The organism is Mesorhizobium sp. M0522, from assembly GCF_040321085.1.
In the GTDB taxonomy this organism is placed as follows: domain Bacteria; phylum Pseudomonadota; class Alphaproteobacteria; order Rhizobiales; family Rhizobiaceae; genus Mesorhizobium.
The window spans coordinates 57,672-115,073 of record NZ_JAMYQW010000018.1; the positions used below are offsets into that span (position 1 = coordinate 57,672).

Sequence of the window (57,402 nt, forward strand, 5' to 3'; positions counted from 1 at the left end):
AGCGTCGTCCGCGCGGCACCGCCTGCAACAACGCAAGAATCATTCTTTCGGCGGCTCGGCGGGTACCGGTGCGCTGCCAAGCCCATTGAGGCTGCGTGCCCTGACGCGCGGCTTGAATGCGCGTCCTGGTTCCGGCATGCGCCGCAGCACGGGATGGACGACCGGCTCCTTCGCCTTGAAGGCATAGGCCTTGAGCAGCGCGAAATAGTTCGGATAGGCGTAGCCATTGTTCATCCGCAGCCATTCGTCACGGCGGTCGCGAAACACCTTCGGCAGCCTGTACCAGGCCACCGTCGGGCTCTTGTGATGGACGAAATGCAGATTGTTGTTGAGGAACAGGAAGGACAGCGGCGAGCGCTCGACGATGATCGTGCGGCCTTCCGGATGTTCAGACCATTGGTGCTCGGCGTAGGTGCGGATCGAAATCAGCGACTGCCCAAGCCACACCGGCACCAGAACGTAAAGCCACAACGGCATGCCGAAGCCGAACTGCACGACAGGCAGCACCACGACGAGGCCGATCGCATGCAGCAGCCATGCCTTGCGGATGGAATTGTCGCCCGCGGCAACCTGCCTGGCGTCGTCGATGAAAAAGCCGATGCAGGAAAGCCACGGGCCTAGCACCAAACGCCCGATCATCGTGTTGTTGACCTTCAGCAGGAATTTCATCGCCGACGGCAGCTCCTCGTGCTGCCAGAGCGCCTTGTAATAGCTTTCGGGATCGTCGAGCGGATCGGTCAGGCGCTCGTCCGCATGGTGGCGCAGGTGAATGGTCTTGAATCGGCGAAACGGCCAGACAAGGCCAATCGGCAGGAACACAAAGGCTTCGTTGAGCCGCGCATTCCGGGTTGGGTGGCCGTGCAGGACCTCGTGCATCAGCGAGGATTGCAGCGCCGCAATCAGGGTCAGAAAGGCGAGTGCCCGCAGCGGGTAGGATGGCCAGAGCAGAAAGCCGGCAGCGAGCCAGCCGCCGTAGCATAGAAGTGCGAGAAATACGGTCGGCCATTCGATGGTCGCTGCGCCGTGTCGCCTGTTGCCCATGCTCGTCATGCTATCGACCACTGCCTTCCAGTCGCCGGAACCCGTTTGATTCCTGACAACATTGTGTCAGGAGCGTTGCGTCGGCGCAACGCGATAAAGCGCACAAACTGTTGCGATTGCGCATTTTCAGCTGCATATGTTATGTATTGTAAACAAGCTCGTAGATTCATTTACGCTCGAAACGCCATGTAGACCGCTTCGGCGCAAAATTTTGCTCACGTCAGGGAGAGTAGGGATTTGGACAAGCGCGACCTGTCGACGATCTTTCGCGAGCGCCTGAAAATGCTCTTGACAAGGTCCGATTTGAACCAGTCGGCCTTCGCCGCCGCGGTTGGCATCGACCGTTCGGCACTGTCGCAGCTGCTCTCCGGCGCCTCGACCCGCCTTCCCCGTGCTGAAACGCTGCTCAACATCGCCGCCGAATTCAAAGTCTCGCTCGACTGGCTGCTCGGCCTCAGCCACGATGAGGGCGTCACCGGTGAAATCCGCGAGAGCCTTGAGATCGAGGAGGCGCCGGACGGCTTCGACCGCACGCTGCTGGCTCGCTGGCATGCCGAGGCGGCGGGAACGAAAATCCGCTACGTGCCGGCCGGCATTCCCGACCTTCTGCGCACCGAGGCGCTTGTCGACTACGAAGCCGTCATCGCCAACAAGAGCCGCGAGGCACAGGCCGGCGAAACGCAGTACCGCATCGACTATAACCGCCGGCCCGAAACCGACATGGAAGTCTGTATGCCGCGCCACACGCTGGAGATCTTCTCGCGTGGGCTGGGCGTGTGGGACCGCTTTCCGGAGGCCGACCGCCACCAGCAGCTCCTCCATATGGCGACGCTGCTCGACGACCTCTATCCCACCTTCCGCCTGTTTCTCTATGACGGGCGGATGCGCTATTCGATCCCATACACCATCTTTGGACCCTATCGCGCCGCCATTTACGTCGGCGACATGTATCTGGTGCTGAACGCCACGCAGCCGATCCGCATCCTGACCAGCCATTTCGACAATCTGATCCGTGCCGCGGACGTCAACGCGCATGAAGCGGCCAGCTTCACACGAAAGCTGGCGGAGATGCGATTTTGACCGGTTGCTCTACGCGCCGACATTGACGGCACATAAAGAATTCTTTATATCCTTATCTCAGTTATTCTTCCGCGAAGGCGTATTTCACATGACCAATCCGATCGACGCTCTGCTTGCCGAAAAGGGCGTCCTGCTCGCCGATGGCGCCACCGGCACCAATCTGTTCGCCATGGGCCTTGAGGCCGGAGAGGCTCCCGAGCTCTTGAACGAGACCGCGCCCGACACCATCACCAGCCTGCACCAGAACTTTGTCGATGCCGGCGCCGACATCATCCTGACCAACTCTTTTGGCGGCACCCGCCATCGGCTCAAGCTGCACCACGCGCAGGACCGCGTCTATGCGCTGAACAAGCGCGCGGCCGAGATCGCAAGCGCCGTCGCCGGCAACGCTGGCCGCAAGGTGATCGTGGCCGGCTCCGTCGGCCCGACCGGCGAGCTGCTGGTGCCGCTCGGCGCCATGACCTATGACGAGGCGGTCGAAGCCTTTGCCGAGCAGATTGAGGGGCTGAAGGCCGGCGGCGCCGAAGTCGCCTGGATCGAAACCATGTCGGCGCCTGACGAAATCCGCGCCGCCGCCGAAGCCGCCATCCGCGTCGGCCTGCCCTATACCTATACCGGCTCCTTCGACACCGCCGGCCGCACCATGATGGGACTGCTGCCGAAGGACATCCACGGCGTCGTCGATGGCCTGTCGCAGACACCGCTCGGTGTCGGCGCCAATTGCGGTGTCGGCGCCTCCGACATTCTCGCGTCGCTGCTCGACATGACCGAGGCGAAGCCGGAAGCAACGGTGATCGTCAAGGGCAATTGCGGCATTCCCGAATTTCGCGGTGCCGAGATCTACTATTCCGGCACACCCGAGCTGATGGCCGACTATGTGCGCCTCGCCGTCGATGCCGGCGCCAAAATCGTCGGCGGCTGCTGCGGCACCTCGTTCCAGCACCTCGCCGCCATGCGCAAGGCGCTCGATGCGCACACCAAGTCGGATCGCCCGACCGTCGAGCAGATCGTCGAACGCATCGGCCCGATGCGCAACAAGCAGGCTACGGTCAATGCCGCCGAGACCAGCGAAGCCCGCCGCGAGCGGCGCCGCGGACGCGCCTGACGCTTTCGTCTGCGACATAGTCCGCGCGAAGCAGTGCGGCCGCGAAAAAAGGCCGGCAAGGTTTCCCTCGCCGGCCTGCCTCACCCGCCCGTAGGCCGGCTCCCCCTATCAGAACGATCCCATCTGAAAGAAACCGGCCGTCATTGCCACTACCGGTTACCGCCGAGCGCCGAGGCAAGGCGCACAAGCGAGAGGAACTCGGACCGGTATCCAAACGGGTCGGCTCCTCTGGCGGCGGTGGCAATCTCCATGATCTTGTCGTAGCCGAACTTCGCGGTCGCATCCTCGTCGCGCAGCTTCTGGCCGAAAGCAGCAACGGCAACGGAGAAACGCTGGTCGGTGCTGGCCTGGTCGAACGACGCCACCTCGTTGGCTGACGTTACCGGCGTGGTGATCAGCTTCGAGGTGTCCTCGTTCGGCAGCTTGTAGCGGATCTTGACGAAAGCATATTCGTCGGCATTGGCGACACCGCCATTGTTCACCGAGGCCTGGCCGTAGCGCAGCTGGTCGATCTGTTCGCCGCCGCTGCCCTTAGGCGTGATCTCGTAGATCGCGGTGACTGAATGACCTGAGCCGATCTCGCCGGCATCGACCCGGTCATTGTTGAAATCCTCTCGGTTCAAGGCGCGGGTTTCGTAGCCAATCAGCCGGTACTCCGAGACCTTGTTCGGGTTGAACTCGACCTGGATCTTCACGTCCTTGGCGATGGTGAACAGTGTCGAGGAGGCATCCTCGACCAGCACCTTCTCGGCCTCCGCCAACGTATCGATGTAGGCAGCAGTGCCATTGCCGTTCTGGGCGATGGTCTGCATCATCTGGTCGTTCAGATTGTCGCGGCCGAAGCCGAACACCGACAGGAATACGCCTGTCTTGCGCTCCTTTTCGATCAGCCGCTTCAGGTCGTCGTCGTCGGTCTGGCCGACATTGAAGTCGCCATCGGTGGCGAGCATCACCCGATTGATGCCGTCCTTGACGAAGGATTTCTGCGCCAGCCTGTAGGCTTCCTTGATGCCGGCCTCGCCTGCCGTCGAGCCGCCGGATGTCAGATTGTCGATGGCAGCGAGGATCTTGTCCTTTTCCGAAGCCTTGGTGGGTTCCAGCACGGTACCGGCATCGCCCGCATAGGTGACGATCGAGACGGTGTCGTCAGGTCTCAGCTTGTTGACAAGCAGCCGGAAGGCCGACTGCAGGAGCGGCAGCTTGTCCTGCTCGTTCATCGAGCCCGACACATCGATCAGGAAGACCAGATTGGCCCTGGGCTGCTCGGCCGGCTTCACGTCGAAACCCTTGATTGCGACATGCATCAGCCTGGTGTGCTCGTTCCACGGCGTCGGCATGACGCTGACGGTCGAGTGGAACGGCGTCGAGGCGGAGTCCGGTCCCTTCCAGGCATAAGGGAAGTAGTTGATCATCTCCTCGACGCGAACCGTGTCGGCCTGCGGGATAAAGCCTTCCTTCAGCGAGCGCCGGACGAAGGAATAGGAAGCGGTGTCGACATCGATCGAGAAGGTCGAGACCGGGTCTTCAAGTGCGGCATGCACCGGGTTGGTCTTGAAATTCTCGACGCGGTCGCGGTTTTCCTCTTGCGGCAGCATCTGGTCGGCCGGCGCAGCGGCGGGCTGCTGTGCCATCAGCTTGGGCTCGGCAACCGTGCCAGGCACGCGTCCGACCCGCGCGCCGCCATCGACTGCCGGAGCCGCGGAGCTTGCACCCCCATCCAACGCGAACTCGCCGCTCTGCGCCGGTTCGGGTGCATTGCGGCTGAGCACATCCTGCTGCGTCAGCCCGCCGACCGCGGTCGATTCCGCCTTCGGCGGCGATGTCGGCGCCACAAGCGCCTCGCCGGTGTCGCGGCTTTCACTGTCGGCGTCCGCCTTCTTCTGCTTGTCCGCTTCGGCAACGACCGGCGGTTTGACGGTCGCCGGTTTGTCAGCCAGCGTTTCGGTGATCTTATCCCCGCCGAATTCGGGCCCGCCGAATTTGGATTCCCCCAGCATATAAATGGTAGCGTATCCGGCGATCGGCAGGGCAACGAGCCCGGCAATGGCCGGCGTGGCGAAGAGTTTCTTTTGCATGATTTCGCTCCAGAGCCTTTGTGCTCGCTCTGTGAGACGAAGCCCGCTCACCGATCCTTGGGCGCCCGGCAAAGTTTTTTCTTCCATGTCATAGGCGCGCAGCGCGGCCTGGAGGGCACGCGCCTTTGCGTCCGCGTCCGGCGCCGGTGCTGCGATGTCGCGCAGTCTGTTCAGTTCGTTGTCGTCGACCATGGTCACACTTCCCCGGCTGAACGCATCAGCGTCTTCAGCCGTTTCTTCGCTTCATGGATGTGCCAGGAAACCGTCGTCTCCGAGATCGCCATCGCCTCGGCGGCGGCGGCGTGGCTCAGCCCTTCGCCATAAACCAGCAGCACCGCATCGCGCTGCTTGTCCGGCAGCTTGCGCACCGCTGCCCAGAGCGTCTCGGCCGGGTCTTCCGGCTCAGCCGAGATTTCCCCCGAAATCAGCGCATAGGCGCCATAGGCCTCGGTCTTGACCGTCTCGCGGGCGGTCTTGCGCATCATGTCGCGCGCCGCATTCAGCGTCATGGTGTAGAGCCACGTCGTGAAGGCACCGCTGCCGTGATAGTCGCGGATCGCCCGCCCGAGCCGGACGCAGACTTCCTGGGCGATGTCCTCGGCGTCGGCCTTTTTCCCGCACCAACGATAGGCGGCGCGATAGACGAAACCATAGTGCCTTTCGAGCAACTTGCCGAAAGCACCCCGGTCTCCGCCCTTCGCCCGTCCGATCAGTTCGGCGTCGGAGGCTTCGCTTTCGTCCAGCATCATCGCCATCATTTGCCTGTTGGACGAAGGCTAATGGCGGTTCCTTGGGGCGATGGAAAGAATTTTTTGGCGGGCGGTCACGTCGTAATGGTTGGCGTGCCTTGGCCGAGCGTCTCCGCAAACAGCGTCGTCAGCCGCTTCCAGTGGCGTTCGGCGCCGGCTGCATCGAAGGCACTATGGTCCGGCATGCACCAGCCATGCGCCATGCCGGCATAGTTCTCTATGACATGATCGACCTCGGCGGCGCGCAGTGTTTCGGCCAGCCGCGCCGATTGCTCCGGCGGAAAGCTGCGGTCCACACCGGCAGTGCCGATATAGACCCTTGCCTTGACCGAGGCGGCCTTCCGATGCGGACTGTCGGCTGCGTCACCAGCCAGATTGCCGCCGTGAAAAGTGGCCGCGGCGGCGATGCGATCGGGATAGCTGGCCGCCGCGTTCAGCGCCCGCGCTCCGCCCATGCAATAGCCGACAATGCCGACCGGCCCGGTTAGGCCCTGGGCAGCGAGCACATCGAGGAAAGCGCCGCTGTCGCGGATCGTCATCTCCTGGGTCGTGCCGCCCAGGAGACCTGTGATGGCGGCCTTGCTCCTCTCGTCGCCGAACGCAGTCTTGGGATCGAACGGACCGTAGGGCGCATTGCGGTAAAAAAGGTCCGGCACAAGCACCGCATAGCCCTCGCCCGTAAGCCGCTCCGCCATCTGATCAAGCGCCGGTCGCGGACCGAAAACGTCCATGTAGAGGATGATCGCTGCCTTGGCTGGGGCCGCCGAACGGTACAGCCGGGCCTTGGCAATGCCGTCGCTTGTCTTGATCTGCATCGCTTGCGTGGCCATCATCCGCTCCGTTGATCTGACGTGCGATAGATACCCGCGGTGACCGTCGCGGCAAGCTGTAATGAGGCGATCTGCTTCAAGATTTCGTGCGGCATTCGGCGACGCTACAGACGCGCGAATGCTGCCATGTGAAAGGCCTGAACCTCGGCCGGATAGCGATAATCGGTAGCGTAAGGACAGGCGTTGCGTTCGAGGCAGCCGCCGGTCCGGCAGGGCGCGCCGTTTTGCCCGCGCACATGGGCCAGACAGGTTTCATGTGCAAAACCATTCGCAGAATAAGCCTCGACCGGACAGGATTTCAGGCAAGGTTTTTCCAAACATGTATCGCAAAGGTGAATCACGTCGTGGGGTTCTTGGAGCGCAATCTCATTTTCGAACAGCAGCGCGCCGCGATAGGCATGCCAGAGCCCGTATTTCGGATGCATGAGAATGCCGAGCGGCGACGGCTTCAGCCCCTCCGCACGCATCGCCCATTGCTGGAACGGCAGATAAGGCCTGTCGGACGGTGACACGGCGCGCGCCCCGAATTTTCCGGCCACCGCGCCGATCACTTCGCGCGACCATCTGTCGAGCGGATCGTCGATCGGCTGTGACTGTTTCTCCAACCAGCGCAGGAAGTGCGGCCAAGGTGCGGCACCCGCCTGCCCCACCAGCAGCACGGATTTGGCGGCGACGCCGGAGAGACCGGAGGGTGTTTCTTCACCACCTGCAAAATTGAAGCCGCCGCGAAGCATGAGGCCGGAGGCGGAAAGCGCTGCCGCGATGGTTTCAGTCATGCCGCGCTCGGGATCACCCCTTCTTGTCCGGGTCGGAGAAGGCACTCCGCCAGACTTCCTTGTGGATGATGTTGGCGACTTTAGCCCCGCCTGATTCGGGCTCCTTTCAGGTGAAGGCGTCGGCCATCGACGACTTCTTCCTGGCGATGAAGTCCTTCAGCCCATCGTCGATGCCCGGATCGAGATACGGCGCCTCGTAGCTTTCGAGCCAGCGGCGCGCGAGCTCGTTGGCGCGCTGCGGCGCGGTTTTTTCGCCTTCGGCCAGCCACTGCTCGTAGGAATTGTTATCGGCGATGTTGGAGCGGTAGAACGCGGTCTGGAAATTGGCCTGGGTGTGATCGCAGCCGAGATAGTGGCTGCCTGGGCCGACCTGGCGGATGGCATCCATCGCCTGGCCGTTTTCCGACAGGTCGACACCCTCGGAGAACTTCTGCGTCATGCCGAGCTGGTCGATGTCCATCATGAATTTTTCGTAGCAGGAGGCGAGACCGCCCTCGAGCCAGCCGGCCGAATGCAGCACGAAGTTGGTGCCGGCGAGGATCGTCGAGTTGAGCGTGTTGGCGCTCTCGTAGGCGGCCTGCGCATCGGGGATTTTTGAAGCACAGAGCGAACCGCCGGTGCGAAACGGCAGGCCGAGCCGACGGGCAAGCTGTGCGGCGCCATACGAGACAAGCGACGGCTCCGGCGTGCCGAAGGTCGGCGCGCCAGACTGCATTGAGATCGACGAGGCGAAGGTGCCGAACAGCACCGGCGCACCCGGCCGGATCAGCTGTGTGAACGACGCCCCGGCCAGAACCTCGGCCAAAACCTGGGTCAGCGTGCCGGCGACCGTCACCGGGCTCATCGCACCGGCAAGGATGAACGGCGTGACGATGCAGGCCTGATTGTGGCGCGAATAGACCTTCAGCGCTCCCAGCATGGTCTCGTCGAAGACCATCGGCGAGTTGGCATTGATCAGGCTGGTCAGCACCGTGTTGTTCTCGACGAAATCGTCACCAAACACGATCTTGGCCATCGCCACCGTATCTTCAGCGCGCTCGGGCGCGGTCACCGAGCCCATGAACGGCTTGTCCGAATATTTGATATGGCTGTAGACCATGTCGAGATGCCGTTTGTTGACCGGCACGTCGACCGGCTCGCAAACCGTGCCGCCCGAATGATGGATCGACGGCGCCATATAGGCGAGTTTCACGAAATTCCGGAAATCCTCGATCGTCGCATAGCGCCTGACGCCGTCGAGATCGCGCACGAAGGGCGGTCCATAGACCGGCGCGAACACTGTCGCGTTGCCGCCGATCTGCACCGAGCGCTCGCCGTTGCGGGCGTGCTGGGTATAGACGGACGGAGCGGTCTTCAACAGCGAGCGGCAGAGGCCCTTGGGGAAATGCACCCGCTCGCCCTTGACGTCGGCGCCCGCCTCTTTCCAAAGCTGCAGCGCCTCGGCGTCGTCGCGGAAGATGATGCCGATCTCCTCCAGCACCGTGTCGGTGTTCTTTTCGATCAGCGCCAGCCCTTCCTCGTCCAGCACTTCATAGACGTTGATCTTGCGCTTGATATAGGTGAGCTGTGTGCCGGGGCCGCCGCCCGAACGTGCAGCCCGTCGGGCTGCGGCGCCACCGCTGGCAGCGCGCCCGCGCCGTGCGTTTGACGCTTCCTGATCGACCGGCGCGTTCTCACTCATAATCGTTCTTCCCTGGCTTTCGTTCTGGCCTGATTTACTCCGGCCGGGCTCTTGCACCGGCCTGAAATCCGTTTGCGGCCGCATATTGCGGTCTCTGGCCGGATCGTAGCCATGCACCCTATTCGAAACGGCCCGCCAGCGCCAACGCCTGTCGCAAAATCGACAAGAATTCCAAGAGATTTACGGTCGCTTTCGTTTTGCGGGAAGTCGCAAATCAGCTATGGACAACCGGCCCGTGCGGGTTAGGTATTGACGCGATATTTTTAAGCTGCCGCAACAGTTGTAGCCGGCAAGGAGCCTGAGAAAAAATGGCCGACGACGAGATCATCCTTTCGGAACTCTCCGACGACGAGTTGGTGCAGCAGATGCACGACGATCTTTATGACGGGTTGAAGGAAGAAATCGAGGAAGGCACCAATATCCTTCTCGAGCGCGGCTGGGCGCCTTACAAGGTGTTAACCGAGGCTCTGGTCGAGGGCATGCGCATCGTCGGCGAGGACTTCCGCGACGGCATCCTGTTCGTTCCCGAAGTGCTGCTGTCGGCCAACGCGATGAAGGCCGGCATGTTCATCCTGCGTCCGCTGCTTGTCGCCACCGGCGCGCCGAAGCAGGGTAAGATGGTGATCGGCACCGTCAAGGGCGACATCCATGACATCGGCAAGAATCTGGTCGGCATGATGATGGAAGGCGCCGGCTTCGATGTCATTGACCTCGGCATCAACAATGCGGTCGAAAAATATCTCGATGCCATCGAAAAGCACCAGCCCGACATCATCGGCATGTCGGCGCTGCTGACGACGACCATGCCTTACATGAAAGTCGTCATCGATACGATGAAGGAAAAGGGCATTCGCGATGACTATGTCGTGCTGGTCGGCGGCGCACCGCTCAACGAGGAATTCGGCAAAGCCGTCGGCGCCGACGCCTATTGCCGCGACGCCGCGGTGGCGGTCGAGACCGCCAAGGACTTCATGAAGCGCAAGCACAACGTCCGCGCTTCGGCCTGAGCCAATAAGTCCGGCACCGACGAGAAAAGCCGCGCCTTGCAGTGCGACTTTTTTATTCCCAAATATTTAGAGCCGTGCGGATCAGGGTTTCTTGACGGTATCGTCAACAGCCTTCGCAGTGGATTTGATATCCTTCCGACGCCGCGCACCGTGTTGGCGCAGGCCGAAACAGCCAAGGCGCAGGCGAGAATAGCGATTGGCGCGACGCGGAACAATTTCATGAATGGTGTCTCCCTCAGGATATAAATTCGCTGGACAGCAACGAAGATGGATTAGACTGGTTCCATGACTACCGCGCGAAAACAACAATCCGATCAAGGCGACAGGCTGCTCGTCATCGCCTGCGGGATGATTGCGCGCGAAGTTTTGGCGGTCAAGGAGCAGCTCGGGCTCGACCATCTCGACCTGACCTGCTTGCCGGCGGAGTTCCATTTCTATCCGGACCGCATCGCGCCGGCCATGGACAAGGCTATCGAGAAGGCCAAGACCGACGGCTACAGACACATATTCGTCGGCTATGCCGATTGCGGCACGGGTGGCCTGCTCGACCGGATCTGCGAGAAGCACGGCGTCGAGCGTATGGCCGGGCCGCATTGCTTTGCCTTCTACCAGGGCATGGATGCCTATGCGAAGGTCGCCGATGACGACATGATGTCGTTCTACATGACCGATTTCCTCTGCCGGCAATTCGATGCCTTCTTCATGAAGCCGCTCGGTCTGGACAAGCACCCGGAGCTGATCAAGGACTATTTCGGCAATTACGAGAAGCTGATCTATATCGCCCAGACCGACGACCCGGAACTCGACAAGGTCGCCGAAAAGGCGGCGAAAATGCTCGGCCTCGCTTATGAGCGGCGCTCGACCGGCTATGGTGACCTGACGGGCGAACTTAAGCGGGTGGCCTCACATCCGGAGGACGTCCGTTAGACGCCCCGCTTCGGATTATTTGCTCGCCGGTTGCGGATCCGACACGAAATCGACAACGCGGCCGTTTTCTAACCGGATCGGTCCCCTTGCAGTTGGATCCTTGCGCAACGCCTCTGCAATCAGGGCTTCGACGGTGTCGAGGTTGACTTGCAGAATTGAGGAGTCGCCCAGTTCCCAGTACTCGCCTTCATCAAAGACATCGAGCTTGTCGAAAAGAGGAGCAACTTTGCGGAGCAGCTCGATGATTTCGATATGCGCGTCCGACCCGGCAAACTGGGTCTTACAAAATTGCTGCATGAAGAGGTGCCTGTCGAACTCGAACCGAAGGGGCTCCGACTTGGGATGCGGCAGAAGCTCTATTCCTATAACCGGGCCGAGATAGTCCACGCTGCGTTCATCAACGACCCGATGGAGAACCATTTCGGCTTCGTCTATTTTCCGAAACGGCCAGCCTCGAGTGACAGCAAACGCCTCCACTTCCCGCAATAGCACAGCGTAGTGCTCGTCTTCGCGCAGCTGTCCCTCAAAATGGATCGTCACCCCCAACATGCACCTCCCCGCGCAAACGTTTTGCGATGATAGCCGCGCTTCTATTCGATCGCCAGGGCGGCAAGCACATCGGCAAAGCTCGTCTTGCAGACGAAACCCAGCCGCTTCCTCGCCCGCGACGCATCGTAGACCCGGTCGATCGACGAAAACATCGTCCAGCCTTTCTTCGTGTAGAGTGCCGGATAATCCGGAAAATAGCGCGCGACGACCGACGGCGCGTCGGCGATCAAGGCCGCGCAATCTTCGGGCTGGAAAGGCGTCGGTGCCGAGATGATGAAAGTGTCGAAGCCCAATTGCGGCGCTTTCTCCAGGGCAGCGATGTGGGCGTCGGCTGCGTCCTCCACCGTCAGCCGGCGGAACAACAGCTCATTGGCCTTGGTGTTGGCATCCGACTGTTCGATCACGTGCGCCATGTCGTCCGCCTCGGGAAAAAACCGGGCGGTGCGCAACACGATCACCGGCAGGCCGAACTGCAAATGATAGAGCCGGCAGAGCTGTTCGGCTGAAAGCTTGGTGACGCCATAGATGTTGCGCGGTTCAGGCGACATGTCTTCCGTCAGCCATGCCGCCTTGCGCGCCCCGCCGGTGAAGCCGGTGCGTATGGACTCGGAAATCATCAGCGATGTCGTCGACGTAAACACGAAGCGCTGAACGCCAAAAGCTGCTGCCGCATCGAGCAGGTTGAGCGTGCCGCGCACATTCGTCTCGACGAAATCCTCGTTGCGATGACGTTCGATGTCAGGCTTGTGCAGCGCGCCGCTATGGATGATGGCCTCGATGCGGTTCTCCTCGACCGCCCTCATGACCAGGTCGCGATCGGCGACTGAGCCGACGATTCGCGTTTCCGAGGATGGGACGGGATCGAGGCCGGTGACGTCATGACCAAGAGCCCGCAGGCGCGGCGCCAAGGCGCTGCCCAGCCAACCGGACGATCCCGTCAGCAAGATCCGCATTCTTTTGCACCTCGTTTCTGCTGTCGATGCTCAGGCACGGATGACAGAACGCGGCGAAACATTAAGGTATGCGCCAGACAAGAAAACAGCCTGCTCCAGCCAACAAAAGGGAAACGCCACCGATGATCGCTCGCCTCATGTTTGCCGCAGCAACTGTCCTCTGCTTGACCATGCCCGCGTTGGCCGATGGCGAGGTGCAGAAGCTGATAACGGCTGCCGACAAGGCGCGGCTCAACAAATATGGCGAGACGCGCAAGGCAGCGCTTGACGAGGCGAAGGCCGGCGATCCCGCCGAGGTCAAGCAGCTCGACGCTTTGCTGGCAAAGCCGCTGGTTCCCTTCTCTGACAGGGACCTGACCGGCAAATGGCAATGCCGCACCATCAAGGCCGGCGGATTGAGCCCGCTCGTCATCTATGGCTGGTTCAAATGCAAGGTGAGTGACGACGGCTCCGGCTGGAGACTGGAAAAGATCACCGGCTCGCAGCGCACCAAGGGCCGCTTCTTCGACGATGGCGAGAAACGCGCGATCTATCTCGGTTCCTTCCACGTCAACGACGATCCGGCAAAGCCCTACGGCAGCGGCCCGGAAAGCGATCAGGTCGGCTATGCCTTCCGCAACAGCGCCAGTGAATGGCGCATCGAGTTCCCGGCGCCCTATTACGAATCGAAGCTCGATATCCTCGAATTCAAGCGCTGAGCCCCGATCACCAGGGGTTAACCCGGTCAGCCTAGCATTCGCGCGCAAAGAACAGGTTCTTTGCGGGGGGGGTCGCAGAGCATGGCACTGTCGAAAACAAACCAACGGCCGATCGTCGTCGTCACCGAAGGCGGCCCGCATATCTGGGCGATCGTCAACGCCGTCGCCGATCAACTCGGCCCGGTCAGCGTCATCCTCGAAGCTCCTGAATCCAAAAAGCAATTGCTTCTCGCGCGGGCGCGGCGGCAAGGCTGGACCTCGGCCATCGGTCAACTCGGCACGATGGTGCTGACGCGCCTCGGCAAGCGCTTCTTCGCCGGCCACGCAGCACGGCTTGCCGCCGGGCAGAAGCTGCAAACCGAACCGAAGCCTGGGCAAAAGATCATTTATGTCTCGTCGGCCAACGCGCCGGAGTGCCTGCAGGCGATCGCGGAAATCCAGCCGGGTGTGGTGCTGCTCGCCGGCTGCCGCTTGCTGTCGCGGCAGACGCTGGCGAAAATCCCTTGCCCGGTCCTCAACTACCACGCCGGCATCGCCCCGAAATATCGCGGCATGAACGGCGGCTACTGGGCGCTGGCTTCAGGCGATGCGGAGAACTTCGGCACCACCGTACATCTGGTCGACGCCGGCGTCGACACTGGCGGCGTGCTGCGGCAGACGCGTGGCAAACCGCAGCCGGGCGACACAATTTCAAGCTACGCGTTGCGGCAGGCGGCCTTCTCGCGCGACATCTGCGTCGAAGCGGTCAGGGATGCGCTGGCCGGCAAGGTCGGCACGGTGGATCCCGGCCTGCCTTCGAAACAATGGTATCATCCGACGGTATGGTTTTATCTCTGGACGGGGATAAGGAACGGCGTCTGGTGACGCGCCGATTTACCGGACAGCCACCCGCCACTAACATTGCATCATGAGCGACATCGACCACCGCACCATCATTGCCGGCCTTTCGGTCGAGGACCGTCGCGACCTCACCGCCAGGGTTGACCGGCCAGGCATTGTCCGGCTGGCGGTCCATGCCGGGCTGGTTATCCTGCTAGGCGCGCTGATCGCCGCCCGCATCCCGTTCTGGCCGCTGCTCGTCTTGCCGCAGGGAATCCTGATCGTCTTCTTCTTCACGCTGTTGCACGAGACCATCCATGAAACGGCGTTCAGGACGGCGTGGCTCAATCGCGCTGTTGCCGCCGTGGCCGGCTTCCTGATCCTGCTGCCGCCGGAATGGTTCCGCTATTTCCATTTCGCCCATCACCGCCATACGCACGACCCGGACAACGACCCCGAACTGATGGCCCCGAAGCCGGAGACCATCAGCCAATATCTGCGCTATCTGTCAGGCGGCCCCTATTGGATCGCCATGGGCCGTGTGATCGCAACCAATGCGGCGGGCCGCAACCGCGACGGCTTTGTGCCGGAAAAGGGCCGCGGCAAGGTGGTTGCCGAAGCACGGCTGTTCCTGATCGGCCATGCGGCATTGCTGGCCGCATCGCTCGCCGCGCAGTCGGCGCTGCTGTTGTGGGTCTGGATCTTGCCGGTGCTGGTCGGACAGCCGTTTTTGCGTGCCTACCTGCTGGCCGAGCACGCGTTGTGCCCGCATGTCGCCAACATGCTCGAGAACACCCGCACCACCTTCACCACAAGGCTGGTGCGCTTCGTGGCTTGGAACATGCCGTACCATTCCGAGCACCATTCCTATCCGGCCGTTCCCTTCCACCGCCTGCCGCGCTTCCATGACATCGTCGCGGAGCATTTACGCACGACCGAACGAGGTTACGTGCGCTTCCACAGGAAGCTGGTCGGCAGCTACGATGGCCGCGCCGGCTGACCAGTGCTGGAAGAAACTCCGCTTTCAACCGCGGCCGTCGATTGCGTCGCTTTTGAAGGCCCCCGCGTCGTCCCATAACAAGCAGCCCAACAGCGCTTCCGGCAATGCTCGAAACCACTGCATTGGCCAAAAGATCGGAATCGATCTTCGGAGAGCACGATGCAGCGGAGTTAAATGGTAGAGCATCGTTTGTGCGTCCGATTGGACGCACGGCGCTCTGCAGGAGCAGGAAATTATGGCCGATCTGATCGTCGTCTACTGGCGCGACATCCCCGCCCAGGTCATCGTCAAGAAGGGCCGGCAGAACGCCAAGCGCGAACTGCCGCTGCGCTTCACCGAGGCGATCGACATGTGCGCCATGCGCACCGGCGCTGGCGGCACCGACGACTATCTTGCCGAATGGCGCAAGGCAGAACCCCTCCCGGTCAGTGACGATCTTGAAGCCGAGGCCGAGAAGGCTCTTCAGGAACTTGATGCGAAATACGACCGTGAGCGGCTGGTCGCTCTGGTCAAGGCGGGGGGCAAAGAAAATGTCTGATCCCCAATCAATGCCGGCGACGACGGCTCAAGCCGGCGTGACCCAGGCGACCATCGTCAAGAAGGCGGCGCCGAAATCCGACTACAAGCCGGCCGACGTGTCGCCACAGCGGCGTGTGCAGCGCTCTTTCGCGGTGCGCCTTTGGTCTGTGCGGCATTCGCGGCTGCTCGAATGGTTCTATGGCAAATTCGCCGACATGTTCCTGCTCCTCCATCCGCTGTGGAAGGGCATCGGCTACAGCCGTGTCGAAGGGCCTGTGAAATTCGTCGAAAAGCGCGTCAAGGGTTTCATGTTCGACTGCCGCATGTGCGGCCAGTGCATCCTTTCCTCGACCGGCATGTCGTGCCCAATGAACTGCCCCAAGCAATTGCGCAACGGCCCTTGCGGCGGTGTCCGCGCCAACGGCAATTGCGAGGTCGAGCCTGACATGCCTTGCGTCTGGGTCAAAGCCTGGGAAGGTTCGCGGAACATGGTGCATGGCGACAAGATTTTGGAAGTGCAGAAGCCGGTGGATCAGTCCTTGCGCGAAACCTCCGCGTGGCTGCGGGTCACCGCGCAGGCCGCGGCCGCCCGCAATGCGGCCCGGAATACTACGAAGACCGGAGCGTCGGCATGATCGGCCGTCAGCCAGACGAGAATCCGGCCGGCATCCATTTGCCGCTCGATCCCCTGCCCGGCCACACCTCGCGTGGCCGGCTGGAACGCGTCCTCAGGCGCGGCGAGTTCGCAGTGACGACCGAGCTCAATCCGCCTGACAGCGCCGATCCGGAAGACGTCTACAACCGCGCCAGGATTTTCGACGGTTGGGTCGACGCCATCAATGCCGTCGACGCTTCCGGCGCCAACTGCCACATGTCGTCGGTCGGCATCTGCGCGCTGCTGACCCGCATGGGCTATGCCCCGATCATGCAGATCGCCTGCCGCGACCGGAACCGCATCGCCATCCAGGGCGACGTGCTTGGGGGTGCTGCGATGGGCGTCGCCAACATGCTGTGCCTGACCGGCGACGGCGTGCAGGCCGGCGACCAGCCCGGCGCCAAGCCGGTGTTCGATCTCGACTGCATGTCGCTGCTCGAAACCTGCCGCGTTATGCGCGATAACGGCAAATTCCTGTCCGGCCGAAAACTCACGACGCCGCCGCAGCTTTTCCTTGGCGCGGCCATCAACCCGTTCGCGCCGCCGATCGATTTCCGGCCCTATCGGCTGGGCAAGAAGATCGCCGCCGGGGCACAGTTCGTGCAGAGCCAGTACTGCTTCGACGTACCGATGTTCCGCACCTACATGCAGAAGGTCCGCGATCTCGGCTATACCGAGAAATGTTTCATCCTGTGCGGCGTCGGGCCGCTGGCCTCGGCCAAGACGGCCAAATGGATCCGCTCCAACGTACCGGGCATTCACATTCCCGATCAGATCGTCAAGCGCCTGGAAGGCGCCCAGGATCAGAAGAAGGAAGGCAAGCAGCTCTGCATCGACATCATCAATGAGGTGAAGGAAATTCCCGGTGTATCCGGCGTCCATGTGATGGCCTACCGCCAGGAAGAATACGTCGCCGAGATCGTCGACGAATCCGGCGTGCTGAAGGGTCGCCGGCCGTGGAAACGCGAAATCCGCCGCGACGACCAGCTCGTTGCCGACCGGCTCGACCACATACTGCATGACGACCTCACTGAAACCCAGGTCGACATGGTCAAGACCGCGCATTGACAGCGCGAATCGTCAGCATTCGCTTGATCAGAAACAGATAACGATATAAAGAACTCTTTATATCACGATGGAGAGATTTCATGACCCGGACCATCGTCGCCTCGGCGACACGAGAAATCATCATCGGCTTCGATCAGCCCTTCTGCGTGATCGGCGAGCGCATCAACCCGACCGGCCGTAAGAAACTGGCCGCCGAAATGATCGCCGGCAATTTTGAGACCGTCATCAAGGATGCGCTGGAGCAGGCCGCCTGTGGGGCGACCATGCTCGACGTCAATGCCGGCGTCACTGCAGTCGATCCCAACGCCACCGAGCCGGCGCTGCTGGTGCAGACGCTGGAGATCGTGCAAGGCCTGGTCGACCTGCCGTTGTCGATCGACTCCTCCGTGACTGCGGCAATCGAAGCGGCGCTGAAGGTCGCCAAGGGCCGGCCGCTGGTCAATTCCGTCACCGGCGAGGAGGAAAAGCTCGAAGCCATCCTGCCGTTGATCAAGAAATACAACGTTCCCGTCGTCGCCATTTCCAACGACGAGACCGGTATTTCGATGGACCCCGATGTGCGCTTCGCCGTCGCCAAGAAGATCGTTCAGCGCTGTGCCGACTTCGGCATTCCGGCGCATGATGTGGTCGTCGACCCGCTGGTCATGCCGATCGGCGCGCTGGGCGATGCCGGCCGCCAGGTATTTGCCCTGCTACGCCGGCTGCGCGAGGAGCTCAAGGTCAACACCACCTGCGGCCTCTCCAACATCTCGTTCGGCCTGCCGCACCGTCATGGCATCAACGCCGCCTTCATCCCGATGGTGATCGGCGCCGGCATGACCTCGGCGATCATGAACCCGGTGCGGCCGCAGGAAATGGAAGCGGTGCGCGGCGCCAACGTGCTGAACGGCACCGACGAGAACTGCACCAACTGGATCAGGACCTACAAGGACTACAAGCCTGCTGAAGGCGGCCAGGCCGTTGCCGCCCGGACGCAGGTCAACGCGCCGGGCGATGGCAATGGCAATGGCGGACGCAGGCGCGGCGGCCGCGAAGCGCGTATGGCGCGGGGTTGAGCCAGGTCTTGGCCGACACGATATGGGGCCTAGGACTGGGGAGGAACCGAGACACAGCGGCATCGCTGCCGTGGCCAAGACCCGAGCTGCGTAGAAAGTAAAGTCTGGAACGTATGAACTCTCCCGTCAACATCACCGATCCGCTCGTGCTGTTCATGCCGTCGGGCAAGCGCGGGCGGTTTCCGGTCGGCACGCCGGTTCTGGATGCCGCGCGCCAGCTCGGTGTCTATGTCGAGAGCGTGTGCGGCGGGCGTGCCACTTGCGGGCGTTGCCAGATCGAGGTGCAGGAAGGCAATTTCGCCAAGCACAAGATCGTTTCCTCCAACGATCACCTCTCGCCCAAGGGCGCCAAGGAAGAGCGCTACGAGCGCGTACGCGGCCTGCCCGAGCGCCGCCGGCTGTCCTGCTCGGCGCAGATTCTCGGCGATCTCGTCGTCGACGTGCCGCAGGACACCGTCATCAACGCGCAGACCATCCGCAAGGACGCCGACACCAGGGTCATCGCCCGCGATGCGGCAATCCGCATGTGCTATGTCGAGATCGAAGAACCCGACATGCACAAGCCGCTCGGCGACCTCGACCGTCTGAAGATCGCGCTGATGAAGGACTGGGGCCTCAAGAGCCTCGATTTCGACTTCCATCTGTTGCCGCAGGTGCAAGGTATTTTGCGCAAAGGCAACTGGACCGCGACCGCCGCCATCCACAAGGACACCGACAGCGAGACCGCACGGGTCATCGCTTTGTGGCCCGGCCTCAAGAACGAGGCGTACGGACTTGCCTGCGATATCGGCTCGACCACGATCGCCATGCATCTGGTGTCGTTGCTGTCGGGCCGCGTCGCCGCCTCGTCGGGCACATCCAATCCGCAGATCCGCTTCGGCGAGGATCTGATGAGCCGTGTCTCGTACGTGATGATGAACCCGGACGGCCGTGAAGGTATGACGGTCGCCGTGCGCGAGGCCATTTCGGGGCTTGTGGACAAAGTCTGCACCGAAGGCAACGTCCAACGCAACGACATCCTGGATTCCGTGTTCGTCGGCAATCCGATCATGCACCATCTGTTCCTCGGCATCGATCCGACCGAGCTCGGCGGCGCCCCCTTCGCGCTAGCCGTCTCCGGCGCCGTGCACATCAAGGCATCGGATATCGGTTTGAAGCTCAACCAGGGCGCCAGGCTCTATATGCTTCCTTGCATTGCCGGCCATGTCGGCGCGGACGCTGCCGCAGTGACGCTGTCGGAAGGGCCGCACCGCCAGGACGAGATGATGCTGATCGTCGATGTCGGCACCAATGCCGAGATCGTGCTCGGCAATCGCCACCGGGTCGTGGCGGCCTCATCGCCAACTGGCCCGGCCTTCGAAGGTGCGGAAATCTCCGGTGGCCAGCGCGCCGCACCGGGTGCCATCGAGCGCGTCCGCATCGATCCTGAAACGCTGGAACCGAAATACCGCGTCATCGGCTCGGAACTCTGGTCCGACGAGCCGGGCTTCCTCGACAGCGTGCAGGCGACCGGCGTCACCGGTATTTGCGGCTCCGGCATCATCGAGGTGGTCGCCGAGATGTATCTCGCCGGCATCATCTCCGAGGACGGCGTCGTCGATGGATCGCTGAGCGGCCACTCGCCTCGCGTCGTCGCCAATGGCCGCACCTTCTCGTATGTGCTGAAGGAAGGCGAGCCCAAGATCACCATCACCCAGACTGATGTGCGCGCTATCCAGCTTGCCAAGGCCGCCCTTTATGCCGGCACCAAGCTTTTGATGGAAAAGCAGCACACCGATCATGTCGACCGCATCCACTTCGCCGGCGCATTCGGCTCGTTCATCGACCCGAAATACGCAATGGTGCTGGGCCTGATTCCGGATTGCGACCTCGACAAGGTCTCAGCCGTTGGCAATGCGGCCGGCGCCGGCGCCCGCATGGCGCTGTTGAACCGTGGCTATCGCCGCGAGATCGAGGAAACCGTCAGCAAGATCGAGAAGATCGAGACGGCGCTGGAGCCGAAATTCCAGGAGCACTTCGTCTATGCCATGGCGCTGCCGAATAAGATCGACCCGTTCCCCAAGCTCTCGGCGGCGGTGAAACTGCCGCCGCGCAAGACGGTGAGCGAAGACGGCATTGCCGGCGACGCCGCTCCGCGGCGGCGTTCGCGCGAAGGCCACGCCGCGCGGCGCGGGCGGGGATGACTCGCCTCCGATAGGCCGTCAGACCTTCCATTTTTCATTTGTATGCAAATGTTTCCAGATCGCGCCGATCTGGAAACGAAATCGCGTTTTCGTGAAATCCGCCAGATACATAGGCGGAGCATTTAACCGGCATCGAACGGCAGGCGGAAACAGTTTTCGGCCACCGCAACGCTCCAAGGAGATCAAGATGTCGATGTTCGAAAGCTTCGGCCGCTATGGTGCGGCCTTCAAGAAAACACGCGAAGCGCGCAAGTCGCTGCGCATCCTCAACAGCTTGCCGCCTGAGATCCAAAAGGACATTGGCTGGCCGGTGTCGCCGCGTTCGAGCGAAAGGCAGCTTTCGGTCGGATGGGGCATGCAGCGCGGATGAAATTCATCGACAATGAAAGCTGCTCGGTATTCGCCGGAGCCGCAATGCGGCTCCGGCTGCACCCAGCAATTGGCTGCGCGCCGCGTTGCTGCCGCGGCGTTGAGCTGCGCCGGTAGGCCAGAGACTTCATGGCCGGACGCTTTGTCGACAGCTGGGATCAAACGACCGTGTTGAGATTGCATCAATCTTGACTTTTTTGGTGGCGACACAATCTTCGAAATAGTCGGGGGGTTCTCTTAGTCGGCTCAGCCGAAGTCCGTGTATCTGCATGCCCAGTCTCAAAAGCCATGTCGTGTCGTTCGTCCTCAGGTACAGCCGCAAGAAGGCGTTTTCCAGCCCCGAGAACCTGCAGCGCTGGATCGCCTATGCGCGCAAGACGGAAAACCATCAGCCGCCTGCGTCGCTGCGGTCACGCCTGGAGATCACAACCCGCACGATCAACGGCTTTCCCGTCTACGAGATCGCGCCCAAGGCTGGCGAGCGGAAGCGGATTCTCTACCTGCACGGCGGCGCTTACGTCTTCGAAATCACCCCCTATCATTGGCGGCTGATCGCCGACATGGCCGACCGTCTCGGGTTCGGTATCACTGTGCCGATCTATCCCATTGCTCCCGAACACGATTTCCACGCCATGTTTGGTATGGTCGGCGCTGTCTACCGCCTGATGTTCGGCGAAACCAGCGCGAATGACATCATCTTCATGGGCGATTCCGCCGGCGGAAACATGGCCGTCGTGCTGACGATGATGGCTGCGCAAAATGGCCTGCCCTTGCCATCACGCCACGTGCTGATTTCGCCCGGTCTCGACGTGTCGCTCGCCAACCCAGAAATGTATGAGGCCGAACGCAACGATCCGTGGCTGGGCATTGCCGGCGGCCGCGAGGCGATCCGACTTTACAGCGCCGGCATAGATCCCACCGACTGGCGGATCAGCCCGGTTTACGGCGACCTGTCGGTGCTGCCCAAAACGCTGCTGCTGACCGGTTCACGCGATCTGCTCACCCCCGACAATCTGATCTTCGCGGAAAAGGCGCGCGCGGCCGGCGTCGAAATTGAGATCGTCCACGAGCAAGGCATGTTCCATGTCTGGCCGTTGATCGACATGCCGGAGGCGCGACGCGCGCGGGACAGTATAGTGGCCTTCTTGACCAACGAAACTGACAGTTACCATGCCAAGGCAGGAGAGTTGTCGCTGCAGAGGACAGGCCGCGACGGAACCCCTCGCGATCTGGTTGCGCCGCTCAGGTCGTAGTTTGGGTAAGAACTTCCCAGTTTCCCTGAACATCTCAAACGTCGCGCGGATATGGTCGGCGACTGCCTTCACCGGCGCGCTGGCGTCCGGCGTCACCACCATGGCGAGGTTGTAGGTGCCGATGTCAGGCATGCCGTCCTTCGGGCACAGCTCGACCATGTCGCTGCCGAGGAAGGATTTCGGCAGCGGCGCCACCGCAAGATCCGCCATGATCGCGGCGCGCTGGCCGGCCGTGTGCGCGCTCATATAGGCGATACGGTAATTGCGGCCCTCGCGGCCAAGCGCCTCCAATGCCCCTGCCCGCCAGGCACAGCCCTCTTCCCACAATGAGACCGGCAGCGGCTCGCGCAGATGCGCGCAACCGCCCTTGGCACCGGCCCAGACGATCGGCTCTGTGAGCAGCACTTCGGCGCCGATCGCGCTGGTCTTGTAGGAGTTGGTGAGCAGCGTGATGTCGAGCGCCCGGTCGTCCATGCGCCGGCGCAGATTGACGCTCTGGTCGATGGTGACGTCGACCGCGATCGATGGATGCGACTGTGCGAACCGCTTCAGCACATGCGGCAGCACACGTTCGCCGTAATCGTCCGGCGAGCCGAGCCGCACCACCCCGACAATGTCTGGAATGATGAACTTCGACACCACCTCGCGATTGATCGACAGCAGCCGGCGCGCATAGCCGAGCAGCATCTCGCCATCGGTGGTCAGCGTCACCGAACGGGCGTCGCGCGCGAACACCGAGCGGCCGAGAATGTCCTCCAGCTTCTTGATCTGCATGGAGACGGCCGACGGCGTGCGGAAGACCGCATTGGCCGCAGTGGTGAAGCTGCCGGTCTCGGCGATCGCGACGAAAGTGCGCAGAACATCCAGATCGAGCAGCGGCAGCGGATGATTGAGTGGGGCGTTCATGGCAAGCGACCTTCAATTTTTCTGATGCAAACCATCATTCCATTTCGTTTGATTGAACATCAGTTTGGGAGGATAGTCAACTCCATCGAAGGCAGGACGCATCGAAGTGGTCCCGAAACAACCATGACACGGACCTGCAATCGACACGAAATGAAGCTGAAACAAACCCGGTGTACCGCCTGACGCTGCAAGCGCCGGGACAACCCGGCCCAACGCGAAGGAGAATGAGATGTCTATCCTGTTATCCATCGGTCGGATCGCGACCGAGTTCAGCGAGGCCCGTGCCCGCTACCAGACGGAACGCGCCATCCGCGCGCTGCCGATTGAACTGCAGAAGGATATCGGCTGGCCTGAAGCTGCCGATGCCAAGGCCGGCACTCGCCATGGTGTGGGATCCTGGGCTGGAGCAAAGTAAACCGTGTGTATCAACAGCTGAAGGCCTGCCGCGCAGATCAGCCCGGCAGGCCTTTTTGTTTGTACTCCAATGATTTTCCCGAGCCATGTCGCCGTCGCATGCCGCATATGAGCAAGTCGCATAGCAGCCCGCACTGGCAATCAACACATTGTAAATAATCGAAAATCCGGGGCAGAATGCCCAAATTTGTCGCATTCCGTGTCGCTTTTCATATCAAGTGCTTCGCTTTTGCGATTTAGTTTCCCCTCACGTAAGCCTATATCATCATCAACAAACGAGCTGCCCCACTCCATCAAGCGAAGGCGACCCGTCTGAGCAACCGAATGGAGATGATCATGAAGCTTTTTGCCCGCCTCTTTGCCCGTCGCGAAATGAACCTGACGACCGCGCTCGAGCGCCAGCGCCTGGCCAACACCATGCCTGGCCAGACCGGTGCCATGGCTGCCGCGCGCCTCGGCTTCGTCGCCTGAGACGCGGCAATCCCGGCGGAAGCAGCCTAGCGCTGCTTCGAAGTCGATCCAGCGCCGCTTCGGTTTTGCCGAGGCGGCGTTTTCGTGTGCGCAGACTGCGTAGGCTCGTTTGGTCGATCCGGCGGCATGTCGCGTCCTTCGCCGCATAGCGATTGCCCATTTGCGACCCGTGTCGCAAATAAAGTCGCTCCGTTGCCATCTAGCCAATTGACAGGAAACGTCTTTCCTGATGTCGCTATGCTAATCGCGACATCCTGTTCGCGCCATTGCAGCGTGAGGATCTACCCGTGAACGTCGTAAAGCACCCGATCCGGCGATCGTTCGTATTCTTCCTGGTCCCCGATTTCACCATGATCGCCTTCGCGACGGCGCTCGATCCATTGCGTTCGGCCAACCGCATGCTCGGCTATGAAGCCTATCGCTGGCGGCTCGCCAGCATCGACGGCAAGCCGGTGCGCGCCTCGAACGGCGTCGAATGCGCCGTCAACACCTCGCTGGAGGAAGAGCGCAAGAAAATGTCCGGACCGGACCGGCCGAACATGGCCATCGTCTGCAGCGGCATCAATGTCGAGCGCTACCAGAACAAATCGGCCTTTGCCTGGTTGCGCGAGGAGTACAATCGCGGCGTTGCCGTCGGCGGCCTGTGCACCGGCGCGCATATCCTGGCCGCCGCAGGCCTGCTGTCCAACAAGCGCTGCGCCATCCATTGGGAGAACCTGCCGGGCTTTTCCGAGGCGTTCCCCAAGGCCAATGTCTTCGCCGACCTCTTCGAGATCGACCAGAACATCTACACCTGCGCCGGCGGCACCGCCGCGCTCGACATGATGCTGAAGCTGATCGGCGACGATTTCGACGAAAGCCTCGTCAACCGCGTCTGCGAGCAGGTGCTGACCGATCGCGTGCGCAGCCCGACCGACCGCCAGCGCCTGCCGCTGCGCGCCCGCCTTGGCGTGCAGAATTCCAAGGTTCTGACCATTATCGAGCTGATGGAAGCCAATCTCTCCGAGCCGCTCTCGCTGATCGAGGTCGCCGACCATGTCGACCTGTCGCGCCGGCAGATTGAGCGCCTGTTCCGCACCGAGATGGGGCGCTCCCCTGCCCGTTACTATCTGGAGATCCGCCTCGACCGCGCCCGGCACCTGCTGATCCAGTCGTCGTTGCCGGTGGTCGAAGTGGCGGTCGCCTGCGGCTTTGTTTCCGCCTCGCATTTCTCCAAATGCTATCGCGAGTTGTACGCCCGCTCGCCGCAACAGGAACGCGTCGACCGCAAGCAGCTTCTGGCGGCTTGATCCAGCACGTTTCGCGGGCGCGGCCGAAATTGTCATGACATTGTCTGGCGAAATGTGGTATCCCTCAATCGAGAGGTACCAATGACGACCAGAACCACCAGATCGGAAAAACTGGACTTGCGCCTTACCCCCCAGGCAAAGCGTACACTCGCAACCGCCGCCGCGACTGAACGCCGTTCGCTCAGCGATTTCGTGCTTGAAAGCGCGCTTGCACGAGCCGAAGAAACATTAGCCGACCGGCGCAGCTTCCATCTCGACGCCGAAAAATGGGTCGCGTTCATGGCAGCGCTCGACGCGCCAACGCGTGATCTCCCCCGCCTCAAGCGCCTATTGAACGAACCAAGCATCTTTTCCGGTCGCGATCCAGCGTGAGCGAATTCCAGATCGAGAAACTGGCCCGCAAGCATTTGGTGGACATGTTCGACTGCGGTGAAGAACCGCTCAATCGCTTTCTCGTACGCTATGCATTCCAAAACCAGCAAGCCAATGCTTCGCAGACCTACATTGGTCTCTCTGGCGAAGATGTGATCGGCTTTTATACCCTGGTCGTTGGTGAACTTAAATATGAGGGTGCGCCCGAGCGATTGACGAAAGGTCTCGCACGCCATCCGGTGCCTGTAATGCTGCTGGCGCGTCTTGCGGTCAGTCTGGACTGGCAAGGCAAAGGCGTCGGCGGCGGACTGTTGCGCGATGCCGTCCTGCGCAGTTTGCAGGCGGCCGATATTGCAGGTATCCGCGCGGTCGTCGTCCACGCCAAGAACGACGGCGCCCGCACGTTTTACGAGCGCTACGGATTCGCGCAATCGCCGACGGACCCGCTGCATCTTTACGTGCTTATCAAGGACTTACGAAGTCTCTGAGCCGTTCAGGCGCCTTGCTGACCCGACTATATCTGCGCCGTGCGCATCGCCTCGACGCGGATATCTTCTGTCAGCCGCGCCTTCAGTGCCGAAAACTCCGGGCTGGTCTTCAGCGTGTAGTGGCGCGGATGCGGCAGGTCGACGGCAACGTCCGATTTGATGCGGCCCGGCCGTGCCGTCATCACGACCACGCGCGACGCCATGAAGATCGCCTCCTCGATGTCGTGGGTGACGAACAGCACCGTTTTTTGCCGGCGCTCCCAGATGCCGAGAAGCAGTTCCTGCATCAGCCCGCGGGTCTGGTTGTCGAGTGCGCCGAACGGCTCGTCGAGCAGCAGAATCTCCGGATCGTTGGCCAGTGCCCGGGCAATCGCGGTGCGCTGCTGCATGCCGCCGGAAAGCTGCTTCGGCCAATGGTTTTCAAAACCTCTCAGCCCGACGAGATCGACGTAAGAAGCGACGATTTCGCTGCGCTCGTGCTCGGCCATTCCACGTTCGCGCAGGCCGAAGGCGATGTTCTCGGCGACCGTCAGCCACGGAAACAGCGTATAGGACTGGAAAACCATGCCGCGGTCTGGACCGGGCCGGTCCACCACCCTGCCGTCGAGCAGAACACGTCCCCCACTCGGCGCTTCGAGGCCGGCGACGATCCTGAGCAGCGTCGACTTTCCACAGCCGGATGGCCCCAGGATGGTGATGAAGTCGTTGGCGGCGACCGCCAGATCGATCGGCATCAGCGCCTTGACCGGCTGCCCACCGCCGACACCGGCGAAGCTGCGCGAGACGCCTTCGATGAGCAGCTTGCTCACGCCAGGCTCCATGGAAACAGCCAACGGTTAAGCGCCTTGAAGGCGAAATCGGACAACAGCCCGATCAGGCCGATGACGATGATGCCGAAGATGATCTGCCCTGTCGCCAGCCGCGACTGGCTGTTGATGATCATGTAGCCGATGCCCGACGACGAGCCGATCAGCTCGGCGACGATGACATAGGTCCAGGCCCAGCCGAGCACCAGCCGCAGGGTCTCGGCAATCTCCGGCGCATTGGCCGGCATGATCACGCGCCGCACGATGCCGTTGTCGGACGAGCCAAGCGTGTAGGCCGCCTCGACCAGGTCGCGCCGTGTGCCGCCGACCTTGACCGCGATGATCAGGATGATCTGGAACACCGAGCCGACGAAGATCACCAGCAGTTTTTCGAGCTCGCCAACGCCCGCCCACAGGATGAGCAGCGGGATGAAGGCCGATGCCGGCAGATAGCGGGCGAAGGAGACGAACGGCTCCAGGAACGCCTCCACGGGCTTCCAGGCACCCATCACGATGCCGAGCGGCACGGCAACGATGGCCGCCATCAGGAACCCGCCGAAGACGCGCCAGATGGTGATAAGGATGTCGAGCCAGAAGCGGTCCTCGACCAGCAGCCGCCAACCGTCTCTCACCATCGACAGCGGATCGGCAAGGAAAATGCGATTGACGTGGCCGCCAAGCGTGATCCACGCCCAGAACGCCACGAACAGCACGAAGAACGAAATGCCGAGCACGGTTCGAATGCCCGGCGAGACCGGATGCAAGGGGCGCGGCATCTTCGACCGTCCTCTGATCTGAATGAAAAAGCGGCGGCGCACGCGCCGCCGCCGGGCGACAATCCTGCCGGTTAGTCGGCGACGGCGCTGGTGTCGGCCAATGTCGAGACGTCAGGCGCTTCCTTGATCAAACCCATCTGCAGCAGAAGCTCGCCGGCGGTCTTGGAAAAGTCCTGGAATTCCTTGGTGAAGAACTGCTTGTTTTCAGCCTTGTCGGCCCATTTCAGGTATTTGGCCGACTCTTCGAATTCCTTGGCCGACTGCTTCACGTCGGCACCCATCGTCTCATAGGATTTCGCCGGATCGCTCTTGATCAGGTCGAGTGCCTCGAAATAGCTGTCGGCAAGCGCCTTGCCCGCATCCGGATTGGCCTTAAGGAACTCCGGCGTGCAGCCGACCGTATCGAGCACCATCGGATAGTCGAGAGTGGTCACAAGGATATGGCCCTGGTCGGACTTTTCGCGCACCGCCGAGATGAACGGCTCATAGGTGACCGCCGCATCGTTCTGGCCGGCGAGAAACGCCTGCGCCGCCGCATCCGGCTCCAGGTTGACGACCGTCACGTCCTTGGTCGACATGCCGTTCTTGTTGAGCACCCAGGCCAGCATGAAATAGGGCGAGGTGCCCGGCGCCGAAGACGCGACCGACTTACCTTTGAGATCGGCGACGGTCTTGATGTCGTTGCGGGCGACGATGCCGTCGGCGCCGTAGGATTTGTCGAGCTGGAATATTTGCTTGGTTGTCACGCCATTGGCGTTCCAGACCAGCCAGGTCTCGACCGTGGTGGCGGCGCATTGCAGGTCGCCGCTGGCGATGGCGAGCGGCCGGCTGGCTTGCGGCACCTTCTTCAAGGTGACGTCGAGGCCGTGCTTTTCGAAGATGCCGGCCTGCTTGGCGAGCGTCAGTGGCGCAAAGCCGGTCCATCCACTGATGCCGATACTGACCGATGTGGCGGCCATCGCCGGCGCGGACAATCCGACGGCAAGCGTCAAGCTTGCGGCAAGAATTCCGATCCTGTTCATGTCGGTTCCCCTTTTATGTGTTCGGATGGGGAATTGTGTCACAGACGCCCGCAGGCTTGTCAATGAAGCAGATGCTGCACTGCGGTATGTCACCATCGACAGCAAACTCCGCCATCAGCGGCTGTTGTACATCCAGCTGCGGTCGCGCCACATTTTTTCGCCGACCAGGCAGTCGGTGACGGGGATGTCCTGTGCCAGCACCAATGGCGGATGCGCCGCCTGTTCCGCCGCTCGCTGCGGCGAGGCCGGACCGGCAAGCTCCAGCACCAGCTTGCGGCGGATGGCCTCCGGAAACTGCGTCCAGTCATTGACCGGGATCATGAAGGAGCCCGGCCCGCCGATGACGCAGTCGCTGTAGTAGCGGTCGAGATTGTTGACATCGTAAGCGCTGCTGAACCCGCCCCTGGTCATCAGCGGCAGGCCGTTGACGGTGATGCCTTGCTTGATCACGGCGTCGCGGGTGATATCGACAGGTGCGCCCTGGTTGTTGGGGCCGTCACCCGAAATGTCGATCACCCGCTTGACGCCCTGGAAGCCGCTTTCAGCAAAGAGATCGCTGGCGAATTCCAGCGCGCCGGAGATCGAGGTGCGCCTGGCACTGGCCGGCGGATGAGCGGAAAGCTGCGCTGCCAGCCGCTCGGCGTCGGCACGATTGGCGATCACCGTCCACGGCACGACGACCTGCTGCCAGGTCGCGCCAGCCCATTCGACATAGGTGACGGCAATCTTGCCATGAGCGCCTTCGCCGATTGCCTGCAGGACATCGTCATGCGTCAGCGCCGCCGCATAGCCATGACGCTGGATTTCGAGCTCGTCCGGCGACATGGACAGCGAAACGTCGACTGCCAGCACCAGTTCGACGTCGACCGGCTCGGCGGCGCGGGAGTTTGCAGTCAGCCATAGCACCGACGCCAGCGCGGCGGCACCCGAGACGAGATGTCTTGCACGGGCAAAACCAGACATGCCGCACGGTAAGCGAAAATCGCCGATCGACAAAGAGAAAAGCCCGGTGGAGAGCCGGGCTCATTCGGTCACATTTTTGCGAACCGCCGGAAAACGAATTTCATTTGTAGATGCGGTGCCCGCCCCGTCCCCGCCACTCCACGGCCTTCTCGACATCCGTCTCGGAGGATGGGTCCGGCTTCGGTTTTCTAGCACCGACTCCGCGCGCTGCCCTCCAGTTCGGCTTGAATGACGGCGGAAGCCACAACAGAATACCTGCAACCGCGGCAGGCAAGATGATCGCAAAACGCAGAATTGAAAGTACGATGCCGCAGATGCCGACGATCTGCGCGGCCCGGCGGACGCCGAAGCGTCTCAGGAACAAATGTCTTGCAATCACGCCGCCATCCAGATCGTAGGCGGGCAGGATGTTGAGAATGATAAGTGACACGTTCAACAATGCGCCAATCCAAAGCGTCCATTCCAGAGGACCGGCCGACCTTGACGGCAGCCACCCGAATGGCCTTTCGGGCGCAACTGGGATGAGTTCTCCAAAAACCAGATAATAGGCCGCATCGAAAAACGCGGCGAGCGCGACGTTCGCCAGGGGACCCGCTATCGCAATCCGCGCCCAGGCAGGCGATGGCGCTGCGGCGCGTTTGAAACGCGTGAGCCCGCCGAAGAGATATAATTCTATCCTGTCGGTGGCGACGCCTTGTCGGCGTCCGATCCAGGCGTGTGCCAGTTCGTGCAGAAATATCGACGCAAACAGAAGCGCTGCAAAGATAGAGGTATGGATCAGTGCATCCTTGGGTCGGCTCGCCCACTCGTTCAGGAAGGGCAGCACAATGGGAATTGCGAAGGTCCAGCTGACGCGAACCGGGATATTCCGGTTCAGCTGAAACACAAGCGCATCGTTTTTTCTGTCCCAGCCGATCCGCCGCAAAGGCACCCCCCAATCGCAGCGCGACGGTAAGCGAGAATCATCGCTCCACAAAGCGAAAAGCCCGACGATGAATCGGGCTTCTGCATTCAGGTCCTGCTGGCACTGCTCGGCTTGCCTGTGTGGAGAATCGGCAGGCAAGCAACGCTTAGCTGCGCGGATTGAGGTTCTCCGGGTCGTAGAGCGGCCTGTAGCCGACGGCGGCCACTTCGACCGGGTACTTCTCGCCGAAATATTCGACGCTCAGCTTGCGGCCCTCCTGGCAATACGCCCAGGGCAGGTAGGCGAGCGCGATGTTCTTGCCGAGGGTCGGACCATAGGCCACCGAGGTCGTGAAGGAGCGGCGGCCGAGCTCGTCGACGAGCGTCTCACCGGTTTGCGGGTCCATCACCGGCATCGTGCCAACCGGATAGCGGGGAACACCATTCGAATCTGTATTGTCCGTCATGATAAGCGTGCAAAGCATGGCCGGCTGATGCACCCGGGCGCGATATTGCAGATGCTTTGCCTTGCCGCAGAAATCGGCCTCCTTGACTTTCGGACGGGCAAGGTCGGCTTCCAGCAGATTGTATTCGGTCAAGAGGTCCGCGTTTTGCAGGCGCAGGCTCTTCTCCATGCGGCGGCTGTTGGCATAGGTCTCGACGCCAAAGGCCATCACGCCGGTCGACCGCAGCGCGTCCCAGACAGCCAGGCCGTCCTCGTAGCGCATATGCAGTTCCCAGCCTTGCTCGCCGACATAGGAGATGCGGAAGGCGGTCACGTCCTTGCCGGCGATCCTGACGGGCTTGATCGCGGCAAAGGGAAAATTCTCAGGCGTCAGTCCGTCGGGGTTTTCCACGACCTTGCCCAATGTTGCCCGCGCGTTCGGACCCCAGATGCCGACGGTCACATATCTCTCGGTCACATCGGTGACGGTAACGTCGAAGCCTTTGTCCTCTGCCGTCCGGCGCATGTACTGGAAGTCGCGCGGCCCGGCATCAGCGCCGTCGATGACGCGGCAGCGGTCGGCCATGCGGATGACGGTCAGGTCGGCGCGCACCATGCCTTCCTCGTCGAGGAAATGGGTATAGATGCCCTTGCCGATATTGCCGTCACCGCCGATCTTTGCCGCGCACAGCCATTCCATCAGCGCGACATGGTCCGGGCCTTCCACGTCGTACATGGCGAAATGCGACAGGTTGACGATGCCGCAATCCTCGCTCATCGCGAGATGCTCGGCGTTCGAGACGCGCCAGAAGTGGCGGTTATCCCATTCGTTTTGGCGCACCGGCACCCGGTTGCCGTATTTCTCGAGCAGATGCTCGTTGGCGGCGTAGCCGTGGGCGCGCTCCCAGCCGCCGAGCTCCATGAAATAGCCGCCGAGTTCCTTTTCGCGCTCCCAGAAGGGCGAGCGGCGGACATTGCGGGCCTTGGAGAAGGGTTCGCGCGGATGGACAGCCGGGTTGTAGACCTTCATCGCCGTTTCGGTGCAGCGGTCCCAGATGAACTGCTCTTTCGTCTGGTGCGGATAGAAGCGCGAATAGTCGATGGCGTGGTGGTCGATCGCCGTGCGGCCGTCCGTCATCCAGTCGGCGATGAGCTTGCCCATGCCGGGGCCGTCCTTGACCCAGATCGCAACGGCATACCATAGGCCCCTGACCTTCTGGCTTTCGCCCATCGAGGGGCCGCCGTCCGCCGTCACCTGCAGCAGGCCGTTGAAGGAATGGCTCTCATTGTAGCCCAGCTCGCCCAGGATCGGCGTCAGTTCCATGGCGCGCTCGAGCGGCGCCAGGATTTGTTCCATGTCGAGATCGCGTTGCGACGGCGAAAGCCGCGCCTCGTTTTTCTCGAGAATATCGCGCGGATGGCAAAGGCGCGGATTGGTCTCTTCGTAATAACCCCATTCGATCTGCCCGCCTTCGGCGGTCTTGGGGTCGCCGGTATCGCGCATGTAAGCCGAGTTGCCCTGGTCGCGCAGCAGCGGCCAGCCGATCTCCTTGCCGGTGCCGGCGAACTCAGTGTACGGCCCGAAGAAGGTAAGCGGATGGTCAATCGGCATGACCGGCAGGTCCTCGCCCGCCATTTCCGCGATCAGCCGTCCCCAGATGCCGGTGCAGACCACAACATAGTCGGCCTCGATGGTGCCGCGGTCGGTCACCACGCCCTTGATGCGGCCGTTCTCGATGACGAGCGACCTGGCCGACGTATTGGCAAACGCCCTGAGTTTGCCGGAAGCTTCCGCCTGGTCGACAAGCTTGCCGGCGACGGTCTGCGAGCGCGGGATGACGAGGCCGGCGTCGGGATCCCACAGGCCGCCCTGTACCATCTGTTCTTCGATCAGCGGGAATTTTTCCTTGATCTCGGCGGGATCGATCAGGCGGGCGCGTGTGCCGAAGGCCTTCGCCGAGGCGATCTTGCGCTTGATCTCCGCCATGCGGGCGTCGTCGCCGACGCGGGCGACCTCGAGGCCGCCGATGCGCGCGTAGTGACCCATCTTTTCGTAGAAATCGATGGAATAGAGCGTCGTCCAGCACGACAGGAAATCATGGCTGGTCGTGTAGCAGAAGTCGGAAGCGTGTGCCGTCGAGCCGATATCGGTCGGGATGCCTGATTTGTCGATGCCGACAATATCGTCCCATCCTCGCTCGATCAGGTGATGGGCGACCGATGCGCCGACGATGCCGCCCAGCCCGACGATGACGACCTTCGCCTTTTCCGGAAACCCTGCCATTGCCCGCGACTCCAAGATGCTATTGCGAGCAGACTATAGGGCGGCGCGGCGCCGCGCTTGCAGCCTGTTTGCGACATCGCCAAAAAAGCCCGCGCCACCAGCCCGTCGAATGCAGTTAGACCTACGCCTTCGCCCTGCTTGGTACGAAGGCGCTGCTAGAGCCCGTCCTGCGCAGCTTCGAAGAAAAGTGCATACCTTCATCGCCGATTACCGGAAGCAAATAAAAGGCCGGGCGTTTGCCCGGCCTTCAAAAATCATGGCGTCGACTTTACTTGATGCGCGCGACGCCGCCCGAGATCTCAATCGTCTCCGAACCGGTCAGCGCCTCGAGGTCGCCATTCGGCAAGGTAACAAAACAGCCGCTCGGGCAAAATTCCACGGTTTCGCCAGCGGCCAGCGCCAGCTCGGTCTTGCCGCCGCCTTCCGTCACGATCAGCGTGCGGGTCTCGGCGTCCTTGTTGACCGCGCTGGCGGCATGGGCCGAACCGCCCACGGCCAGAAAAGCGATGGCGGCGACGAGAGACTTCCACATTTTGCAGTATCGGTGTTGCCACCGCCTCTGTTGCATTTCGCAAGGCATTCTCGCCGTTTGCAGGTGAGCTTATATGCAATGCAAGCTGAACGGCAACTGAATGCCGCATTCATGCCGCAATTGGTTTCCGAGGGCTTGAAGGCAAGCTCCAATCAGCTAGTCAGGATCGGGCTTCCGTACCTTGCGTCCCGACTTGGCGAGACGTTTCGCCTCGACCGCCGCTAGGGCTTTTGCTTGTTCCCGCTCGGCGAATTCGACTTCGATCTTGTCGTCGTCGATCGGCCACGCCTCGTGCTTTTTGGTCTCGACGACGGCGCGCGGTGTCGACGGAATTTCGATATGCTGGTCGGCGAACACATCGAAGATGGCAAAGCGGATGTCGTTCTGGACGATATTGCCACTAAGAACGTCTGCCAGGAATACGCGGATCTCGAATTCGAGCGCGGCCGGGCCGAAATTGGAAAACAGCACGAATGGTTCGGGGTTTTTCAGCACCAGCGGATGACTGCGCGCGATCTCCAACAGGACGCCATGCACGTGCTTAATGTCGCTGCCATAGGCGACGCCGACCTTGATATCGATGCGGCCGAGCTTGTTGCGGTGCGTCCAGTTCCCGACCGCATTGTTGATCAGGTTTGAATTGGGCAGGATCACCGACTGCCGCTGGAACGTTTCGATCTCGGTGGCGCGCACGCTGATCTTCTTGACCGTGCCGCTGATGTCGCCGGCGACGATCCAGTCGCCGACCTTGAACGGCCGCTCGGCCAAAAGGATCAGGCCCGAGACGAAGTTGGAGACGACATTCTGCAGGCCAAAGCCGATGCCGAGAGACAGGGCGCCTGCGACCAACGCGAGATTGGAGAGGTCGATACCGGCCGCCGAGATGCCGACCAGTGCCGCGACCGCGACGCCGGCATAGCCGACCGCCAGTCGGATCGAATTGCGCACACCGGTGTCGACCCGGCCGCGCGCCATCACCGAACCGTCGAGCCAGCCCTGGAACCAGCGCGTCAGGAAATAGCCGATGATGAAGACGACGACGCCAGTGAGGATGCCGGTGACCGAGATCGTCACCGAGCCTATGGTGAGGCCCGTCGCCAGTTTGTAGGCCCAGGCCTGGATGTCGCCGGGCTGGAAGCCCCACATCAACAGGATCAGCGGCAGGAACACCAGCACGATCATGATGTTTATGGCGGCGCTGACGACAAGCCCGAGTTGGTCGAGCGCGGTCTCTTCGTAGCTTGAATTGGCCGCTAGCCAGCGCCCGATCGAAGTGTTGGCGAAACCACCTTCCATGCCGATCGCCCGCGCCGACAGGAAGCCGATATAGGCGGTGACCAGGATGGTGCCGGTAACCACGACCTGCACCGAGACGAAAATAGCAAGGCCGATAAAGCCGAGCAGCGCCGACGCTATGGTGAATAGCCCTAGCGCGACGGCGGTGTAGCGCAGCCATGCCGGCCACGGGCGCCAGCTCCCGTCGGCAGCCTTGAACGGCTTCAGCAGCCCCATCAGGATCAGGATGACGCCGACGCTGATGGTGGCGACAAAGCTTCTGGCGATGGTCAGCGATAGCGGCGAGCCCATCTTGTCGTTGACGACCGACAGGAAATAATTGATGCCGATGGCGACGGCCATGGCAGTCGTCAGCCGCACCAGCCAGCGCGCCGGGCCGGTTTCGACAGGGATCAGACGCCAGTTCGGCAATCGCGGTTCCAGCGCCGCATTGGTCAGCCGGTTGACGCAGAACACCACCGCGATAACGGCAACCAGCGAATTCAGGAAGATGCCGATGTCGCCGCGCAAGACATTGTAATAATTGAAGAAGAAGACCGTCGAGATAAGGAAGGCGCCAACCGCCAGCGACGGCAGCAATGTCGACCAGAACGCCACCGACAGGCGGCTGAGATAGGATGGATCCTCGACGGAAGGATCGGCTTCGAAGACGCGGCCGAACAGGCGCCGCCCGCCGACAAAAAGCACAGCGGCCAGCGCAAGCGCCATCAACGTCGCGGCAAGAATTGCCTGGAACTTGAACTTGAAGGCGAAGCTCAGCCAGGACGACACCGCCTTGTAGAAACTGGTAAATTCGTCGTTGGCGTCGGAAATGACCTCCGGGCTCAATGCATCGGACAGCACGTAGCGCTTGGTGAGCTGATTGCGGAACAGCTCGCTGCGCATGTTGCCGATCTTCTCGATCAGCCCGCTGATGCGGATCGACAGGTTCTGCGCGCTGGCAATGACAGCGTTAATCTCGGCTTTTTCGGAAGCCAGCGCCTGGCGTTCACCGGTCACGATGTCGGGCTCGGCCGGCTGGCCCGCCGCCGGAGGAGGTCCCAGCGTCTCGATCCGATCGTTGATATCGCCGAGACGCGAGCGGAACGCCAGCGCGCTGGTGAGCGCCGCCCGCGACAGATCCTCCAATTGCAGGCGGATTTCCACGAGGGTGGCATCGTCTTGGCCATCCTGCTGTATCTTCTTCTCGAGATCGTCGGTTTTGGCCGTCAGGCTCTGGATGACCTTCTGCTGGTCTGTGACCAGCCCGGCGGCACCCTGCCCGAGCGCCTGCGCCATCGCGTCGAACGACGGCGGCGCCGAGACAACAAGTGCAGCGATCAGGACCAGGCGGAGTAAACGAAAGAACATGATTTTTCTGGCGACTCGCGGGCGGCAGCGGCAGTTTCGAAGCACGTCCTTGATAAAGACGCTCATATCACGGGGCAAGTCATGCCAGGCGGCTCGTTTTCGAAGTCCGCCAATCGAAGTCGGCCAATCCAATCGAAGTCGGCCAATCGAGTCGAAGTCGGCCAATCCAGTCGAAGTCGGGGAGTCGAAAAGCGATGGCGCAATCTTGGCTTTGCGTTGGCGGCCTGCTCTATAGTCTGCCGCAAAGCCTGAAATGGATGACAATAAGAATGGCGGAATATTCGGCCTTTTCGCTTCTCAAGAACGCGCTGACCGGAAACAAGGACTGGAAGCCGGCCTGGCGCAAGCCCGACCCGAAGGCGTCCTACGACGTGATCGTCATCGGCGGCGGCGGCCATGGCCTGTCGACCGCTTACTATCTCGCCAAGGAGCACGGCATCACCAATGTCGCGGTGCTGGAGAAGGGCTGGCTCGGTTCCGGCAATGTCGGCCGCAACACCACGGCGGTCCGTTCCAACTATCTCCTGCCGGCCAACACGCGCTTTTACGAGCATTCGATGAAGCTGTGGGAGAACCTGGCCCATGACCTCAACTACAACGTCATGTTCTCGCAGCGCGGCTGCCTGAACCTCGCCCACACACCTGCTCAGCTCGACGACTATGCCCGGCGCGGCAACGCCATGCGCCATCTCGGCGTCGACGCCGAACTGATGACCACGGCCGAAATCGCGCGCCTGGTGCCGGCGCTCGACGTCTCAGCCACCGCGCGTTTCCCGATCGTCGGTGGCCTGATGCAGCGGCGCGCCGGCACCGCCCGCCACGACGCCGTCGCCTGGGGCTATGCGCGCGGCGCAGATCGCCGCGGCGTCGACATCATCGAAAATTGCGAGGTCACCGGCTTCCTGCGCGACGGCGACCGCATCACCGGCGTCACGACAACGCGTGGCGAAATCCGCGCAAAAAAGGTAGCGGTCGCGGTTGCCGGCAGCACCGGGCGGGTCATGCGGCTTGCCGGCATCGAGACGATGCCGATCGAGAGCCACGTGCTGCAGGCCTTCGTCACGGAATCGCTAAAACCGTTCATCGATACGGTCCTGACCTTCGGCATGGGCCATTTCTATATGTCGCAATCGGACAAGGGCGGCCTTGTCTATGGCGGCGATCTCGACGGCTACAACAGCTACGCCCAACGCGGCAGCCTGCCGATCGTCGACGAGGTGATGAGCGAGATGCTGGCGCTGTTCCCTGGGCTGGCCCGTGTCCGCATGCTGCGCTCATGGGGCGGCGTCTGCGACATGTCGATGGACGGCTCGCCAATCATCACCACCGGTCCGCTGCCGGGCATGTATCTCAACTGCGGCTGGTGCTATGGCGGCTTCAAGGCGACGCCGGCTTCCGGCTGGTGCTTTGCCTGGACCATTGCCAAGGACGAGCCGCACGGTCTCAACGCGGCCTTCGCGCTCGACCGCTTCTACCGTGGCCTGGTGATCGACGACAAGGGCCAGGGCGCCACGCCCCGGCTGCATTAGGTTAGAGATCCATGCTCATCACCTGCCCCTATTGCGGCCCGCGCGACGTGATCGAATTCACCTATCAGGGCGACGGCAATCGCCAGCGCCCACAGCCCGCCTCGCAGAACCTCGACGCCTGGAACGCCTATGTCTACGATCGGCTTAATCCAGCCGGCGACCACAATGAGATCTGGCAGCATTCCGGCGGCTGCCGCGCCCATCTCAGGGTCGTGCGCAACACGCTGACGCACGAGATCTCCAGCACCGCGTTCGCGCGCGGCGACCACAACTCGGTTGCGCGGCACCGGGCCGAGGACAAGCCATGAGCCCGCGCCGTACAGAGGCCGGGGGCCGCATCGACCGGCTGCGGACCATCCGTTTCACCTTCGACGGCGCGCCTTATACCGGCCATGCCAGCGACACGCTGGCTTCGGCGCTGCTGGCCAACGGCGTCACCCTGTTTGGGCGTTCGTTCAAATATCACCGCCCGCGCGGCGTGCTGACCGCCAGCGTCGAGGAACCGAACGCGCTGGTCACAGTGTTGAGGGGCGAGGTTCGCGAGCCGAACATCCCCGCCACAATGGTCGAGATTTATGACGGGCTGGCCGCAATCAGCCAGAACCGCTTCCCTTCGCTTGCCTGGGACGTCAGTGCCGTGAACCAGCTCGGCGGCAAGCTTTTGTCGGCCGGCTTCTACTACAAGACCTTCATGGGACCGGTGATCGGTCCGCTGAAGGGCACTCGCTTCTGGATGTTCTGTGAGCATTTCATCCGCCGTGCCGCCGGCCTGGGCAAGGCAGGCACGGCTCCCGATACGGCGCGCTACGAACGCATGAACGCGTTTTGCGATGTGCTGGTAGTCGGCTCCGGCCCGGCGGGGCTGATGGCCGCCAGGGCGGCTGCCGATCAGGGTGCACGCGTCATCCTGGCCGAGCTCGAGCCGCATTTCGGCGGCTCGGCCAATTGGTCGGGCGAGACGATCGATGGCATGCCGGCCGCCGACTGGGCAGCGCGCGCCGCTGGCCAGCTCGAAGGCCGTGACAATATCCGCCTGCTGCCGCGCACCACCGTCTGGGGCTATTATGACGGCAACACGCTTGCCGCGCTCGAACGTGTCACCGACCACAAGGAAACGCCCGGCAAGGGCGAATCGCGCCATCGCTACTGGACGATCCGCGCCAGGTCGGTGGTGCTGGCCACCGGATCCCTGGAGCGTCCGCTGGTCTTTCCAGGCAATGATCGGCCAGGCGTAATGCTGGCGCATGCTGCCGAGCGTTTTGCCAATGAATATGGCGTGCTGCCGGGCGACAGGGTCGCGCTGTTCACCAACAATGACAGCGCATATCGCTCCGCGCTTGCGCTGAAGAAGGCCGGCGCCGTCGTCGTCGCCATCGTCGACGTGCGCCCAGAACTTTCGAGCGAAATGCGCAAGCTGGCCGGCGAAGCGGAGGCCGAGATCCTTTCTGGCCGCGCGGTGATCGCCACCGAGGGCGGCAAGGCGCTTTCCGGCTTCAAGGTGCAGCGCTTCGACGTGGTCAACGGCGCGCTTTCCGGCGATGCGCGCAGCATCCACGCCGATTGCCTATTGATGTCGGGCGGCTGGTCGCCGACCATTCATCTGGCCAGCCAGGCCGGAGCCAAAGCGGAATGGAACGAAGCATTGCAAGCGTTCCTGCCGCCCAAGCCGACGACACGGCAATGGATCGGCGCCGGCGCCTTCACCGGCAGTTTCTCCACCGCCGAGGCGATCGCCGAAGGTCGCGCCGCCGGTCTTTCCGCTGCGGGCGCAACCGCCACGCCGGCGGCCTTGCCTGCCGTCGAGGCAGCACCTGGCGATCCCGATCCGGCGCCGGTGTTCGAGATCAAGGCCGAAGGAAAAAGCTTCGTCGACTTCCAGCATGACGTGACGGCGGATGACGTGCGGCTGGCGCATCGCGAAGGCTTCGTCTCGGTCGAGCATCTGAAGCGCTACACCACGCTCGGCATGGCAACCGACCAGGGCAAGAGCTCCAACATACCCAGCCTGGCCATCATGGCCGAGGCGCTCGGCAAGCCGATCCCGCAGGTCGGCACGACGCGCTTTCGCCCGCCCTTTTCGGCGGTGTCGATCGGCTCGCTAGCCGCCGAACGCTTCGGCGATCTGAAGCCCGAGCGGCTGACGCCGATGCATGACTGGCACGTCGCCAACGGCGCCACCATGTATTCCGCCGGCCTGTGGTATCGGCCGATGATCTACGGCCATCCCGGCGAGACGATCGAGCAGGCCTATGTGCGCGAAGCGAGAGCCACGCGCGAGAGCGCCGGCACCGTCGATGTCTCGACATTGGGCAAGATCGCGGTGCAAGGCCCCGACGCGGCGGAATTCCTCGACCGCGTATACACCAACATGTTTTCGACGCTGGCCGTCGGCAAGGCGCGCTACGGGCTGATGCTGCGCGAGGACGGTCTCGCCTTTGACGACGGCACCACGTGGCGCCTCGGCGAGCAGGATTTCCTGATGACCACCACCACCGCCAATGCCGGCAAGGTGATGCAGCATCTGGAATATTTCCTCGACGTGATCTGGCCGGCGCTGAAGGTCCACGTCACCTCGGTGACCGACCAATGGGCCGGTGCCGCCCTCGGTGGGCCGAAGGCAAGGCAGATACTGGCTGCTTGCGTCAGCGGCACCGCCGTCGACAATGCCGCCCTGCCCTTCATGGGCATCGTCCACGGCGAAATCGCCGGCGTGCAGGTGATGATCTGCCGGCTGTCCTTCTCCGGCGAAATGGCCTTCGAGGTCTATTCCGGCGCCGGCTACGGCACCCATGTCTGGGAGGCGCTGATCGAAGCCGGCAAGCCGTTCGGGCTGGTGACCTACGGGCTGGAGGCGCTGGGCACCATGCGCATCGAGAAAGGCCACGTCACCGGTGCCGAGATCGACGGCCGTACCACGGCACGCGACCTGCATCTCGACTGGATGCTGTCGAAGAAGAAGCCGTTCATCGGTTCGGCGATGATGGACCGCGAGGGGCTGATCGCGCCCGACCGCCTGGAACTCGTCGGTATTGTTTCGCTCGACAACCAGCCGCTCAACGGCGGCGCACACATCGTCGAGGAGCTTGACGAAGCCAATCCGCACGGCTCGCTTGGCCACATCACCGCCTGCTGCTATTCGCCGGCGCTCGGCAAATATATCGCGCTTGCCCTGGTCAAGGGCGGCAAGGCGCGGCGCGGCTCGCGTGCCTACGTTTCCGACCCGTTGCGCAACCGGTTCGGGCCGGTCGAGATCGTCTCCAACCATTTCTTCGATCCGGACGGGAGCCGCATGCATGGTTGAACGCCAATCACCGCTTGAGCCGGTGCTGCATCCGGGCTCGCATGGCAATTTCGAGCATGGTGTCGAAATCATCCTCTCCGAAACCAGGCCGGGTTCGATCCTGCAGCTCGCCGCCTGGCCCGGCGAGGAGAAGACGTTGATGGCCGGCATCCATGCGGTCACCGGCCTGGCTTTGCCCGACGGCGCCGGTGGCGGTGTGACGAACGGCGCCAGGTCGGTGTTCGGCTTTGCGCCGGGAAAGTTCACTGTGGTCGATGAAGCCGAGGGATTGGCGCCGGCCTTTGCCAGTGTCGTCACTTCGGCCATCGGTACGGTGACCGACCTTTCGCACGGCCGCACCGCGATCCGTATCGCCGGGCCGAAGGCCGAGTGGGTGCTGGCGAAATTCTTCGCCATCGACTTCGCGCTGCCGGCCTTCCCGATCGGCGCCGGCCGCTCGACCATGCATCACGACATCTTCGCGCAGATCCAGCGCACCGGCGCCGATCAGTTCGACATCTATGTGTTCCGCTCGTTTGCCCGCTCGTTCTGGAAAGCGCTCTGCCATGCGAGCGAGGAAGTCGGCTACGAAGTGCAGTAGAGCCGGACGGCGCTTCACGTCACTCCGCGAACGTCACCCACTCTTCCAGCGGCGCGCGGTCGGTGCGGAAGGCATTTTCGGGCTTGGACGTATCCTCATGGCCGAGCGCCATGCCGCAGACGACGATCTCCTCGTCGGGAATGTTGAGCACCGGCCTGATCTGCCGGTGATAGGGCGCGAAGGCGGCTTGCGGACAGGTGTGCAGGCCCCTGCCCCGCGCGGCGACCATGATGTTTTGCAGGAACATGCCGTAGTCGATCCACGACCCCTTGTTCAGCCGCCGGTCGACGGTGAAGATCATGCCGACCGGCGCGTCGAAGAAGACGAAGTTGCGGTCGTGCTGCGCACGCATCCTGTCGACCTCGCGCCGGCCGATGCCGAGCACGCCGTAGAGGCCGAAGCCGTTGGCCCGCCGTCGCGTCAGATAGGGTTCGAAGAACTGGTCGGGATAGTAGCGGTACTCGTCCCACTCGGCCTTTTCGGCGCGGATGCCCGAGCTGAGGATGGCGTCGGTGATGCGCTGCTTGACCTCGCCCTTGGTCACATAGACTTTCCAGGGTTGCATATTGGTGCCTGAGGGCGCGCGCGCGGCAACGGCGAGAATATCGCGGATGGTCTCGTCGTCGACCATATCGGGCAAGAAGGCGCGTACCGACCGCCGCGAGGTGATCGCGTCATCGACGATCGCCGCCGCAATCCGGGAGTTGTTTTCCAGCATGGGCCGTCCTTTTGCGTGTGATCCCGAACCGATTTTCCGGAAGGATCATGCGCCGACTAGAAGTGATGGAGCATCCTTGCGCGTCTTTTTGAACGCCCGATAGCCTACCCGCCTCGACCGGACGCCCCACTCGCCGCTCGTGCGCCGAGCCTTTGCCCGAACCGTCAAAATGGCGCAAGTAAATCTTGTGGTTGCGTGAAAATCCTCTTGATTTTTTCATGAACCCGCCATCAAATGAAAATTTGCTGGGAATTTTTCACCGAGACAGGGATGGCTTTGCCCTCAACCGCCGCCAGATCGGAACAGGACAGCGGCGAACGGCTGCTGGCCGGCGACATTCGCGCGTTGCGCAAGGCGCGCGGCTTGACGCTTGCTGAAATCGCACTGAAGCTCGGCCGTTCCGTCGGCTGGGTCAGCCAGGTCGAGCGCGGTCTGTCGGTCCCGTCGCTCGGCGATCTCAGGGCCTTCGCCGAATTGTTCGGCGTGCCGGTCAGCCTGTTCTTCAGCCATGACGTGCCTGTCGAGACCGAGCGCGGCGTGGTCGTGCGCGCCGGCAACCGGCGCACGCTTGGCACAAGCGATTCCGGCCTGGTGGAGGAGCTTCTGTCGCCCGATCTCGGCGGTAGCTTCGAGATGCTGCGTTCGGTCTTCGCTCCGGGTGCCGAGATGAAGGCCGAGGCGCGCCGGCCGACCGAGGAAGCCGGCTACGTCGCTTCGGGCAGTTTCGACATCGAAATTGCTGGCATCTGGCACCGGCTTGGCGAAGGCGACTCCTTCCGCTTCGACGGCAAGCCGTTCCGATGGCGCAATCCTGGAGCCGAGCCGGCTGTCGTCATCTGGGTGGTTTCGCCGCCTGTCTATTGAACGAATGCATGTCGCCCAAAAGTGCGTGGCGGTTTTGGGACAACGACATGCATCAAAACAAATAGTCGGAGAAGAACATGGCCGGTTTGCCGACCACGGCACGCGTTGTGATCATCGGAGGTGGTGCCGTCGGCGCCTCCTCGCTCTACCATCTCGCGAAGGCGGGCTGGACCGACTGCGTGCTTCTGGAGAAGAACGAGCTGACCTCCGGCTCGACCTGGCATGCCGCCGGCAACGTGCCGACTTTCTCCTCGTCATGGTCGCTGATGAACATGCAGCGTTATTCGACCGAGCTCTATCGCCGGCTGGCCGACGAGGTCCGCTATCCCATGAACTACCACGTCACCGGCTCGCTCAGGCTAGCCCATAGCGCGGAGCGCATGCAGGAATTCCAGCGCGCCAAGGGCATGGGCCGCTACCAGGGCATGGATATCGACGTGGTCGGGCTCGACGAGATCAAGCGCCGTTACCCCTTCATCGAGACCCATGAGCTGAAAGGCGCGCTCTACGATCCGAATGATGGCGATATCGATCCAGCGCAATTGACCCAGGCACTGGCCAAGGGCGCGCGTGACATGGGCGCGAAGATCATCCGCTTCTGTCCGGTCACCGGCGTGCGCCGCGACAACGACGAGTGGGTGGTCGAGACAGCGCAAGGCGAGATCCGCTGCGAGATCGTCGTCAACGCCGCCGGCTACCGCGCCGCCGAGGTCGGCAGGATGTTCGGTCGCGAGGTGCCGATGATGGTGATGAGCCATCAATACATCCTGTTCGAGGAAATCCCCGAACTGGCGGCGTGGTCGAAGGAACCGGGCAAGAAGCTGCCGCTGCTGCGCGACGTCGATACGTCATATTATCTGCGCCAGGAAAAGAACGGCATGAATCTCGGCCCCTATGAGCGCAATTGCCGCGCCCACTGGGTCGGCCACAAAGACCCAATGCCCGACGACTTTTCGTTCCAGCTGTTTCCCGACGATCTCGACCGGCTGGAACAATACCTGGCCGATGCTGTCGCCCGCGTGCCGATCCTCGGCACCGCCGGCCTGTCCAAGGTCATCAACGGGCCGATCCCCTATGCGCCGGACGGCAACCCGCTGATCGGCCCGATGCCCGGCGTGCCCAACGCCTTCGAGGCCTGCATCTTTACCTTCGGCATCGCCCAGGGCGGCGGCGCCGGCAAGGTGCTGGCCGAATGGGTGACCGAGGGCCAGACCGAATGGGACATGTGGTCGTGCGATCCGCGCCGTTTCACCGCTTTTGCCTCGGCCCCGGATTATTGCGTCGCCAAGGGCATGGAGATCTACGGCAACGAATATGCCATCCAGTTCCCACGCCATGCCTGGCCGGCCGGGCGCGACCGCAAGCTGTCGCCGCTCCACGACCGCATCAAGGCACTCGGCGCCCGGTTCGACGCCTATAATGGCTGGGAACGCGCCACCTGGTATGCGAAGCCAGGCGACGACATCTCCGAAGAATCCACGCTGACTTTCCGCCGCGACGGGCCGTGGCAGCATCGTGTGCGCGAGGAATGCCTCGCCGTCCGCGATGCCGCCGGCATTCTGGACCTGCCGGGGTTCTCCCGTTTCAATCTCGACGGTCCGGGTGCCGCCGAATGGCTGAGCCTCCAGGTGACAGGCCTGGTGCCGAAACCCGGCCGCATCGGCCTCGTCTATTTTGCCGACGACAAGGGCCGCATCGTCACCGAAATGTCGGTGGTCCGCCACGACGAGAACCTGATGACGCTGATCACCGCCGCTGTGGCTCAGTGGCATGATTTCGAATGGCTGAAGTCGCGCATCCCGAAGGACGCCACATTCAAGCTGATCGACAGGACGGAGGAATACTCCACCCAGATCCTCGCCGGCCCCAACTCGCGAAAAATCGTCGCCGAACTCTGCGCGGCTGACCTCACCCTGCCCTGGCTGACGCATCAGGAGACCAGTATCGCCGGACGTTGGGCAAAGCTGGTGCGCGTGTCCTTCGCGGGCGAACTCGGCTGGGAAATCCACAGCAAGGTCGACGATACCGCAGCGATCTTCGACACCCTCTGGGCAGCTGGCCAGAAGCACGGCCTGAAACCGTTCGGCATGTACGCGCTGGATTCGCTGCGGCTCGAAAAAGGTTACCGCACCTGGAAGGGCGACCTGTCGACCGACTATTCGATCCTGCAGGGCGGGCTGGAGCGCTTCGTCAGATGGGACAAGCCCGACTTCCGCGGCAAGGCGGCGCTTCAGAACGAGAAGCAGCAGGGCATCAAGAAGCGCTTCGTCACGCTGGTCGTCGAAAACCCCGGCGACTGCGATGCGCCCACCATGTCGACGCTGTGGCATGACGGCCGCATCGTCGGCGAGACGACATCCGGCGGCTGGGGTCATCGCATCGACAAGTCGATCGCGCTCGGCATGCTGCGCGCCGACCTCACCGAGCCGGGAACCGCGGTCGAGATCGAGATCTTCGGCGAACGTTTTCGGGCGGTCGTGCAGAAGGATGAGCCATTATGGGATCCAAAGAACGAGAGGCTCAGAGCATGAAGACTGTCATCCTTACCGATGGCGGCATGGGCCAGGAGCTGGTCCGCCGCAGCAGCTCCGAGCCGACCCCGCTGTGGTCGGCCAGGGTGCTGATCGACGAACCGGATCTGGTGCGCGACCTGCATGCGGAATTCATCCGCGCCGGCGCCCGCGTCATCACCATCAACACCTATTCAGCCACGCCGGAGCGGCTGGCACGCGAAGGCGCGGAAGAGCTGTTCAAGCCGCTGCAGAAGCGCGGCATCGAACTGGCAAGGCAAGCCCGCGACCAGGCCGGCGACGCGGCGATCGCCGGCTGCCTGTCGCCGCTGTTCGGCAGCTATGCGCCGGCGCTGACGATATCCTTCCAGGATACGCTCGACATCTATCGCCGTATCGTTGCCGAGCAGGCGGACGGCGTCGATCTGTTTCTGTGCGAAACCATGGCGTCGGCCGAAGAGGCGCGCGCCGCCGTCGCCGCGGCGTCGGAAAGCGGCAAGCCCGTATGGGTGTCGTGGACGCTTGCCGACCACGGCGCGCCGCGCCTGCGCAGCGGCGAAGCCATTGCGGCGGCGTCGGGCGCTCTTGCCGGCCTGCCCGTCGCGGCCCGGCTGATCAATTGCTGCCGGCCCGAAGCGATCGCTGCAGCGCTGCCCGAACTGATCGCTCTCGGCGGTCCGGTCGGCGCTTATGCCAACGGCTTCACCTCGATTGAGGCGCTCAAGCATGGCGGTACCGTGGAAGTGCTGCACGCCCGCCACGACCTTGATCCGGATGCCTATGCCGGCCAGGCGGTCGGCTGGGTCGAGGCCGGCGCCGGCATCGTCGGCGGCTGCTGCGAAGTCGGACCGGCCCACATCGCCGCGCTGCGCGACCGGCTCGAACAGGCCGGTTATGAGATTTCGGGAGCAGCATAATGCCCAGGCCATCATCGCGCATTTCCGGCATCGTGCCTTCGGGCAAGGATGGCTGGGAGGTTCATTCCGCTGCCTGGGCGCGCAAGCAGGCAGGCGAGGACATCATCATGCTGTCGGTCGGCGACCACGATTTCGACACGCCGAGCGAGACGATCGAAGCCTGCGTGACGGCGGTTCGCGCCAGCAATCACCACTACACGCCGCTTGCCGGCGTTCCGCGCCTGCGCAAGGCGATGGCGGCGGCTTCGACGCTGTGCACCGGCGTTGCGACAAATCCCGACCAGGTCATCGCCACGCCGGGCGGGCAGGCCGCGCTTTACGCGGCCATTCAAGCGGTTCTCGACCAAGGCGACCATGCCATCGTCGTCGCGCCCTATTACGCCACCTATCCCAACACCTTCAGTGCGGCGGGCGCCGAGTTCAGCGTCGTCGAGACCCCCGCCGAGGACGGCTTTCAGCCGCGCGCCGCCGACATTCGCGCCGCCCTTCGGCCGAACACCCGCGCCATCCTGATCAACACGCCGAACAACCCCACGGGCGCCGTCTATTCGCGAGAGCGCCTGGAAGGTCTGGCGCAGATCTGCCGCGAGCATGACCTATGGCTGCTGTCGGACGAGGTCTACTGGACGCTGGGCGGCGGCGAGCACGTCTCACCACGCTCGCTGCCCGGCATGGCGGAACGCACGCTGGTCATCAATTCGATGTCGAAGAGCCACGGCATGACCGGCTGGCGCATGGGCTGGCTGACCGGGCCGGAATCAATGGTCTCGCTGTTGACCGACCTCAATCTGGTGATGACCTACGGCCTGCCGGCCTTCATCAGCCTCGCCTGCGCCGAGGCGCTCGAAAATGGCTACGGCGTCAAGGAGATCGCCGAGCGCTACGCCGCGAGGCGCACCGTCGTCCTCGATGCCATGCGCGGTATGAACAACATCACTGTGCGCGGCTCCGAAGGCGGCATGTACGTCATGCTCGACATATCGGCGATCGAGCCGGACGACGAAAAATTCGCCTGGGCCTTCCTCGACCAGGAGAAGGTCGGCGTCATGCCCGGCTCGAGCTTCGGCGAGGCTGCAGCCGGCCACATCCGCTTCAGCCTCTGCCAGCCTGAGCCGGTGCTGATGGAGGCCGCCACACGCCTGCGCCGCTTCGCCTCCTTCTATCGCCGTGAGGCCGCATGAGCGCCTCACCCACCAAAACCATTCCGACCAAGGCCATTCCTCCCAAAGCGAGGGCGGTCATCATCGGCGGCGGCGTCTCCGGCTGCTCGGTCGCCTATCATCTGGCCAAGCTCGGCTGGACCGATATCGTGCTGCTCGAGCGCAAGCAGCTGACCTCGGGCACGACATGGCACGCCGCCGGCCTGATCGGCCAGCTGCGCGGCTCACAGAACATGACGCGGCTGGCGAAATACTCGGCCGATCTCTACGTCAAGCTTGAGGCAGAGACCGATGTCGGCACCGGCATGCGCCAGGTCGGATCGATCACCGTGGCGCTGACCGAGGAGCGCAAGCACGAGATCTATCGGCAGGCGTCTCTCGCCCGCGCCTTCGATGTCGACGTGCGCGAGATTTCGCCTGATGAAGTCAAACAGATGTATCCGCATCTCAATGTATCCGATGTGGTCGGCGCCGTGCACCTGCCGCTCGACGGCCAGTGCGATCCGGCCAATATCGCCATGGCGTTGGCCAAGGGCGCGCGCCAGCGCGGTGCAACGATCGTCGAGAACGTCAAGGTGACCAAGGTGCATACCAGGGCCGGCCGCGTCACCGGCGTTTCCTGGGCGCAGGGCGACGAGCAAGGCCTGATCGAGGCCGATATCGTCGTAAACTGCGCCGGCATGTGGGCACGCGAACTTGGCACCCAGAACGGCGTCACCATCCCGTTGCACGCCTGCGAACATTTCTATCTCGTTACCGAACCGATCGCCGGGCTCTCCCGCCTGCCGGTGCTGCGCGTGCCGGACGAGTGCGCCTACTACAAGGAAGATGCCGGCAAGATGATGCTCGGCGCTTTCGAGCCGGTGGCCAAACCCTGGGGCATGAACGGCATAAGCGAGGATTTCTGCTTCGACCAGTTGCCGCAGGACATGGACCATTTCGAGCCGATTCTGGAAATGGGCGTCAACCGCATGCCGATGCTGGCCACCGCCGGCATCCACACCTTCTTCAACGGCCCCGAGAGTTTTACCCCCGACGATCGCTATTATCTCGGCGAGGCGCCGGAGCTTTCCGGCTACTGGATGGCGACCGGCTACAATTCGATCGGCATCGTCTCCTCCGGCGGCGCCGGCATGGCGCTGGCGCAATGGATCAATGACGGCGAGGCGCCTTTCGACCTCTGGGAGGTCGACATCCGCCGCGCCCAGCCGTTCCAGAAGAACCGCCGCTATCTCAAAGAGCGCGTCTCCGAAACGCTCGGCCTGCTCTACGCCGATCATTTCCCCTACCGGCAGATGGCGACCTCGCGGAACATAAGGCGCTCGCCGCTGCACGAACATCTGAAGGCGCGCGGCGCCGTGTTCGGCGAGGTCGCCGGCTGGGAGCGCGCCAACTGGTTCGCTAGGCCCGGCCAGGAGCGCGAATACCGCTATTCCTGGAAGCGGCAGAACTGGTTCGACAACCAGCGCGAGGAACATCTTGCGATCAGGAACGGCGTCGGCCTGTTCGACATGACTTCGTTCGGCAAGATCCGTGTCGAAGGCCGCGATGCCTGCGCCTTCCTGCAAAGGCTCTGCGCCAACGACGTGGACGTGGCGCCGGGCAAGATCGTCTATACCCAGATGCTCAACCAGCGCGGCGGCATCGAGAGCGATCTCACCGTCTCGCGACTGTCCGAAACGACCTTCTTGCTCGTCGTGCCCGGTGCGACGCTGCAACGCGACCTGGCCTGGCTGAGAAAACACCTTGCCGACGAGTTCGTCGTCATCACCGATGTGACGGCGGCCGAAGCCGTGCTTTGCCTGATGGGCCCGGATTCGAGAAAGCTGATCCAAAAGGTGAGCCCGAACGATTTCTCCAACGAGAACAACCCGTTCGGGACGTTTCAGGAGATCGAGATCGGCATGGGCCTGGCCCGCGCTCACCGCGTCACCTATGTCGGCGAACTCGGCTGGGAGCTTTATGTCTCGACCGACCAGGCTGCCCATGTCTTCGAAGCGATCGCGGAAGCCGGCACTGACGCCGGCCTGAAGCTATGCGGCCTGCATACGCTGGATTCCTGCCGCATCGAAAAGGCCTTCAGGCATTTCGGCCACGACATCACCGACGAGGACAATGTGCTGGAGGCCGGGCTGGGTTTCGCGGTGAAAACGGCCAAGGGCGAATTCCTTGGCCGCGATGCGGTGCTGACGAAGAAAGAAACCGGCCTGTCACGCCGGCTGGTGCAGTTCCGCCTGAACGACCCCGAGCCGCTGCTCTTCCACAATGAGGCGATCCTGCGCGACGGCACGATCGTCGGCCCGATCACCTCGGGCAATTACGGCCATCATCTCGGCGGCGCGATCGGGCTTGGCTACGTGACTTGCAAGGGCGAGAGCGAGGCGGACGTCCTGGCGTCGTCCTACGAAATCGAGATCGCCGGCGAGCGCTTTGCCGCCGAGGCCTCGCTCAAGCCGATGTACGATCCGAAATCGGAACGGGTGCGGATGTAACTCTTTTCTTTCTCCCCTTGTGGGAGAAGGTGGCCGAGCGAAGCTCGGTCGGATGAGGGGTGTTGGAAGGATCGCTACCTCAACGGAATTAGCGTTTAGCGCTCCCGTCCCAATCTTCCCACGCCGCGTTTCTTCCAGCACCCCTCATCCGGCTCGGCGCTACGCGCCGATCCACCTTCTCCCACAAGGGGAGAAGGAAAAGTCCCCTCCCGCGTCAGAACGCGTCCATCTTGGCAGCGACCTTCGCGATGAATTTCGTCCGCGTCTCGTTCGTCGACAGGTTCATCGAGTAATGCGCGAGATAGGAGACCGACCCGCCAGGCTTGATGGTGGCGCGCAGCACCCGATTGACCAGCTTGCGCGGCGGGTCGCCCATCAGCATGGCGCGGAACCGGCTGCCGCCATAGGTGGTGACCGCCGCGACCTTGTGAATGTTGTGCAGCGACGGCTGCACCTTGCCGTTGACCAGCTTGAACGACACGCCGGGCAGGAAGACGCGATCGAAAAAGCCTTTCAAAATGGCCGGATAGCCGAAGTTCCACACCGGAAACGACAGCACCAGCGCCTCGGCCCGCAGTAAGCGCTCGACATAGGCTGACGCCGGATCGCCGTCGCTGCGTTCGTCGTGATAGGACAGCCGTTCGGCCCGCGTCAGCCTGGGATCGAAACCCTCCGCATAGAGATCGCAGTCGTCGACGACATGGCCGGCGGCCTTCAGCCGCTCGATGATCGTCCGGTGCAGATCGGCGTTGAAGCTGGTCTCCACAGGATGAGCGTAGAGGACGAAGACGTTCACAGGAGAACATCTCGCAAGTCGGCACCAAGCACCCCCCTCTGCCCTGCCGGGCATCTCCCCCCCAAGTGGGGAGATCGGCTGTCAGTATCGCTTTCGCCAGTTGACGACGTTGGAAGATGGTCGAGACGATGGAACTGCCAATCTCCCCCCTTGAGGAGATGGCCGGCAGGCCAGAGGGGGGTACAGCGCCACTCGCCCGTCATCGTCTCAACCCGCCTTCTCCAGCCCCTTGAACAGGAACGACTTGCCGGAGCGATAATCATAGTCCGGGTTTTCCCAGGCGATCATCTTGCCTGGATTGAGCAGCCCTTGCGGGTCGGTTTCGCGCTTGAAGGCGAGCTGCACCTCGTCGGTGCGCTTCATGCCGCCTTCTTCCAGCGTGTAGCGGTGCGGGTTGAAGATCCAGCAGCCATTGTCCTCGTGGATGCGGATGATCTCGTCGAGCCGCTCCGCCGTGGTGAAGCGGACCAGCGGCAGCCCGGCGATGCCGATGGCGCCGTCGAAGCGGATGAACTCGAGATGCGCCGGCACCTCGTCGCCGAAGCGGTCGACCATCGCCTTGACGTGGCCGAGGTGGTCCGGCGACGGATAGCGGGTCTGCAGATAGGTGATCGTCGGATCGACCCGGATGGCACGCAGCGTCGTGTGGTTCCAGGTCAGCTCATAGGCCGGCGGCAGCCCTTTGAGATCGGCCTCCTTGTCGGCGCGAAACACGATCTCGCCCTTGCTGCGCGCCGTGAAGGCGAGGAAGGCATCCATCGCATGCGGCGCGATCATCAAGACGACGATGCTTTGGCCGCGCCGGAAAAACCGCTGGTGGCGCTTGAAGTAATCGTAGGGGATGGGTGCTGCGATCGGCGTGATCAGTTTCGCCAATATGCCGTCCTGGATGGCGAGATCGTTGCCGAAGCCAGCCGCATCCATGAAATCGTCGAAGCCGACGATGACGTCGATCCAGTCATAGCTGGCGGTCAGAGGCATCTCGACTTCGGTGATGATGCCGTTGGTGCCGTAGGCGTGCATCACCTTCAGCACGTCCTCGCCGGTGAGCTCCATGACCCGCGGCTCAGCCTCCATCGTCACGGTCCTCAGCCGGATGACGTTGCCGAGGTCGCGCAGTCCGCCCCAGCGGATCGAACCGATGCCGCCGGAGCCGCCGGCGACGAAGCCGCCGATCGATGCGGTGTTGTAGGTCGACGGCGACATGCGGAGCTCCTGGCCGGAATGCGCCCGCGTCGCTCTGTCGATGTCGGCGAGCACGGCGCCGGGGCCGGTGACGACACGGCCCGGCGCGATCATCTTGACCGCGTTCATCTCGGCGAGATTGAGCACCACGCCGCCGGACAGTGGCATCGCCTGCCCGTAATTGCCGGTGCCACTGCCGCGCGGCGTCACCGGGACGCCGTGCCGGTGGCAGGCGGCGAGAATGCGGACGACCTCGTCTTCGGTTTTCGGCGTCACGATCAGGTCACCGGTGACGTGCTCGAGCTGCTGCTTCAGCACCGGGCTGTACCAGTAGAAGTCGCGGCTCTTCTGCTGGACGATGGCCGGATGGTCATCGACCTTGAGGCCGTCCAGGTCGCGCTTGAGCGCCGCAATATCCATCATTCCACCATCAGATCATCGAGTTCGGCATAATCGGGCAGCTGGCGCTCGATCGCATGCCCGTCGCGCACGACGATGCGATCCGATTCGGGCCGCGACAGCAATTCCGTCCAGCTTCGCCCCCTGAAGACGACGAAATCGGCCGGCGCTCCGGCGGCAAGCGTGCCGAAATTATCGAGCCGCATCACCTTGGCCGGCGTTGCGGTGACAGCTTGCGGCCAGTCCGCGACGGGATGGTCGAGATGCAGGACGCGCGTCGCCATGCGATAGACCTCCAGCATGTCGAGATCGCCATAGGCGTAGAACGGGTCGCGCGTATTGTCGGAGGCGACGGCGACGGCAATGCCGCGCGCCTTCATCTCGTGCAGCAGCGTCACCCCGCGCCAGCGCGGCGTTGTCCTGTCGCCTCGCCGGTCCTGCAGATAGAGATTGCACATCGGCAGCGACACCACCGCCAAGCCGGCCTTGGCGACCTTATCCAGCGTGTCGAGCACGTCGAGGTCGGGCTGGCGTGCCAGCGAGCAGCAATGGCCGACCAGGATGTTCCCGTCAAAACCGTTCCAAAGGGCTGCTTCGGCGATTTTCTTCAGCGAGATCGCCGAGACATCGTCGGTCTCGTCGGCGTGGAAATCGAGGTCGAGGCCATGCTTGATCGCCTGCGCAAACACCTGGTCGAGCAGTTCTTCGAGATCCGGCACCATATAGGTGACGACGCCGAGGACACCCTTGGCGGCAGCCACCCGTTTGGCCAGCCTCTCGAACCATTTCCTGTCGCGCACGCCCTCGATGCCGAGCAGGCAGGCCGCCTGCAGCTCGATGCGGCCGCGCCATTTCTCCCGCATCGTCTCGAACACCGGCCAGGAGATCTCTTCCTGCGGCGCGACGCTGTCGAGATGCGTGCGCAGCGCCCTGGTGCCGTGCGCGTAGGCGCAGCGCAGCGAAAAATCCATGCGGCGGGCAACGTCGTCGGCGCTCCAGCGCGCCGCGCGGTCGGCGCCGGTGGCGTTCAAAGCGGCCATGAAGGTGCCGTCCGGGTTGGGCTTTCGGGGCCAGATATGGCCCTTGTCGATATGGGTGTGGCAGTCGACAAAGCACGGCAGCACGATGCGGCCGCCGAGATCGGTGGCGTCCGCCGGTGCGTTGGATCGATGCGCCGTAATCCCGGAGATCTTGCCATCGGCGACGGCAACGTCCGCGAGCGCAAATCCGTCGGCGCCAAAGGCAGCCGCAAGCCCCGGCGTCAGCGACGCGTGAAGCCGGACGTTGGAAAGATGGTAGGAACCAGAAGCTGGTATCAAGGCGGCGCTGCTCACCATCACCGCTCCTGCCTCAGCGCGCTCTCGTGCCAGCGCCGCAAAATGAGATGCGAAATCAGCGACAGCACCAGGAAGATCAGGATGCCGGTGAGCGAGATCAGGATCAGCGCCGCGAACAGTCTTGGTGCGTTGAGCCGGTAGCCGGCCTCGATGATGCGCGAGGCGAGGCCGGACGACTGGCCGGTGGCGCCGGCGACGAACTCGGCCACCACCGAGCCGATCAGCGACAGGCCGCCGGCGATCTTCAGCCCGCCGAGGAAATAAGGCATCGCCGCCGGCAGCCGCAGATAGCGCAATTGCTGCCAGCGGGTCGCGCCGTTGAGCTTGAACATGTCGCGCAAATTGCGATCGACGGAATTGAGGCCGAGCGTGGTGTTGGAGAGGATCGGAAAGAAGGCGACGATCCAGGCGCAAAGCAAAAGCTTCGTCGTCTGGTTGTCGACATAGATATTGATCAGCGGAAAGATCGCGACGATCGGCGTCACCTGCAGCACGATGGCGAACGGAAAGAACGACATCTCCACCCATTTCGACTGAGCGAACAGCACTGCCAGCCCGACACCGCCGACCACGGCGAGAAGCAGGCTCAAGAAGGTGATCCTGAGTGTCACCAGCAGCGAGGAGAACAGCAGCCCGGCATCGTCGTGCAGCGTCTGCAACACCACGCCGGGGCGCGGCAGGATGTATTTCGGAATGTCGTTCCAGACACAGACGCGGTCCCACAGCCAGATGGCCAGGATCATGATCGCCAGCGGCAGCAGCCATCTGCCGATGCGCTCGAAGCGCTCCTGGCGGACGCGGCGCGCCTCCTCCGGGTCGAGCGCCAGGACTGGTTCTTCAATGGCCGTCATGATGCGGTCCGGCAGTTGAGTTGATGGCGCCGATCAGCACGTCGGATGCCTGGCGGCAGAGCGCGGCATAGTCGGGCGAGGTGCGAAACGCCTCGTCGCGCGGATAGGATGCATCGACGGCAAGCTCGGCAAACACCCGGCCCGGCCGCGCCGCCATGACGACGATGCGGTTGGAGAGGAATACGCTTTCGAAGACGCTGTGGGTGACGAAAACGACGGTAAAACGCTCATCCTGCCATAGCTCGAGAAGGTCGTTGTTGAGCTTGAAGCGGGTGATCTCGTCGAGTGCGGCGAACGGCTCGTCCATCAACAGAATGCGCGGCTTGGTTACCATGGCGCGGGCGATAGAGACGCGCATCTTCATGCCGCCGGACAGTTCGCGCGGCACGGCATTCTCGAAGCCGGTCAGGTGAACCCGCGCCAGCATCTCCATCACCGCCGGCGCCGCCTTGGCACGCGACACGCCCTTCAGCCGCAGCGGCAGCCAGACATTGTCGAAGACGTCGGCCCAGGGCAGCAGCGTCGGCTCCTGGAAGACGAAGCCGATATTTGAACGGTCGCCGATAGTCGAACGCTCGAGGGCGCCGCTGCCGCGCCAGTCGAGCACGCCCGAGGTCGGCGTCGACAGGCCCGCAATCAGCCGCAGCGCCGTCGATTTGCCGCAGCCCGACGGCCCGAGCAGGCTGAGGAAATCGCCCTCCCGGATCGTCAGCTCGACATTGCTGAGCGCGGTGACGCCGTTGGAAAAAACCTTGCCGACGCCACGCAGCGCCAACAGCGTCGGCCCCGATACGCTTCCTGGCTGTTGCGCCACTTTCTCCAGCTTCACGGCCTACTTCTTCAGGTCGAGCCCGACGCTCTTGTTGACGAAGGCCAGCGTGTAGGCCTTCTTGATGTCGATGCCCGCCGGTGTGACCTTGGCCTTGACCATCTTGTCGTAAAAACTCTGGATGCGCGCATCGGTCATGGCGCCGATGCCGAGCTTTTCGCTGTCGCCGGAATCGACCACGCCGAACTTCTTCAGCTGCTCGATCGAGAAGGCGATCTGCTCATCCGTCATGTCCGGATTTTCCTTCTTGATCATCTCGTTGGCGGCCTTGTTGTCGCCGTAGAGATAATTGTACCAGCCCTTGGCCGAGCCATCGACGAAGCACTGGACCACCTCGGGCCGCTTGTCGACCGTCTCCTGCATGGTCTCGACCGTCGTTGCATATGTGTCCCAGCCATAGTCGGCCAGCAGGAACTGGTTCGGCGTGAAACCGCCCTGCTTCTGGACGGCGAATGGCTCCGAGGTGACGTAACCCTGCTGGATCGACTTCTTGTTGGCGATGAACGGCGCCGGGTTGAAGGTGTAGGGCGCGCGCTTGGCGGCGTCGAAGCCGAGGTCGGTGACCATCCACTGGAAGAAGGTCTGCGCACCTTCGTCGCCGAGGATGTACTGGTCGGCGTTCTTCAGGTCTTCCCATTTGTCCAGCCCCTGCCCGGGATGGGACATGATGACCTGCGGGTCCTTCTGGAAGTCGGCCGCCACGACGCGCATCGGTATGCCTTGCTGCACGGCATCGAAGGCCGACAGCAGATTGCCGCCCATGTAAAAATCGATCTTGCCGGCCAGCAGCAGCGGCCGGCCGCTGACCTGTGGGCCGCCCTGCATGATCGTCACGTCGATGCCGCAGGCCGCATAGGTGCCGTCCGCCACGGCCTGGTAGTAACCGCCATGCTCCGGCTCAGCCAGCCAGTTGGTGCCGAAGGTGACTTTTTCGTTCGCTGCCGCGGCAAGCGTGCCTGCGCCAAGCAGCACGATCACGCCCGCCGAAATCTTGAGTTTTCCGTACATCCACACCACCCTTTGTTCGCTCCGGCGCGTCACGCGCCGGGCTCGACACCATTGTTTCAAGAAGCAAGACACATGCCACCGGCGCGTTGCGCCGGGACCGCCCGCTTGTGCAATGCCCGCCTGAGCAATGGCTGCGCGAAGGCCGGACGGGTCATGCTGTACGAAAGGCATCGTGCCTATTTTTTGATCGCCTGTCCACAATCGCCCTCGTGACATG

General features: G+C 62.7%; 51 protein-coding genes and 1 pseudogene. 28 read left to right on the top strand and 24 right to left on the bottom strand.

The features are described from left to right. Positions 1-39: 39 nt before the first annotated feature. Positions 40-1,050 carry a fatty acid desaturase gene (locus NKI58_RS19590; RefSeq protein ID WP_352853607.1) on the bottom strand — a complete coding sequence of 337 codons (1,011 nt, stop codon included), beginning with the start codon at positions 1,048-1,050 and terminating at the stop codon, positions 40-42. 228 nt (positions 1,051-1,278) lie between these two features. Here NKI58_RS19590 and NKI58_RS19595 point away from each other — a divergent pair, with 228 nt between their 5' ends. Then, on the top strand, positions 1,279-2,121 hold the full coding sequence (locus tag NKI58_RS19595; protein ID WP_352454605.1) for a helix-turn-helix domain-containing protein: 843 nt from the start codon (positions 1,279-1,281) through the stop codon (positions 2,119-2,121). 88 nt (positions 2,122-2,209) lie between these two features. Continuing rightward, complete coding sequence (gene bmt, locus NKI58_RS19600) at positions 2,210-3,226, top strand: betaine--homocysteine S-methyltransferase (protein WP_352568941.1); 1,017 nt, start codon at positions 2,210-2,212, stop codon at positions 3,224-3,226. 149 nt (positions 3,227-3,375) lie between these two features. On the opposite strand, the gene NKI58_RS19605 is transcribed toward bmt, so the two are convergent. The 5 genes from NKI58_RS19605 to NKI58_RS19625 form a co-directional block, all read right to left on the bottom strand. Beyond that, positions 3,376-5,493 carry a vWA domain-containing protein gene (locus tag NKI58_RS19605; RefSeq protein ID WP_352786978.1) on the bottom strand — a complete coding sequence of 706 codons (2,118 nt, stop codon included), beginning with the start codon at positions 5,491-5,493 and terminating at the stop codon, positions 3,376-3,378. A gap of 2 nt (positions 5,494-5,495) precedes the next feature. Beyond that, the gene (locus NKI58_RS19610; protein WP_023676502.1) at positions 5,496-6,056 is read right to left on the bottom strand and encodes an RNA polymerase sigma factor; all 561 of its coding nucleotides are present in this window, start codon (positions 6,054-6,056) and stop codon (positions 5,496-5,498) included. Positions 6,057-6,124: 68 nt separating this feature from the next. Then, the gene (locus NKI58_RS19615; protein WP_023676503.1) at positions 6,125-6,880 is read right to left on the bottom strand and encodes a dienelactone hydrolase family protein; all 756 of its coding nucleotides are present in this window, start codon (positions 6,878-6,880) and stop codon (positions 6,125-6,127) included. Positions 6,881-6,984: 104 nt separating this feature from the next. Further along, a complete protein-coding gene (locus NKI58_RS19620) occupies positions 6,985-7,656 on the bottom strand; it encodes a ferredoxin (protein ID WP_023676504.1) in 672 nt (223 codons plus the stop codon). A 106-nt stretch (positions 7,657-7,762) separates the two neighbouring features. Next, positions 7,763-9,337 carry a trimethylamine methyltransferase family protein gene (locus NKI58_RS19625; protein ID WP_352587662.1) on the bottom strand — a complete coding sequence of 525 codons (1,575 nt, stop codon included), beginning with the start codon at positions 9,335-9,337 and terminating at the stop codon, positions 7,763-7,765. Positions 9,338-9,645: 308 nt separating this feature from the next. On the opposite strand from NKI58_RS19625, the gene NKI58_RS19630 reads away from it, so the two are divergent. Then, on the top strand, positions 9,646-10,344 hold the full coding sequence (locus NKI58_RS19630) for a cobalamin B12-binding domain-containing protein (RefSeq protein WP_023676506.1): 699 nt from the start codon (positions 9,646-9,648) through the stop codon (positions 10,342-10,344). A gap of 285 nt (positions 10,345-10,629) precedes the next feature. Continuing rightward, a complete protein-coding gene (locus NKI58_RS19635; protein ID WP_023676508.1) occupies positions 10,630-11,271 on the top strand; it encodes a DUF1638 domain-containing protein in 642 nt (213 codons plus the stop codon). 15 nt (positions 11,272-11,286) lie between these two features. On the opposite strand, the gene NKI58_RS19640 is transcribed toward NKI58_RS19635, so the two are convergent. Together NKI58_RS19640 and NKI58_RS19645 are read right to left on the bottom strand one after the other, a co-directional pair. After that, entirely contained in the window at positions 11,287-11,817 is a 531-nt protein-coding gene (locus NKI58_RS19640) for a hypothetical protein (RefSeq protein WP_156937334.1), read from the bottom strand. 44 nt (positions 11,818-11,861) lie between these two features. Beyond that, positions 11,862-12,773, bottom strand: coding sequence for an NAD-dependent epimerase/dehydratase family protein (locus NKI58_RS19645; protein WP_031211725.1), 912 nt, complete (start codon positions 12,771-12,773; stop codon positions 11,862-11,864). A gap of 122 nt (positions 12,774-12,895) precedes the next feature. On the opposite strand from NKI58_RS19645, the gene NKI58_RS19650 reads away from it, so the two are divergent. The 10 genes from NKI58_RS19650 (at position 12,896) to NKI58_RS19695 (ending at position 22,392) form a co-directional block, all read left to right on the top strand. Then, on the top strand, positions 12,896-13,471 hold the full coding sequence (locus NKI58_RS19650) for a DUF4893 domain-containing protein (protein WP_023676510.1): 576 nt from the start codon (positions 12,896-12,898) through the stop codon (positions 13,469-13,471). Between the two features lie 81 nt (positions 13,472-13,552). After that, positions 13,553-14,335 (top strand): formyl transferase, encoded by a 783-nt coding sequence (locus tag NKI58_RS19655; RefSeq protein ID WP_352587656.1) that lies wholly within the window; start codon positions 13,553-13,555, stop codon positions 14,333-14,335. Positions 14,336-14,378: 43 nt separating this feature from the next. Then, complete coding sequence (locus tag NKI58_RS19660; RefSeq protein ID WP_352587653.1) at positions 14,379-15,290, top strand: fatty acid desaturase; 912 nt, start codon at positions 14,379-14,381, stop codon at positions 15,288-15,290. Between the two features lie 235 nt (positions 15,291-15,525). Continuing rightward, a complete protein-coding gene (locus tag NKI58_RS19665) occupies positions 15,526-15,828 on the top strand; it encodes a virulence factor (protein WP_352452105.1) in 303 nt (100 codons plus the stop codon). Beyond that, positions 15,821-16,444, top strand: coding sequence for a methylenetetrahydrofolate reductase C-terminal domain-containing protein (locus tag NKI58_RS19670; RefSeq protein WP_352454616.1), 624 nt, complete (start codon positions 15,821-15,823; stop codon positions 16,442-16,444). The genes NKI58_RS19665 and NKI58_RS19670 overlap by 8 nt, the downstream gene beginning before the upstream one ends. Continuing rightward, on the top strand, positions 16,441-17,532 hold the full coding sequence (locus tag NKI58_RS19675) for a methylenetetrahydrofolate reductase (RefSeq protein ID WP_023676515.1): 1,092 nt from the start codon (positions 16,441-16,443) through the stop codon (positions 17,530-17,532). The genes NKI58_RS19670 and NKI58_RS19675 overlap by 4 nt, the downstream gene beginning before the upstream one ends. A gap of 80 nt (positions 17,533-17,612) precedes the next feature. After that, a complete protein-coding gene (locus NKI58_RS19680) occupies positions 17,613-18,587 on the top strand; it encodes a methyltetrahydrofolate cobalamin methyltransferase (protein ID WP_023676516.1) in 975 nt (324 codons plus the stop codon). Positions 18,588-18,700: 113 nt separating this feature from the next. Beyond that, positions 18,701-20,770 carry an ASKHA domain-containing protein gene (locus tag NKI58_RS19685; RefSeq protein WP_352452107.1) on the top strand — a complete coding sequence of 690 codons (2,070 nt, stop codon included), beginning with the start codon at positions 18,701-18,703 and terminating at the stop codon, positions 20,768-20,770. Positions 20,771-20,957: 187 nt separating this feature from the next. Further along, complete coding sequence (locus tag NKI58_RS19690; RefSeq protein WP_352587649.1) at positions 20,958-21,140, top strand: hypothetical protein; 183 nt, start codon at positions 20,958-20,960, stop codon at positions 21,138-21,140. A gap of 268 nt (positions 21,141-21,408) precedes the next feature. Then, a complete protein-coding gene (locus NKI58_RS19695) occupies positions 21,409-22,392 on the top strand; it encodes an alpha/beta hydrolase (RefSeq protein ID WP_352587646.1) in 984 nt (327 codons plus the stop codon). A 9-nt stretch (positions 22,393-22,401) separates the two neighbouring features. Here NKI58_RS19695 and NKI58_RS19700 read toward each other — a convergent pair. Continuing rightward, a pseudogene (locus NKI58_RS19700) lies at positions 22,402-23,298 on the bottom strand (LysR substrate-binding domain-containing protein); the annotation flags it as partial. A gap of 229 nt (positions 23,299-23,527) precedes the next feature. On the opposite strand from NKI58_RS19700, the gene NKI58_RS19705 reads away from it, so the two are divergent. The 5 genes from NKI58_RS19705 to NKI58_RS19725 all read left to right on the top strand — a co-directional run bounded on the left by NKI58_RS19705 (position 23,528) and on the right by NKI58_RS19725 (position 26,332). Continuing rightward, on the top strand, positions 23,528-23,713 hold the full coding sequence (locus NKI58_RS19705) for a hypothetical protein (RefSeq protein WP_023676522.1): 186 nt from the start codon (positions 23,528-23,530) through the stop codon (positions 23,711-23,713). Positions 23,714-24,048: 335 nt separating this feature from the next. Then, positions 24,049-24,183, top strand: coding sequence for a hypothetical protein (locus NKI58_RS19710; RefSeq protein WP_013894968.1), 135 nt, complete (start codon positions 24,049-24,051; stop codon positions 24,181-24,183). Between the two features lie 350 nt (positions 24,184-24,533). Beyond that, complete coding sequence (locus NKI58_RS19715; RefSeq protein WP_348625928.1) at positions 24,534-25,472, top strand: GlxA family transcriptional regulator; 939 nt, start codon at positions 24,534-24,536, stop codon at positions 25,470-25,472. An 81-nt stretch (positions 25,473-25,553) separates the two neighbouring features. Further along, on the top strand, positions 25,554-25,844 hold the full coding sequence (locus NKI58_RS19720; protein ID WP_352477597.1) for a type II toxin-antitoxin system TacA family antitoxin: 291 nt from the start codon (positions 25,554-25,556) through the stop codon (positions 25,842-25,844). Beyond that, positions 25,841-26,332, top strand: a complete 492-nt coding sequence (locus tag NKI58_RS19725; protein ID WP_352826904.1) for a GNAT family N-acetyltransferase — start codon at positions 25,841-25,843, stop codon at positions 26,330-26,332. The genes NKI58_RS19720 and NKI58_RS19725 overlap by 4 nt, the downstream gene beginning before the upstream one ends. A gap of 26 nt (positions 26,333-26,358) precedes the next feature. On the opposite strand, the gene NKI58_RS19730 is transcribed toward NKI58_RS19725, so the two are convergent. The 8 genes from NKI58_RS19730 to NKI58_RS19765 all read right to left on the bottom strand — a co-directional run bounded on the left by NKI58_RS19730 (position 26,359) and on the right by NKI58_RS19765 (position 36,709). Next, entirely contained in the window at positions 26,359-27,141 is a 783-nt protein-coding gene (locus NKI58_RS19730) for an ABC transporter ATP-binding protein (protein WP_352786979.1), read from the bottom strand. Beyond that, positions 27,138-27,914, bottom strand: coding sequence for an ABC transporter permease (locus NKI58_RS19735; RefSeq protein ID WP_023676527.1), 777 nt, complete (start codon positions 27,912-27,914; stop codon positions 27,138-27,140). The genes NKI58_RS19730 and NKI58_RS19735 overlap by 4 nt, the downstream gene beginning before the upstream one ends. Positions 27,915-27,985: 71 nt before the next feature. Beyond that, the gene (locus NKI58_RS19740; RefSeq protein WP_352452114.1) at positions 27,986-28,936 is read right to left on the bottom strand and encodes an ABC transporter substrate-binding protein; all 951 of its coding nucleotides are present in this window, start codon (positions 28,934-28,936) and stop codon (positions 27,986-27,988) included. 114 nt (positions 28,937-29,050) lie between these two features. After that, positions 29,051-29,899, bottom strand: a complete 849-nt coding sequence (locus tag NKI58_RS19745) for a DUF1194 domain-containing protein (RefSeq protein ID WP_352568954.1) — start codon at positions 29,897-29,899, stop codon at positions 29,051-29,053. A 100-nt stretch (positions 29,900-29,999) separates the two neighbouring features. After that, the gene (locus NKI58_RS19750; RefSeq protein WP_352853608.1) at positions 30,000-30,962 is read right to left on the bottom strand and encodes a site-2 protease family protein; all 963 of its coding nucleotides are present in this window, start codon (positions 30,960-30,962) and stop codon (positions 30,000-30,002) included. A gap of 7 nt (positions 30,963-30,969) precedes the next feature. Beyond that, the gene (locus NKI58_RS19755; RefSeq protein ID WP_352826907.1) at positions 30,970-33,531 is read right to left on the bottom strand and encodes a GcvT family protein; all 2,562 of its coding nucleotides are present in this window, start codon (positions 33,529-33,531) and stop codon (positions 30,970-30,972) included. Between the two features lie 268 nt (positions 33,532-33,799). Next, positions 33,800-34,063, bottom strand: a complete 264-nt coding sequence (locus tag NKI58_RS19760; protein WP_023676533.1) for a hypothetical protein — start codon at positions 34,061-34,063, stop codon at positions 33,800-33,802. 156 nt (positions 34,064-34,219) lie between these two features. Next, positions 34,220-36,709 (bottom strand): mechanosensitive ion channel family protein, encoded by a 2,490-nt coding sequence (locus tag NKI58_RS19765; RefSeq protein WP_352826908.1) that lies wholly within the window; start codon positions 36,707-36,709, stop codon positions 34,220-34,222. A gap of 269 nt (positions 36,710-36,978) precedes the next feature. On the opposite strand from NKI58_RS19765, the gene NKI58_RS19770 reads away from it, so the two are divergent. Genes NKI58_RS19770 through NKI58_RS19785 form a run of 4 tightly spaced genes read left to right on the top strand, consistent with a single transcriptional unit; the run spans position 36,979 to position 42,119 of the window. Further along, on the top strand, positions 36,979-38,238 hold the full coding sequence (locus tag NKI58_RS19770; RefSeq protein WP_352826921.1) for a sarcosine oxidase subunit beta: 1,260 nt from the start codon (positions 36,979-36,981) through the stop codon (positions 38,236-38,238). A gap of 11 nt (positions 38,239-38,249) precedes the next feature. Next, positions 38,250-38,546 (top strand): sarcosine oxidase subunit delta, encoded by a 297-nt coding sequence (locus NKI58_RS19775; RefSeq protein WP_023676536.1) that lies wholly within the window; start codon positions 38,250-38,252, stop codon positions 38,544-38,546. Next, positions 38,543-41,539, top strand: coding sequence for a sarcosine oxidase subunit alpha (locus NKI58_RS19780; RefSeq protein WP_352826910.1), 2,997 nt, complete (start codon positions 38,543-38,545; stop codon positions 41,537-41,539). The genes NKI58_RS19775 and NKI58_RS19780 overlap by 4 nt, the downstream gene beginning before the upstream one ends. Continuing rightward, positions 41,532-42,119, top strand: a complete 588-nt coding sequence (locus NKI58_RS19785) for a sarcosine oxidase subunit gamma (RefSeq protein WP_352786982.1) — start codon at positions 41,532-41,534, stop codon at positions 42,117-42,119. Before NKI58_RS19780 ends, NKI58_RS19785 begins: the two co-directional genes overlap by 8 nt. 19 nt (positions 42,120-42,138) lie before the next feature. Here NKI58_RS19785 and NKI58_RS19790 read toward each other — a convergent pair whose 3' ends face one another. Further along, positions 42,139-42,837: a nitroreductase gene (locus tag NKI58_RS19790; RefSeq protein ID WP_352452121.1), complete on the bottom strand. Its 699-nt coding sequence runs from the start codon at positions 42,835-42,837 to the stop codon at positions 42,139-42,141. A 270-nt stretch (positions 42,838-43,107) separates the two neighbouring features. Between NKI58_RS19790 and NKI58_RS19795 the strand changes: the two genes are divergently transcribed. From NKI58_RS19795 to NKI58_RS19815, 5 genes are all read left to right on the top strand, one after another. Next, on the top strand, positions 43,108-43,701 hold the full coding sequence (locus tag NKI58_RS19795; RefSeq protein ID WP_031211731.1) for a helix-turn-helix domain-containing protein: 594 nt from the start codon (positions 43,108-43,110) through the stop codon (positions 43,699-43,701). Positions 43,702-43,778: 77 nt separating this feature from the next. After that, entirely contained in the window at positions 43,779-46,232 is a 2,454-nt protein-coding gene (locus NKI58_RS19800) for a GcvT family protein (protein ID WP_352786983.1), read from the top strand. Continuing rightward, the gene (locus NKI58_RS19805; RefSeq protein ID WP_352786984.1) at positions 46,229-47,128 is read left to right on the top strand and encodes a homocysteine S-methyltransferase family protein; all 900 of its coding nucleotides are present in this window, start codon (positions 46,229-46,231) and stop codon (positions 47,126-47,128) included. The genes NKI58_RS19800 and NKI58_RS19805 overlap by 4 nt, the downstream gene beginning before the upstream one ends. Further along, positions 47,128-48,309, top strand: a complete 1,182-nt coding sequence (locus tag NKI58_RS19810; RefSeq protein WP_352568962.1) for a pyridoxal phosphate-dependent aminotransferase — start codon at positions 47,128-47,130, stop codon at positions 48,307-48,309. Before NKI58_RS19805 ends, NKI58_RS19810 begins: the two co-directional genes overlap by 1 nt. Next, positions 48,306-50,780, top strand: coding sequence for a GcvT family protein (locus tag NKI58_RS19815; protein ID WP_352786985.1), 2,475 nt, complete (start codon positions 48,306-48,308; stop codon positions 50,778-50,780). Before NKI58_RS19810 ends, NKI58_RS19815 begins: the two co-directional genes overlap by 4 nt. Before the next feature lie 214 nt (positions 50,781-50,994). On the opposite strand, the gene NKI58_RS19820 is transcribed toward NKI58_RS19815, so the two are convergent. From NKI58_RS19820 to NKI58_RS19845, 6 genes are all read right to left on the bottom strand, one after another. Continuing rightward, complete coding sequence (locus NKI58_RS19820) at positions 50,995-51,576, bottom strand: NAD(P)H-dependent oxidoreductase (RefSeq protein ID WP_023676544.1); 582 nt, start codon at positions 51,574-51,576, stop codon at positions 50,995-50,997. Positions 51,577-51,783: 207 nt separating this feature from the next. After that, positions 51,784-53,181 carry an FAD-binding oxidoreductase gene (locus NKI58_RS19825; protein WP_352617684.1) on the bottom strand — a complete coding sequence of 466 codons (1,398 nt, stop codon included), beginning with the start codon at positions 53,179-53,181 and terminating at the stop codon, positions 51,784-51,786. Beyond that, positions 53,181-54,479 carry a cytosine deaminase gene (locus NKI58_RS19830; RefSeq protein WP_023676546.1) on the bottom strand — a complete coding sequence of 433 codons (1,299 nt, stop codon included), beginning with the start codon at positions 54,477-54,479 and terminating at the stop codon, positions 53,181-53,183. Before NKI58_RS19830 ends, NKI58_RS19825 begins: the two co-directional genes overlap by 1 nt. Before the next feature lie 17 nt (positions 54,480-54,496). Next, positions 54,497-55,348 (bottom strand): ABC transporter permease, encoded by an 852-nt coding sequence (locus NKI58_RS19835; protein ID WP_352644799.1) that lies wholly within the window; start codon positions 55,346-55,348, stop codon positions 54,497-54,499. Further along, positions 55,335-56,177 carry an ABC transporter ATP-binding protein gene (locus NKI58_RS19840; RefSeq protein ID WP_352617546.1) on the bottom strand — a complete coding sequence of 281 codons (843 nt, stop codon included), beginning with the start codon at positions 56,175-56,177 and terminating at the stop codon, positions 55,335-55,337. The genes NKI58_RS19835 and NKI58_RS19840 overlap by 14 nt, the downstream gene beginning before the upstream one ends. Positions 56,178-56,180: 3 nt before the next feature. Continuing rightward, positions 56,181-57,185, bottom strand: coding sequence for an ABC transporter substrate-binding protein (locus NKI58_RS19845; RefSeq protein WP_352617544.1), 1,005 nt, complete (start codon positions 57,183-57,185; stop codon positions 56,181-56,183). Between the last annotated feature and the right edge of the window lie 217 nt (positions 57,186-57,402).

Bases quoted from the DNA above. Each gene is read 5' to 3' on its own strand.
- NKI58_RS19590 (WP_352853607.1), bottom strand. From the start codon at position 1,050: ATGACGAGCATGGGCAACAGGCGACACGGCGCAGCGACCATCGAATGG.
- bmt (WP_352568941.1), top strand. From the start codon at position 2,210: ATGACCAATCCGATCGACGCTCTGCTTGCCGAAAAGGGCGTCCTGCTC.
- NKI58_RS19605 (WP_352786978.1), bottom strand. From the start codon at position 5,493: ATGGTCGACGACAACGAACTGAACAGACTGCGCGACATCGCAGCACCG.
- NKI58_RS19610 (WP_023676502.1), bottom strand. From the start codon at position 6,056: ATGGCGATGATGCTGGACGAAAGCGAAGCCTCCGACGCCGAACTGATC.
- NKI58_RS19615 (WP_023676503.1), bottom strand. From the start codon at position 6,880: ATGGCCACGCAAGCGATGCAGATCAAGACAAGCGACGGCATTGCCAAG.
- NKI58_RS19620 (WP_023676504.1), bottom strand. From the start codon at position 7,656: ATGACTGAAACCATCGCGGCAGCGCTTTCCGCCTCCGGCCTCATGCTT.
- NKI58_RS19625 (WP_352587662.1), bottom strand. From the start codon at position 9,337: ATGAGTGAGAACGCGCCGGTCGATCAGGAAGCGTCAAACGCACGGCGC.
- NKI58_RS19630 (WP_023676506.1), top strand. From the start codon at position 9,646: ATGGCCGACGACGAGATCATCCTTTCGGAACTCTCCGACGACGAGTTG.
- NKI58_RS19635 (WP_023676508.1), top strand. From the start codon at position 10,630: ATGACTACCGCGCGAAAACAACAATCCGATCAAGGCGACAGGCTGCTC.
- NKI58_RS19645 (WP_031211725.1), bottom strand. From the start codon at position 12,773: ATGCGGATCTTGCTGACGGGATCGTCCGGTTGGCTGGGCAGCGCCTTG.
- NKI58_RS19650 (WP_023676510.1), top strand. From the start codon at position 12,896: ATGATCGCTCGCCTCATGTTTGCCGCAGCAACTGTCCTCTGCTTGACC.
- NKI58_RS19655 (WP_352587656.1), top strand. From the start codon at position 13,553: ATGGCACTGTCGAAAACAAACCAACGGCCGATCGTCGTCGTCACCGAA.
- NKI58_RS19660 (WP_352587653.1), top strand. From the start codon at position 14,379: ATGAGCGACATCGACCACCGCACCATCATTGCCGGCCTTTCGGTCGAG.
- NKI58_RS19665 (WP_352452105.1), top strand. From the start codon at position 15,526: ATGGCCGATCTGATCGTCGTCTACTGGCGCGACATCCCCGCCCAGGTC.
- NKI58_RS19670 (WP_352454616.1), top strand. From the start codon at position 15,821: ATGTCTGATCCCCAATCAATGCCGGCGACGACGGCTCAAGCCGGCGTG.
- NKI58_RS19675 (WP_023676515.1), top strand. From the start codon at position 16,441: ATGATCGGCCGTCAGCCAGACGAGAATCCGGCCGGCATCCATTTGCCG.
- NKI58_RS19680 (WP_023676516.1), top strand. From the start codon at position 17,613: ATGACCCGGACCATCGTCGCCTCGGCGACACGAGAAATCATCATCGGC.
- NKI58_RS19685 (WP_352452107.1), top strand. From the start codon at position 18,701: ATGAACTCTCCCGTCAACATCACCGATCCGCTCGTGCTGTTCATGCCG.
- NKI58_RS19690 (WP_352587649.1), top strand. From the start codon at position 20,958: ATGTCGATGTTCGAAAGCTTCGGCCGCTATGGTGCGGCCTTCAAGAAA.
- NKI58_RS19695 (WP_352587646.1), top strand. From the start codon at position 21,409: ATGCCCAGTCTCAAAAGCCATGTCGTGTCGTTCGTCCTCAGGTACAGC.
- NKI58_RS19705 (WP_023676522.1), top strand. From the start codon at position 23,528: ATGTCTATCCTGTTATCCATCGGTCGGATCGCGACCGAGTTCAGCGAG.
- NKI58_RS19710 (WP_013894968.1), top strand. From the start codon at position 24,049: ATGAAGCTTTTTGCCCGCCTCTTTGCCCGTCGCGAAATGAACCTGACG.
- NKI58_RS19715 (WP_348625928.1), top strand. From the start codon at position 24,534: ATGATCGCCTTCGCGACGGCGCTCGATCCATTGCGTTCGGCCAACCGC.
- NKI58_RS19720 (WP_352477597.1), top strand. From the start codon at position 25,554: ATGACGACCAGAACCACCAGATCGGAAAAACTGGACTTGCGCCTTACC.
- NKI58_RS19735 (WP_023676527.1), bottom strand. From the start codon at position 27,914: ATGCCGCGCCCCTTGCATCCGGTCTCGCCGGGCATTCGAACCGTGCTC.
- NKI58_RS19740 (WP_352452114.1), bottom strand. From the start codon at position 28,936: ATGAACAGGATCGGAATTCTTGCCGCAAGCTTGACGCTTGCCGTCGGA.
- NKI58_RS19745 (WP_352568954.1), bottom strand. From the start codon at position 29,899: ATGTCTGGTTTTGCCCGTGCAAGACATCTCGTCTCGGGTGCCGCCGCG.
- NKI58_RS19755 (WP_352826907.1), bottom strand. From the start codon at position 33,531: ATGGCAGGGTTTCCGGAAAAGGCGAAGGTCGTCATCGTCGGGCTGGGC.
- NKI58_RS19760 (WP_023676533.1), bottom strand. From the start codon at position 34,063: ATGTGGAAGTCTCTCGTCGCCGCCATCGCTTTTCTGGCCGTGGGCGGT.
- NKI58_RS19765 (WP_352826908.1), bottom strand. From the start codon at position 36,709: ATGTTCTTTCGTTTACTCCGCCTGGTCCTGATCGCTGCACTTGTTGTC.
- NKI58_RS19770 (WP_352826921.1), top strand. From the start codon at position 36,979: ATGGCGGAATATTCGGCCTTTTCGCTTCTCAAGAACGCGCTGACCGGA.
- NKI58_RS19775 (WP_023676536.1), top strand. From the start codon at position 38,250: ATGCTCATCACCTGCCCCTATTGCGGCCCGCGCGACGTGATCGAATTC.
- NKI58_RS19780 (WP_352826910.1), top strand. From the start codon at position 38,543: ATGAGCCCGCGCCGTACAGAGGCCGGGGGCCGCATCGACCGGCTGCGG.
- NKI58_RS19785 (WP_352786982.1), top strand. From the start codon at position 41,532: ATGGTTGAACGCCAATCACCGCTTGAGCCGGTGCTGCATCCGGGCTCG.
- NKI58_RS19790 (WP_352452121.1), bottom strand. From the start codon at position 42,837: ATGCTGGAAAACAACTCCCGGATTGCGGCGGCGATCGTCGATGACGCG.
- NKI58_RS19795 (WP_031211731.1), top strand. From the start codon at position 43,108: ATGGCTTTGCCCTCAACCGCCGCCAGATCGGAACAGGACAGCGGCGAA.
- NKI58_RS19800 (WP_352786983.1), top strand. From the start codon at position 43,779: ATGGCCGGTTTGCCGACCACGGCACGCGTTGTGATCATCGGAGGTGGT.
- NKI58_RS19805 (WP_352786984.1), top strand. From the start codon at position 46,229: ATGAAGACTGTCATCCTTACCGATGGCGGCATGGGCCAGGAGCTGGTC.
- NKI58_RS19810 (WP_352568962.1), top strand. From the start codon at position 47,128: ATGCCCAGGCCATCATCGCGCATTTCCGGCATCGTGCCTTCGGGCAAG.
- NKI58_RS19815 (WP_352786985.1), top strand. From the start codon at position 48,306: ATGAGCGCCTCACCCACCAAAACCATTCCGACCAAGGCCATTCCTCCC.
- NKI58_RS19825 (WP_352617684.1), bottom strand. From the start codon at position 53,181: ATGGATATTGCGGCGCTCAAGCGCGACCTGGACGGCCTCAAGGTCGAT.
- NKI58_RS19835 (WP_352644799.1), bottom strand. From the start codon at position 55,348: ATGACGGCCATTGAAGAACCAGTCCTGGCGCTCGACCCGGAGGAGGCG.
- NKI58_RS19845 (WP_352617544.1), bottom strand. From the start codon at position 57,185: ATGTACGGAAAACTCAAGATTTCGGCGGGCGTGATCGTGCTGCTTGGC.